Source organism: Paenibacillus tabacirhizosphaerae (genome assembly GCF_040812395.1).
In the GTDB taxonomy this organism is placed as follows: domain Bacteria; phylum Bacillota; class Bacilli; order Paenibacillales; family NBRC-103111; genus Paenibacillus_E.
This window is the reverse complement of the sequence record NZ_JBFNXH010000002.1, coordinates 57,672-115,342: the sequence shown is the minus strand read 5'-3', so window position 1 is coordinate 115,342 and position 57,671 is coordinate 57,672. Positions and strand designations below refer to the sequence as shown.

Genomic DNA, 57,671 nt, shown 5'->3' with positions numbered 1-57,671 from the left:
CAGGCAGCCAGTGAATACCTTTATACTCCCCAAATCCATACATCTTGCCAAGTATGATCCAACTGTTAGAGAAGCTGACCGATCGGAAAAATACCCAAGCCGTGCATACAAAAACAAGCGTTAATAACCAAGCGAAAAATCGGTAAACGGGATGCGTTATTTCTTTCTTCTTCAATATTTTCTCAAAATACATTTTATGAGCAACCAGACCAATGCCTTGTAGTCCGCCCCAAACCACGAAGTTCCAACTCGCACCATGCCACAAACCACCTAATAACATAACAATCATAAGGTTAAGATTTTGTCTAACTTTACCTTTTCTATTGCCACCCAAAGAAATATACAAATACTCTCTCAGCCAAGTAGACAAGGAGATATGCCACCTTCGCCAAAACTCCGTAATGCTAAGCGATATGTAAGGCATATTGAAGTTCTTGGGTATCTCAAACCCCATACATTTTGCTGCACCAATTGCCATATCCGTATACCCGGAAAAATCGCAATAGATCTGAACTGCATAAGCGACAACAGCGAGCCAAACTGTTAGTGAATCATATTGGGAAGGATTATTGAATACAGGGTCAGCAAATTCCGCCAATCTGTCCGCAACAAGCAATTTCTTCACTAATCCAAAAATAAAAATTTGTGCGCCTTCTTCAATATTCGCCCATTTGATGCTTATTCCTTTTCTTTCGACCTGAGGCAAAAAGTGATTAGGCTTTAGGATCGGCCCCGCAACCAGATGTGGGAAAAAGAAAATAAGCAAAGAGAAATCTAGTATTGTCTTCGCGGGTGCGGAATGCTTTCGGTAAATGTCCACATTATAGCTAATCACTTCGAAAGTAACAAAAGAAATACCAATTGGCAGTAAAATTTCAAGATGCCCAATCGGGAGTAACCCTTGTTTCCATACAAAAAGCTGATTCAATGAATCGACGAAGAAGTTATAATATTTAAACATTCCCAGAATAGCTAGATCCAACGTAATGATGCCGTAAAGCCAAACTTTGGCGCGTGGCGAATCCAGATGGTAAAAAATACGCTTGCCTGCAAAATAATTGACAATCGTGATAAGCAAAAATACAAATAGGAAAAAAACACTCCAGTATCCATAAAAGAATAGGCTTGAAGCAAACAACACCCATTTTTTTATGTTATTTTTCGGCAAAACATATAACAAGTACAATACAATAACAAAAAAAACAATAAAGGAAATACTGGAAAAGGTCATTCTCCCAACTCTCCCTTCAAAAATTGCACGATTGATTCCGATATGAGCCTGTGCCCTTCTGAGTTAATATGGCCTTTGCCCGGTGCCGTATTATTGAATCCGTACATAGGCTGATGGGTTTTCTCGTATTCACGGATAAAAGGTTGCCGCATATTCAATAAATTTACATGATATTGTTTGGAACTTTCTTCAAGCTGCTGCTCAAAACGACCTTTATTCGACAGCGATTCGTTGAAATTCATTTTGGGAATGTACACGATAACCAAATTCGGATAGCACTCTTTCAACCGTTTTACAGACCAGTTCAGGGCTTCAAGCACTTGAGGGTCTTCAGCTGAAACCTTCGTCTCCCCCATTCCTTTTTTCTTGGGAATCATGCTTTGTAACTTCTCAGTCCCAAGACGAACAACAGAAATATTTAATAACCAGTACAATTGAGGGAACTTCTGTGCTATCTTGTTTTTGCTTGCGAATTCATCATTTTTTATAGTTTGAAACGATCCATTATCTTGACTCGGAACCATATAAATATTCTGCGAGGAGTCCAATAAATCGTTAGCATCAAGCTCATCAATTTGTATAACCGTTAAATCAGGCTTTACTAGATCTTTGTAGTACTCAGAAAGGTGTATATAATAAGCTGGTGACGCCGAACTTCTTCCAAAATTAGTTGAATGGATGTTTACTGATGACGCACTGGCATTCCATGTTTGCTCTACCTGAAAAGCGTACTTTTTATCGTCTGATACCTGCATACCTTCTGTAAAAGAATCACCCAAAAACAAAATGTTATAGGCTCCATCTTTGTGTACAATGGGTTGCCCGATCAAACCCTGATCGTATACTTTCGTTTTACTGTACCCCTCCAATCCCTGTAAATAAATCCCTTCTTTTGCTACTTTACCTAAAGTCGGATGGTTCATATATCCAGTCGGATGAATGACCATTTGCTCAAGAACAAGCTCCCAAAGTACTATAGCGCACAGAAAAGCAAGCGCGGTCTTCAGAACCAGTTTCTTCCACATTCGATTCTTCCCCCAAATCATTTCTCACTTTTTGGTTAATTCTGCACCTGAGGTTACCGCTGGCATCTGATCCGGCTTTGTATAAATAGACAGACGATTCACTTTCGCTTTGGCGGAACCAGAAACGACCCCAACCCACACTTTTTCTATTTGACTATCCACAGTGACAACAACAGGAGATGAATGGTCTGAGCCAGTCAAATATCCGTCCCCAAACTGGCTGGCTGTCCAGTAGGATTGTGTACCTTCGAGCCCCTTCAACCATTGGTTTTTGCTGCCGTCAACCAAAGATCCATCTTTTTTGAACCCTTTAATTAGAACTCTTCCTCCCATATCATCAACTACCGCGCGTTTAACCAAGAACGACTTCACAGCGCTCGTATCGATTGCTATTCCCACAGCTGCACACCCCTGATCTATCGTCACAGCTCGTTCATCGTCTTTATGAATGCAACTATAATTGGTTTCAGATACCATTTCATTGTTCGCAATAGATAATGACATCCCTTTTATTGACTTATAATTCCCCTTCATTTCGAATCTTTCCGTAAAATCATATGTGGCAAGCAAGCTGTTATAAGATGATAAAACCATCATTTCGGGCGTCATACCTATGTTACTTGGAAACTCAGACCGATCATCAATCAGCGCTTCGCCATAGCCTGTATGGATACTGTTGTCATTGCTTTTGTTAAGTATCCTTGCAATATATTCGCCATTACCTTCATTTCGGACATGCTCAAAGTAGTTTTGAATGCCATAATTGATTAGGATCGGAAGAGCTTCAGCTTTGGAAGTAAGCTTCGTTTGATTTAATTCGAAACTCGGCTTTTGGAAAACATTGTTATTGTTGTTTTTATATACGCCATCCTCGCTAGTTATAACGATCCCAAAGCGGCTTTGATCAGAATTGACGCCTGTCCAGCTAGCAAAGTTACCGCCGTTGAACAAATTTTCATTTATCCATCCTCTTTTACCTTCACTACCCGCTTTATTTGTCAAAACGAGTCCTTTATAGTTAGCGGAAATACGCCCCAAATGAACCTCATTGTATACAAAACCTTTTCCTGCACCAATAAGTTTCACGCCAATTGTAAATTGGTCAGCCCGTCTAATATCAATATTTGAATGAACTGCATTATAGATTTGAATTCCGATAGATTTTTCAGCTGAATCCTCTTTTACCCATTTAGACTGATTTTTGCGCACTACTGAAAGGCCACTATAGGTTGCAGCCGTTTCCACATCCACAGAACCAATCGTAAGAAGAGCTTCATTATCTTCTCCTGTATAAATGAGTGTACTTCGTTGATCTATGGATATGTTTGGTGGAACTAGTAAACTGGAAGACACTGCATATCCTTTTGAGGGCGGGAAATACAACGTCGCATCAGAGCCGCCTTTACTCTCTTCGGCAGCAAATTCAATTGCTTTATTAATTGCGGCTAAATCGTCTTGCTCCCCATCCCCTACAGCACCAAACTGTTTAACATTAATAAGTCCTGATATTTCGTTTTTTACGCCTTCCATAGTTTCCTTCGGTGTTATTTCCTCCGAAAGGGACTGGCTACCGAACATCATGAGAATAAAAATGCTCATTGTTTTAAGCAAGAGTTTCTTTTGTAACATTGATATAATCACCCTTATTCATTCCTCCATCAATCCCAGATGCCTCAATTAGTGAAAAGCACAATGCCATAAATGAGAAAAAGACTCTATTTTCATTTAAATCGCCTGAAACATTTGCATTCATAAACATATAAGTAAAACCTAACAGCACACACAAATGAGCTGAATTCAGCCATATTTTCAATTTAATACTATCTACGAACAACCTATGTAATGCTGCTAATAATAAAGCTAGAAATAATATGAGTCCTACTATGCCTGTTTCAGATAATATTTCTAAGAATATATTGTGTGGGTAGCCTGTTGTGTCCAAGCCATTATACTGAATAGGAAAACTCCCTACACCTTCACCGACTACTGGATGTTCGCTCCACATAGCAATAGCGGTAGCGTATCGGTCGATTCTTCCTGCTGCCGATTTCCCTCCGTTAGGATCCTCTGTCAATCTTGAAAATCGATAAATGACCGTATCGAATGCTCCAGCCGAGGCGAGAGGAACCGCTAGAACGAGAAGGACTAGAAACATGACACCAAGGGACTTTAGTCTCTTATCAAGCGTGATCAAACGCCCCTTCATTCGTAAAGATAAGACAAAAAGCAGCCCTAGAGTCAGAAGTAAAGCCAGCAAAGGCATTCTCGCCCCACTAATAATCAAACAAATGATAATGAGTATGGTTAGAATCCCCGAAATAAATTTTCTCTTTGCATCAACTGACGTGTTGTATAAATATAATCCAATCAACATAATTGCACCGATACCGCATGTACGGCCCAAAGCCAAATAGTCAGAACCCAACACATTGATTTGGCCGACATACAGTCCGCTATGAAAACTGGTAAGAAAACTGACAAGTCCAAATCCTGTCATAAAAAGCGCCAACAAAATAAAACTATCAAGCATACGTTTTAATGCTGCTTGGTCTCTTACGAGAAGAAGAACTCCCATAAATGACCATCCGGTTATTAAAAAAAAGCGGAACGTTTTATTTAAAGCATAAGCTTCACTGCTCGAATAAATGTATGTAAATGATACGTATGACGCAAAAATAAGCAAAAGCGAAACGGCCAATACGACTGATGGCTGCAAGACAGGTTTAAGTAAAAACCGTTTCATTGCTATTAGTACGGATATGCCCAACATTAACATAGTTAAATCGATTGGAATAAATGTAAAGCCGCCTTTGATATATCCCGAAAAAATAAACATCACAAAATAAAGTTCACCGGATACCAATATGGATAATTTCTTCATCTTTTATAGGTATCCCCATTCCCATATCTTTAAAAAGACTTATTTATTGAACAATTGAAGCATACATGAAATAACTTTTTCTTGCATTTCCTCGGTCATATTAGAACCAGATGGCAAACAGATTCCAAACTTGAACAAGCGGTCAGACACACTATCCATCTCAGGATCAGTGAAATATGTATACCCAGTAAATAAAGGTTGGAGATGCATGGGCTTCCATACCGGACGTGATTCAATATTCATACTTTCCAGCATCTGGATACAATCGAGAGCGGATACCCCGCCACTTTGCTCAGGATGTATAGTGAGAGCTGTTAACCAGCGGTTCGAGCGTCCAAAATTCGCTTCCGGCATAAAAGTAACACCTGGCAAATGCGCCAACGCATTGTAATACCGTTGATAAATTGCTCGTCGCGCCTCTACCCGTTCTTCCAGTACTCTCAGTTGACCTCGTCCTATCCCTGCCAATACATTGCTTAATCTATAGTTGTATCCTACTTCACTATGTTGATAATGAAGCGCATGATCGCGAGCCTGTGTTGCCCAAAATTTAATCTTCTTTAAAGCTTCAACGTCATTAGAAACGACTGCGCCTCCTCCTGACGTGGTAATGATCTTGTTGCCATTGAATGAATAAATGCCAAACTGTCCTACTGATCCACTCATTTTGTCCCTATAGGTTGCACCTAGAGATTCAGCTGCGTCTTCGACAATTGGCACTTTATAGTAATCACATATCTCGGCAATCTTCTCATAATCCGCGCTTTGGCCATATAAATTAACAACAACAACAGCCTTGGGCAGCTTCCCCTCTTCAACAGCCCGGTCAAATGCAGCCTTCAAAGCACCTGCTGACATGTTCCACGTCGAATCGTCAGAATCAATTAAAACAGGTGTCGCGTTTAAGTAAAGAATCGGATTCACGCTTGCTGCAAAAGTTAAAGAAGATACAAATACAATATCTCCTTCCTGAACACCAATAGCTTTCAAAACCAAATGTATAGCCCCAGTCCCTGAAGACAGGGCTACCGCTCCTGCCGTTCCTGCATATGCAGCCAATTCCTTTTCAAATTGATCTACGTGCGGACCGACCGTGGAAATCCAATTTGTTGTAAATGCTTCTTTGACGAATTCCAATTCCTCTTCTCCCATATGAGGGGAAGAGAGGTAAATCCTCTGACCTGCTGACATGCGCTCGCTCAACTCCTATGCACCCAGTTCTGATTGATTTATGTCGCTCATTAAGTAATGACTAAATTTATTAGGAAATGCTGTGTAATATATATACAGAACATCTTTCCGCAACGAATAATTTTGAATATAAGCTTTGTTTATTTTAATTTTATCTGGAAAAATAACCGTTCGATTATACTCTTCCGGATCTTCCGAAGATGCTAAAATCTCCTCTTCATTTCTATACTTCAGTGTTGCAGGTCCTGTAATACCAGGCCGAATTGAAAGAACTACTGAGTCTTCTGCACTCAAGTTCCCTGTATACTCAGGGACATCGGGGCGCGGCCCGACAAAGCTCATTTGCCCAATAAGTACATTCAGAAGCTGCGGCAATTCGTCGATTTTTGTTTTCCTTAGCACTGCTCCAACCTTTGTAATTCTTGGATCGGAACCTGTTGTAACTGTCGTCATAAACGAAGGCACAACTTTCATCGTTCTAATTTTCAAAATAGCGAACAACTTACCGTTTAAGCCTACTCTCCGCTGAACAAAAAGACCATTTTTTTGAGTGTCGAGGGATGCAATTACTATAGCAATAAGAATGATCCAACTCGTTAAAATTAACAATATCAACGACACTATAATATCAAATAATCTTTTCATAAACCTGTGATAAAGCGAAAGTCGAATTTGTTGACTATTTTCTAAAGTAACCGCCATAATCCCGTCCCTTTACGTTTAGTTATCTCATACTCTAAACTTAGAGCTTATAAAATTCCCCTTTAGCAAACTGATGAAAGTGCCCACACCATAGCTAAAATGCAAGGTAATAAAAACGAGTGGCATTACCAGTGCGTACAATAAACCCGAGTTTTTCCCGATTTGGGCGGAAAAGAGCAGATTGACTATTAAATAGCTGCCTAACGACGCCAATAATAACAATTGCCCGAACAACGTTAGCGCACATAGGCACCCGACTAAAAGAGTAAGAACAAATACACATGGAACAAAGTGCCTCATTGATAGCGCCTTGCTGTTAATTGCTCTCGTAATTACATTCCAGTAGCCATTTTTATAATTTTGTTGCCATAGACTTTTTAAACTGCTCCTGTTGAAATAAACAGATTTAATCGCAGGCGTAAGATAAATCATTTCCCCGGATTCACGAATTCGGCAATTTAATTCAATATCTTGATTCCGTGTAAGCCGTTCGTCGTAGTAACCCACTTTTTCAAAGATATCTCTCCTAAATGCACCCAAGTAAACTGTATCTACTTCACCCTCAAAGGTACCATCATGGAATTTACCACCGCCAAGACCGAAGCGGGATTTATGCGCAAAAGCAATCGCTTTACCCATATATTCCTCTCCAACAGCAATCATTGGCCCCCCAACATTTGCGGCACCGGTCTTCTTCAGATATTCCACACAAGCTTTTACATAATCCTGATGATAGGTTGCATGCGCGTCAACACGAACGATAAACTCTCCCTTTGCTTGCCGAATACCAAGGTTCATCGATATGGGTACAATGGATTTGGGGTTGCTCAGAACATAGATTGATTTATTCAGCTCTTGATACGTACTGATTATATCTAGTGTATTGTCACTGGATTGCCCATCCACAATAATAATTTCATATTTTTCACTAGGGTAACTTTGTGATAATAACGAATCCAGGCAAGCACCTATATGCTTAGCTTCATTTTTTTCCGGCAATATAATACTTACAAATGGACATGTTTCCATCATCTGCAACATCCTTTATTTTTGCTATAGAACTTTTAAGACACACTTTGAAACGAAGGAACCGACTTCGCCAGTTCGAGTCGAATGTCTGGAACTTCTGTTTTCAAAATTTGCTCAAGCCTGCTGACTTCCAGATCGATCTGCTCCTTACTCAAATCAACCGGTTTTCCAATAAAGATCCTGTCATGTTTAGTAGCTGAGAGCCCTTCTTCACTCGTCAATAGTTCTTCATAAAGCTTCTCACCTGGACGTATTCCAGAATATTCAATATCAACGTCAACATTGGGCTCCAATCCTGATAAACGGATTAAATCTTTTGCCAAGTCTACAATCTTCACCGGTTTATCCATATCTAGAATGAATACTTCCCCACCCGCGGAAAGTGAACCTGCCTGAATAACTAGCTGCACAGCCTCTGGAATTGTCATAAAGTAACGTATCATTTCCGGATGTGTTACCGTCACTGGTCCCCCAGCCATGATTTGCTCTTTAAATCGAGGGATGACACTTCCACGGCTACCTAGCACATTGCCAAATCGCACTGCCGCAAATTTGGTTTCGCTCTGCTTGTCCATACTTTGAATAATCATCTCTGCCATACGTTTTGTTGCACCCATAACGCTCGTAGGATTAACAGCTTTATCCGTTGAAATAAGTACAAATATTTCTGATTTCACACGATCTGCTGCCTCCACAAGATTCCTTGTGCCAAAAATATTATTTTTGATCGCCTCGGAGGGGTTTTTCTCCATCAACGGAACATGTTTATGCGCGGCCGCATGGAAAATGACCTGTGGTTTATACTTTGTGAATATGGATTCAATTCTAATTTTATCTTGCACATCCGCTATAATTGATTCTACAACTAAAGAAGGGAATTTATCCTTTAATTCCATGCTTATGTTATAAATACTATTTTCTCCATGCCCCAAAATGATGAGTTCCACCGGATTAAAAATCGCTATTTGTCTGCAAAGTTCAGATCCAATGGAGCCGCCTGCACCAGATACCAGCACTCTTTTATTAGTAACGTATGTCGCAATTCCTTCAAGATCTACGGTCACTGGATCTCTTCCTAACAAATCTTCTACTTCCACATCACGAATCTCATTAACCGTTACACGTCCTTCTATTAGATCGTTTAGACGTGGAATAATTTTAAGTTTCGTCTGGGTGTTCTTGCAAATCTCAATAATGCCGGAAATTACCTTTCGACTGCCTGAAGGGATAGCAATTATTATATCAGTAATTTGTTGCTCTTTTACCACGCTATGAATATCTTCTCTATTTCCGAAAATCGGCAATCCGCTCACATGCTGGTGTAGTTTCTTCACGTCATCGTCAATAAATCCAACAGGGTACAATCCGTTTGCTTTATTACTCTTCAGTTCTCTAGCAACCATAGAACCACAATCACCAGCTCCTACGATTAGTACTCGGTGATATACTTCACTGCTCCGAACATAGTTATCCTTAAAAATACGGAAATAAAACCGTGAGCCCCCAACTAATATAAGCAACGTTTCGAAATTTCGAATTAAAATTGCATATGGGATATACTGATGGGATACTACCAGCATTATTATATAAGAGGCCAAAGCGCTTATAAATGTACTTTTAAGTATCGAGATCACTTCACCAATACTTGCATATAACCAAACTCTGTTATACAAATTCAAGTAATAGGAAACCCCAATTAAAGTTGCGCTTAAAATCATAAAATACCAAAACAGTTCAAAAGCATTTTCCTTTATATAGCTTGTTTCGTAGTGAAAATAATATGTGGTATAAATGCTTACAGCTACCAAAATGATGTCAACCATCACAAGTTTAGAGATTTTCCTCATAACTATACCCTCCTTTCTTTCTTTGGTCACACCAACCGCATTCCATTGTAAAAATCAACTAAAATTTGCTCTTGGCTTGTCCAACTAAGTTCCATAACAGCTTTTCTTCCATTCTGCGCCATCTGTGCTGCTTCTTCTGGATTATTTTTCAAATACATAATTGCTTTGCTCACAGCCTCCTTATCATAAGGATCGACCGTAATCCCGCATTTATGTTTATCAACAAATTCCTTCCATGAAGGAAAGTTAGAACAAAGTAAAGGCAGTCCAGCATTCATATATTCAAAAAATTTCGTTAATTCCTTTTTCATATAATGTTCAGTCGGCGGAAATAGTGCTATACCTGCGTGCCAATGGCCTTGCTTATATGTATGATCAATTTCTTCACGGTTGACGAAGGACTCGACCCCACGCATATGCACTCGTTTACTTCCTTCTCCTGCGGCAAGCAGAATGTTATCCGCTACATTTTTACTGCACTTTCCTACGTAATGCATATGAACATTTGGCAAATCCGCGAGTTGCGCATGTATTAAAGCCCCTCGATCTTCCGTAACATTACCTGTATATAATAAATGAATCTGCTCATCCACAGTCATTGAATGATCTTCAGGGTTTGGAGAGTGCTTCTCCACAGGATCTATTATGGGATAATTTAGCACTAATGCCCCATTGGGGAATTTCTCTTTATAGTATTTTTCAGCTAGACATATCTCGAAGCGTTTTGCACAAGCCATTTCAACTGCTCTAAAAATTTTCGAAGCAATTAATCTAACGAATCGTGGCAGATACTTTTTTTGCATAATACCGGTTTCATAATCCTCATGGACGTCGTAGACAACATGATTATGCTTTTTCTTTAGCAGAACACCGATTAAAAGAAGTTCGGGATCATGGAAATGGTAAACATCAGCCCTCATTTCCTTAGCAATTCTATATACTCTCCATACATCACGAGTCATTCTAAGCCATCGGTTCGATGATTTCTTCTGTGTAATAAGATGAAATGGGGCTTTTGCTAAATTATCTAGATCCTCGTTATAAGGAGCGATAAGAGTAACATCAAAACCATTTCTAGCTAAGGAGGAGCACTCTTTGTGATAAATTCTAGTGTCTAACGGATGATGAACGGTTGTTAAATGTACTACTTTGCGCATGCCTGTTCCCTCACTCACAGAGCTTATTTTATCTTATCGTGTGAATTTACTTCTTAGATTTGTTAATTTCTTGTTGAGTCTGACCCCAAATTGCCCCATAATCGTAGGCTTAAGTACTAAAATAAACATGACCATTAAACACGAAGCGGCAACACTCACTAATAGAAGATATAAATCACCTAATGCAATTTTCCTTAACCATAAAGCAAGCAAATACCAGAATAGAAACATGATGATTGCAAAGCGAATACCCGCAATTTGACTCCTCATGTATTGATTCCAACTAACATTAGTAAGCCTAAGAGCAAGCTGGGCTGTAAATAAATAATGAACAGTAATTGCAATAAACACACCTACAGCAATTCCTGCAACTCCAAACCTTCCACCTATCGATGCTCCGGCAATAACCAAGAACGCGTACAAAAACTGCCGAAGCGCGCGGTTGTAAACAGCTCCTTTGGCCATAGTTACAGAATTGCTTAATTTATAACTGGTACGGAATAATGTCCCCATAGATAAGATCTGAAAAGGGATTACTACCTCTTTCCATTGGCTCCCTAGAGTAAAGTTAATAATTTCAGGTGCAAAAATAACACAATACAAACTTATTGGTAGAACGAAAATAGTGACTAAAGATACTCCATCTAAAAAAGATTTAGTCAATTTCTCATGTTCATTTTGAATTTTGGCCCATGCCGAGAAGAGCACCTTATCTAGTACTTGACCAAGTAATGTTGCAGGAATTGCCGCAACTTGATACGCACGACCATATAAACCAGCAGCAGCAGGCCCCAACATAATCCCGGCCGCTATATTATCTCCTTGAAGGGCTGCGTAATTACATAAAGAGTCTAAAGTAGCTCCACTTCCAAAACGCATAAGCTCCTTTGTAGATTCTAAAGAAAATCGACCTTTCAAAAAATCCCGATAAGCCATACAGAGCATTGTACTTTTTATTACTGTCTGTAATAAATGAGCAACTACCAGAGACCAAATGCCGAATCCATAAAGCGCCATTGTAATGCCCACCAAACAATAACCAATGACATATGATACTAACTGCGAACGTACGATTTTGTTAAATTGCATATTTCTCTGCAGCATAGCCTCGGGAATCGTTGAAAAGCCCAGCACAGGAAAGGAGATCGATAGAAAACTTAGAACTTGAACAAGCTCAACACTATCAAATAAAATAGAAATTTGTGGAGCCAATAGCCAAAAGAGCATAAACAAAACAATGCCCAAAATAAAAGAAATAACAAAACCAGATTTAATATGATCTGGTTCGATTTCTTTTCGTTGAATAATTGAAGTTCCAACCCCCATGCTGGCAAAGTTAGATGTAAAACCGATAATAATAAGGGAAATATTGATTAATCCGAAGTCTTTTGGCGCAAGCAATCTGGCGAGGAGGATTAATACTAGAATCTGAAGCATGTTTTGCACAGCTGTGCCTGCCAACACCCAAACCGAACTTTGCAAAACATGTCCATTGTTCGTTCTCGAACTCATTCGTGTATCACAAATCTTTCTGTGGCATATACAGATGGACGTCCGATAGAATGATAAGTAAAGCCTTTTTCTTTCATAAAATCCAAGTCAAACAAATTACGTCCATCAATGATGATTGGCGCAAGCAATTCTTCTTTTACTTTGGAAAGATCCATGTGCACTACTTCATTCCATTCTGTTAAAATTGCACAAGCATCACAATTCTTGAGAGTTTCATATAGATCAGTAGAGTATAAAATAGAGTCTCCAAATATCTCCTTTGCTTCATCAATAGCAATCGGATCGAAAGCTCTAACACTAGCATTATTTTTCAAGAGTTCCTGGATGACCTTGATCGAAGGTGCAGATCTCATATCGTTTGTATTTGGTTTGAAAGCCAAACCTAAAATAGCTATTGTTTTTCCTTGCAATCCATTCAACGCATCGTTAATTTTTTGAACAAAATTGAGCGGTTGTCGACTATTCGTTTCCACTACAGAATGAATTAAAGTGAAATCATATCCAACTGTCTCAGCTATGTGAACTAGTGCTCCAGTATCTTTGGGAAAACAGGAACCTCCAAATCCTAGTCCAGCGTGAAGAAATTTACTACCGATCCTGCTGTCGAGCCCGATAGCATGAGAAAGCTGTTTAACGTCAGCTCCAACTTTTTCACAAATATTCGCAATATCGTTAATAAATGAAATTTTGGTTGCTAGAAATGCATTTGCTGCATATTTAATCATCTCTGCCGTTTCAATACTTGTAACAATAATTGTAGTATTATAAGGTCCATGTAAATCAGTAATGATTTGGGCAGCTTCCTGACTTTTAGCGCCTATTACTGCACGCTCCATATTCAAGCAGTCCCTAATTGCAGTACCCTCTCTCAAGAATTCCGGATTTGATACAACATCAAAGCGGATTGCTCGATCGGATACAAGTTCTTGGATGATATCCTCAACCATTTTTCCAGTTCCTACAGGAACTGTACTTTTATTTACAATCACCTTATAACCGTTCAAATTTTCACCGATCAATTGTGCTGCAGAACGTACATACCTAAGGTCCGCTGAACCGTCAGATGCCATAGGTGTTCCAACAGCGATATAAATTATATCCGAATTTTGTATAGCTGCAGCAATCTCAGTCGTAAATGAAAGACGTTTATTTTCATAATTGCGTGCAACTAAATCCTCTAAACCCGGCTCATATATTGGCAATTTTCCAAGTTTTAAGTTTTCAATCTTCCGTTCATCCACGTCACAACAAATCACTTCATTACCGATCTCCGCAAAACATGCACCTGACACGAGTCCAACATAGCCCGTCCCCAAAACAGCGATTTTTCTCATACTGACCTCATCTTATTTTAGTTAGTAAATTCTCTAAATACACGGCTAATTGCTCACCGATCTCATTCCGCTCTAATGCAAATTCAATGTTCGTAATTAAAAATCCTAACTTATCACCAACATCATACCGTTTGCCTTCAAATGGATAAGCGTTTACGCTCTCGATCTGATTCAACCTTTGAATCGCATCCGTCAATTGAATTTCCTGGCCTACACCGATGCTTTGTTTTTCTAAAATATCAAAAATGCCAGGTGTCAGTACATATCTTCCCATGATTGCTAAATTGGATGGTGATGTACCCCTTTTAGGCTTTTCTACAAAGCTTCTCACTGAATAAAGTTCTCCATCTTGACTAGACGGATCCACAATCCCATAGCGCGATGTTTCTTCGTCCGTGACATACTGCACACCTACAACTGAGCTTTCAGTTTGTTCATAAATATCCATTAGTTGTCGGATACATGGCGTTTCTGATTTAACAATATCGTCACCTAGCAAAACTGCGAATGGCTCATTCCCAATAAACTTCCGGGCACACCAAATGGCATGTCCTAATCCTTTTGGCTCCTTTTGACGAATATAATGAATATCAACTAAAGAGGAGGAATGGCGTACCGTTTCTAATAATTCAAATTTCTCGTTAACCATCAAATTGTGTTCAAGCTCAAATGCATTGTCAAAGTGATCTTCAATAGCTCGCTTCGCTCTTCCAGTTACAATTAAGATGTCTTCAATCCCAGATTCAATGGCCTCTTCAACAATATATTGAATCGTTGGTTTGTCCACAATTGGAAGCATTTCTTTCGGCATTGCCTTCGTGGCCGGCAAAAATCTTGTCCCAAGACCCGCAGCTGGTATGATAGCTTTTCTTACCTTCAATGTATATCCTCCTAATTTTGTAAATACGATTTAATACCCCTTGTTTTTAGAATAATCCCCAGCTGGTAATTCCTCATCGTTGTATATCATGCCTAAAACAGTGGCATTAATCGAATCCAATATCTCTCTTGCAACTTCTGCCTGTTTTTTCTTTGTGTGTCTTGCATTCAGAACAAGTACTACACCATCTGCAATTGCAGCTATAGATTGTGTATCACTCACTTCAATCAATGGTGGGGAATCAATAATAATGTGATCATACGATTGGGAAATTGCTTTTACGATTGTATTGAAATGGCGGTACATCAAATCTGAAGGAGAATCCGTAATAGGTCCTGAAGTCATGACATCTAAATTTGTGCCTGGAATGTTTCGAATCGCATGCTCAACCGTTGAATCACCGAGCAAAACATTAGTCAGCCCGATGTCATTGTCGCATCCTAGTAAGTTATGTATATTTGAGCGATGAAGATTTGCATCAATTAGCAATGTCTTTTTATTTGAATCTGCGGAGAGTAGCGAGTAGTAGCATACAAGAGAAGAAGAGCAAGGTGTATAGTTACACGTAGTAAACAATAAGGTATACCCGTGATTGCCACGCTCCCTAAGGTATATAAAACTTCTTAATTTCCTTAGTGCATCTAATGTTGAACGCTTTTGGTTCTCTCTCTTCTTTCCACGCCATTTCCACAGCTTAAACCCGATGTATCGATTCCGCAAGTCGTATCAATCCCCACAAATATTGTAAGGAAGCATTAAAATTTAACCCTTTTATTTCTCTCAGCGCTCCGCGCAAGAATCGGGTATCCTAACGTTTCCAATGCCTCTTGCTCACCCTTAATCCTTGTATCAAACATATCCAGCAACAACAAACAACTGCAAGTAAACATCACCGTAGCAAAAAAACCAATAATAACATTAATAGCTGGCTTAGGCTTTATTGGCTCTGGTTTTAACGGCACCTTTGCCGGATCAAGAATTTTCACATTATCTACTCGCAACAACTGATGAATTTCTTCTTTAAATACATCAGCAACATTATTCACAATATCTACCGCAAGGGGCATGTTAGAATCATTTACTTTAATTTGAATTACTTGCGAATTATCCAGCGCTCCGACACTAATTTTACTCGCAAGATCACTAGCACTCATATTTAAGCTCAGATTATCAATAACCTGATTTAAAACCAGACGGTTCTTGATAATCACATTATAAGAATCTATTAACTTTAAACTTGTTTGAACCGCCAAAAAATCACGGTCTGTTTCTGATTTATTGACAAGAATTTGAATCGATGCCTGATACGTTGGTTTTATAACCTTATAGCTGGCATACCCAACCGCCAATGAAACAACCAATGCCGGTATAATAACATACCAGATGCGTCTCCATATTACTTTGAAATATCTCTGTATTTCCACGTTTCTCCTTACTCACGTCCCCTCATAAGTTATGAGACTTTTTTACTATTTCGTAATCCATTTTATGGACTACTATATCACTTTATGATATTATTTTGCAATAAAATACATTAAAAACAAAAATAATGTTGTCGAATATGAGAATAATCACAAATAATATAGTCCAATAGTACTTAGCTATGCTATAATCCTTATCGTTAATAACTAAAATTTCCTTCTTTACCCATATAACCCTAAAGGGCGTGCTTAGATTTGAAAAACAAACGATTAAACGGGAAACAAATTTTCATCGTAATCTCCATAATAGCCACCATGACTTATCTTATTTGGCGTACTCTATTTACTTTACCGCCTTTTGGTCTTGCTCTTCTATTCGGTATCATATTCTTGGTCGCAGAAATGATACAAGCCTTACAATCTTTCATTTTTTATATCTTACTGTGGAAACCAACTCAACACAGACCTCCACGATTGCCTGAAATTATCCCAACCGTTGACATTCTTATTGCAACTTACAATGAACCAATGGATATTTTGCAAAAAACTATACTCGCTTGCAAAAATCTAGAGTATCCAACCGATAAGCTTCAGATTTGGTTGTGTGATGACAAACGCCGACCAGAGGCAGAAAAACTGGCCAAACAATTTAAAATTAATTACCTTAAACGAAGTAATAACGACCATGCCAAAGCAGGGAATTTGAACAATGCTCTCCAATTTATCACAGGGGAATTAGTAGTTACTCTGGATGCGGACATGTTACCAAAACCTGAGTTTCTGCAGAAAACTGTTGGATTTTTTAATGAAGAAAATGTGGCCTTTGTACAAACACCGCAATCTTTTTACAACGAGGACATATTCCAGTACAATCTTTTTCAACAAAGACATATTCCTAATGAACAAGATCTCTTTATGCAAATCATTCAGTCAGGAAGAGATCGCTTCAATTCAGCTATTTATGTTGGCAGTAACACAATTTTCCGAAAAAGTGCTCTCGATTCGATCGGAGGATTTGCTACCGACACGATAACCGAAGACATGGCAACAGGTATGATGATTCAAGCAAAAGGTTATAAAACAATTGCTTATAGCGAAGTATTGGCGCAAGGCTTGGCGAGCGAATCATTAAACGACCAATTAAAGCAAAGAATTCGTTGGGCTAGAGGTACCTTGCAAACAACCCGCAGATGGAATCCTCTAACTTACAAAGGCTTGACCCGGATGCAACGAATTCTTTATATCAACAATACGGTCTATTGGTACTTTGGATTTTTCAGATTACTCTATTTATGTTTACCATTACTCTATTTGTTCTTTGAAATTCCTGTTATGAATTCAGATTTGATTCAAATATCCATATTTTGGCTGCCTTATTTTTTACTATCCACGATTGGTCTACCTATTATTACCAAAAAGCGTCTAAATATATTTTGGTCCAATGTGCATGAAACTGCCATGGCTCCAACATTATTCGGAGCCATGTTCATAGAAACATTCTTCAAGATACAAATCCCTTTTAACGTAACCCCTAAGGGAGTATTAACGGCAAAATCTGTTGTAAATTGGAAATTTATGCTTCCTCATTTAATTTTAATTGTATTAATCTTAGCAGCAACGGCTGTATCAGTTCCCAAGCTGTTAAATGCAGGTTGGATGGATTCCCAGAAGACCCTTATTAGTCTTTTCTGGGCAATGTATGGGTTACTAAGTCTAGTTCCGTCTTTATTACTTGGAATTGAGCGTCCACGTATGCGTGTAACCGAGCGATTCTATAGAGATTATCAAATTTCTGTTCAAAATGAAAAGAATGAACCTAACGTAAATGGTTCGATTGTCGATATCAGTGAGACAGGGTGCCGCTTTTTAATTGAGCAACTGGAGACATTACCTGAAGAAATACAATTTACGATTTACGGTGAGGATGCTCATCATCTAACAGGCACAATTATTTACTACGACTCTCATCCCAAAGGATATCAAGTTGGCGTTAAGTTTACTGATGTAAGTGATGACCAAATGCAAAAACTAATAAAAGAACTGTATGGACAACCTGTTACAAATGGACAATTTACCTATCATGCAAAGAACACGATTGTAGATTTAATAGTTAAATATACGCGAAATTTCCAGTATCAATATCGTTCCAGAAGAAGAAATTCACCACGCGTTGAAATGTCATATTTAGCTCAGGTTCAGCTATTACCGAAGGAAACCTACAAGGATATTATCGAAAAGACTTTGAAAAGAAAGCTGCCTACGCGTTATTTTTTACAGATGAAGCATTTGAATTGGGCAAAGTTGATCGATATCGGCATGTACGGATGCAGCTTTCAAATTCGCAAAAACATAACCGCTGCTATCGGGGATGGTGTCGCAATTTGTTTACAGGAGATTAACGAGGTCATGCTTGGGGAAATTGTACGGATTGAGTATACGAAGAAGAATAGAGCTATTATCGGAATAAAATTCGAAAAAGATTTGGTTAACTATCGAGCCATTCAATTCATTCTTAAAGAAGAGGTAACCGATTTATCCAAACCAGCTTCTGTCGAATATTCATCATCTTCTTAAGCACTAATTGATCGAATGAAAAGTAAATACCAGGGAAACTGCCAAAGAGTTCTAACGAGAACAGAAAGCAGTTTCCCAAATGATTTCAGTAAAAACATATAGCTATTTATGTCTATTTTGAAAAGCCTTTAATGAAGCTTCCGTTGAATCGATAGTCCAATCCAATTCCTTCTTCTCATTAAACCAAACGGCCGCTTTCAGAAGAGGATAGCATCCTGAATCCATTTGCTCGTAAGCATTCTTGATCCATGTTGCTTTGTCGCCGCCAACTTCAGCGCTAGCGAATTCTGCGATAATTGTCGGTTTATTATATCTATTTAAAGAATAGTAAGCCTTATCGAAAATTTGACGGAACCATTTCCACGAAGACCAACTTTGAGAATTCCCCCAGTTGTACCCATCGATCGAAACGAAATCCACATAGTCATTTCCGGGATAGGCAAGTGTGTAGGAAGCCCCCACACCAACATTTTCAGCATTTACATTATAAATCCACTTTACATTCGTAGCTCCCTTTTTTCTGAAAATATCAACAGTCTTTTGAAATGCTTTCTTATACGAATCATTCGTATTAATTTTACTGTCTCCAATACACCACGAGTAATAGTTTGCGTTCCCCTCGTGCAAATAACGAATCCATATTTCCTTGCCGCCCTTCCAACCTTTTAGTTGTTCGGCTAGCTTTTCAAAGTAGGCATCTAATACTCCATTATTGATGTCTACTGTTGTTAAACCGAATGGCTCCAACGTTAGCATATTTATAGCATTCTTACTGTCGACATAATTTATTGTTGATCCAAATTGATCTAAGTTTTGATTTGTGTTCACAAAAGTATTAACAACTTGCATCTTACTATCAGTCTTTGTATTAAAAGCATACACATTATCTGTTACAGATGAAGGCCATGTGCCAATCCATGCCCCTTCCTGGTAATTTGTTGCAGCATTGACTGTACTTGTTGGAATAAAAAAACAAAATAAAACAGAACAAGCAAACAAAAGAATAATGTGAATTTTTAAACCCATGTTAGTTGAAAGATTTCTCATGTGCGTTAGCCCCCTGATTTTTATTAACACAAAAACAGCTCACCCGTAGGGAGCTGTATCAGAGGATTATCCGCCTATAAGACTCCTTTCGACAACTGGCTGGCATATGGAATTCCATTTAGCCCCTATAGTTTTGTGTCCTGCATTTTCATGCAGTTTACCTTTTCGTATGAAGTTTTTCTTAATTACTTGAAGTTATCTTAACTAAAATATATAGAAACTGTCAACATATTTCGATAAAATAAACGATTTTTCAACAAATTCTTACAAGTTTCGAACAGATGCACGTTCGACAACCTCATGAGGCATGATTCGACTTTCCACTTTTCCTTCGGAGTTCAAAATTGAAAACAGCATTTTCGCTGCCATTGCGCCCATCTCAAACAATGGTTGCGAAACCGTAGTCAGTGGTGGAATCGTCATTCCCGCGAGTTTGATATTATCATAGCCGATCACGGACAGCTCTTCCGGTACTCGAATCCCGAGCTTGTACGCTGTTGAAATCAGAGCTGCCGCCAATTCATCACTACTCGCAAATACGGCCGTTATGTCCGGACCTCCCGCCAATAGTTGCTCCGCTGCTAATAGCCCATCTTCAAATGAAAACTTTTTCGCACAAAAGACGAGGCTCTCATCGATAGGAAGCCCTTTAAATCGCATAGCCTCCATAAACCCCTCAATGCGGGGCACTCCCGTGATCGGATCAACCTTGGGACCGCTTAACATGGCAATTTTCTTATGCCCTTTACCGATCAGGTAGTCTGTAGCAGTATACGCTGCATGCTTATCATCCACCTTCACATAGGGCAAGTTAGAACGATAATATATGGATGACACCAGCACTACCGGAATGTTAACGTCCGATAACAGCTTATCGTATTGCTCCTCGAAAAACTGGCTGACAAAAATGACGCCGTCTACTCGTTTTTCCGCCAAAACTTGCAAGTAATCCATTGTCCGCTCTTCGATGCCATCAGTTTTACAGACGATAACGGTTGATCCGAAACTATGGACCGTTTCTTCAATTCCGTTCAAAATTTCCGCGGAAAGCATACTTGAAACATAAGGAAAAATAACACCTACGGTTTGCGTCCGTTTATTAATTAAACCTCTGGCGATCGCATTAGGCTGGTACCCCAACTGATCAATCACCTGCAGCACTCTTTCGCGAGTCTCCTCGGAATAGCCAGACCGGTTATTTAAAACCCGGGAAACCGTTGCAATTGAAACGTTTGCTAACCTTGCTACGTCCTTTATAGTCGAATCCATTTCATCCTCTTCCCGTAACCGTTTTCTCAATTTGTATGATTGAATTATAAGGATTGATTTTCAAGTGGTCAACGCAAATATTACGTCCACACACACAATTTCCAGCAGAAAATTTGGGATATTTTCCTTGATCTCAACATATCTAAGTAATATATCTAACGTAAACGTTTTCTTAAATCCTATGATAAGGGGGATCACAGTCTTCATTCTTCGCACTCCAATGAAAGATCGAGAAAAACGACCGTTTTGATAGGCACTTACAAACCATAGTGGCAAAGGGGAACAGTCCAATGAAAATGAAAGTGAGATTAAAAAGTCTATTAACTATTTCATTAGCGTTAACCATGGCAGCTTCCATAACAGCATGCGGCGGCACTGCAAGCACGTCGGGCACTCCGCAACCTGCTGCATCTCCAACAGCTAAGGAAGGCACGCCGAGCAGCACGCCGAAGGGCACAGCCGGGCAAATCGAGAAGGATGCCAAACTCCTTGTCTGGGACAATGGAGGGTCTGATGAAGACTGGGCGAAGATGGTCGCGGCTGAATTCACCAAAAAATATAACGTCCCCGTTGAAGTGCAGGTCGTCTCCCAAGGGGATGCACCAACCAAGCTGCAAACAGACGGCCCTGCCGGTTTAGGCGCAGATGTGTTTCTCGCTCCCCACGATAAACTCGGTACCCTTGTAGCATCAGGGCTTGTGTTGGAAAACTTCTTCCCCGATGAATATAAAAAAGACTTCATGGAAGCTGCGATTACAGGGACAACAATGAACAAGGTTTTGTACGGCTACCCGACCGCGATCGATACTTACGCGCTATTTTATAACAAAGATTTGGTCAAACAGCCCCCCGCAACGATGGATGAACTCATCGCTCAGGCGAAAGCGTTTACGAACAAAGAAAAGGAAAAATACGGCTTTATGATGGAAGTCGGCAACCTTTACTTCTTATATGCATTTGTCAGCGGCTATGGCGGGTACGTTTTTGGGGAGAATAACACGAATAAGGCGGATATTGGCCTCAATAATGAAGGCGCTATCAAAGCTGGACAGCTCATGCAAAAGCTTCATAAAGAAACCTTGCCTTTAAATAAAGAAGACATTAATTTCGGACTCAAAGAGACCCTATTTATTAACAATAACCTGATGTTCGACATTAACGGTCCTTGGGCCGTGGCTGCTCTGCAAAAAGGCGGTGTTAACTTCGGCGTTGCCCCGCTGCCTAAATTGGATAACGGCAAGTCTCCTATCAGCTTCTCTGGCGTGCGGGCTTATTATGTCAACTCTTACTCCAAGTACCCGGAAGCTGCATCTTTGTATGCCAAGTTTGCTACAAGCGAAGAAATGCTGATGAAGAAATTCGAAATATCCGGACAGATGCCTCCTCGGAATAGTCTTCTGGAGAACGATAAAATCAAAAGCAATGCCATCGTCAAAGGATTCCTCGATCAAGCAAAACTTTCTGTTCCAATGCCTAACATTCCGGAAATGAATTCCGTCTGGGAACCAGTAGGCAATGCTTTTACAGCGATATGGAATGAGAATGCGGACCCCAAGAAAGCATTAGACGCTTCGGTTAAGCAGGTTAAAGAAGCGATGTCTTTATCGCAAAAATAAACGGTACGCTGCTGGGGATCCATATGGACGCTGTTCCTGTGGATTCCTCTTTACCTACTTTTGAAAGGAAAGGAGCCCTCCATGCCGCCGCAAATCGTTCCCGCCGTAAGTAAACAGTCCAACAGCATGGCGATTATTAGTTCTGTATTATCCTGCTTGTTCATGGGTCTCGGTCAAATCTACAACCGCCAACTTGCAAAAGGCATTGCCTATTTACTGCTTGAAACATTCATCCTCACCTTCTGGAGCAAGCCCATCGCGCATGGTCTGTGGGGTTTATTTACCTTAGGCGAAACATTGCAGGTGAGAGAAAGGGGCAGAGTCGTCGAACAGGGCGACCATTCGATCTTTTTAATGGTTGAGGGAATTATCTATTTGCTTGTGCTAGTTGTCTGTATCTGCTTTTATGTGTTTAATGTTCGGGACGCGTACAAAGTCCGTAAACAAATTGAACGTGGTATCCCAGCCAATAACCTGCAGCAATCCCTTCTTCAAATCTGGGACAAAGGTTATGCTTACTTGCTTTTGAGTCCAGCTGTTATTTTCACACTGTTTTTAACTATACTTCCTCTGATATTCGGCATTCTAATCGCTTTCACTAACTATTCAGGCCCTAATCATTTACCTCCAAAGCATCTCGTCGACTGGGTCGGATTCGAGAGCTTTACGAATTTGTTCAAACTCAAAGCCTGGAGCTACACTTTCTATAATGTGGTTGGATGGACGATCGTATGGGCTATTCTGACCACTGCAACGACTTACTTCGTGGGTCTGCTGTATGCAATCATGATTAACTACAAGCCTATTCGGCTCAAACGCATGTGGAGGACTATTTACATTTTACCTTGGGCGATCCCCGCTTTCGTAACGATATTAATTTTTCGAAACTTGTTTAACGCACAATTTGGGCCTCTGAACGCTTATTTACGCTTGGCTGGATTCGATCCCATTCCCTGGCTTTCAGATCCAACCTGGGCCAAAATCACACTTATTCTCGTGAATACATGGCTAGGTTTCCCATTCTGGATGGCGTTGATGTCTGGCGTCTTAACGAATATCGACCGGGATATGTATGAGGCAGCAGAGGTAGATGGTGCCAGCGCCTGGCAGAAGTTTACCAGCATTACCCTTCCGCTCGTCCTGTTTGCAACAGCTCCGCTACTCATTATGAGCTTTGCCGGCAATCTGAATAATTTCAACATCATCTATCTCTTCACGGAAGGTGGACCCGTTAATGTCAACTACAGCTATGCGGGATCAACAGATATCCTTATTTCATGGATTTTTAAGCTAACGCTCCAGCAGAACCAATTCAACACGGCATCCGTCGTTTCCATCATTATTTTTATTTTCACCGCTTTGTTCTCAATCCGTAATTTCCGGAATACTCGAGCCTTTAAGGAAGAGGATATGATCCAATGAACCAGGTCTACGTGAAAAAAAGAGCTTCTGTCGGTAAGGCGCTGCAGCGCCGTTTTGCTCTTCTGCTCATCTATATGATTCTTTTCGTCACAGCAATTTGCGTTCTCTACCCTGTGATTTGGGTCATTCTAGGATCATTCAGCCCAGGTGAGTCGATCTCGTCGGCGAGTTTTTTGCCCCATACGCTTACATTAGATCATTACTACAACTTGTTTATTAAAAAGAACTACGCCATCTGGTATAAAAATACGTTGTTTATCGCCGTAATGAACATGATTCTGTCAACCATCCTGATCGTCTTGGCCTCCTACGCACTGTCGCGCTTCCGGTTTCCTGGAAGAAAGCAAGGACTCATGGTTATGCTTGTGCTGCAAATGTTTCCATCTTTCATGGGAATGATAGCCATCTACATCTTACTGCTTCAAATTGATTTGCTGGATAATCACTGGGGACTTATCCTCGTGTACGCCGGCGGTTCGATCCCTTTTGGAGCATGGCTGGTCAAAGGATATTTTGACGGTTTGCCCCGCAGTCTGGAGGAAGCCGCCAAAATTGACGGTGCTTCACATACATCGATTTTCTTCAAAGTCATGATGCCGCTTTCCGTCCCTATGCTTACCTTCATTGCCGTTTCAAATTTTATCGGTCCTTGGATGGATTTTATTTTCGCTCGGCTCGTGCTGCGCTCGGATAAAAATAAAACGCTTGCCATCGGTCTGTTTGAAATGGTCACAGGTCGAGAAAATAATGAATTCACCACTTTTGCAGCTGGCGCTGTACTTGTCGCAATTCCAATTACTTTGCTGTTCCTTTTCCTTCAGAAATATATCATCGAAGGCTTAAAGGCAGGCGCTAACAAAGGATAGGACGCCAGAAAAAAAGTCTGCTTATCTCCATCCAGCAATTGCGGGAGATCGGCAGACTTTTTTATAAATGATAAGACAAATACGATTACCCCAACCCAGCAAACTCCTGCTTGCGTTTATTCATAAAAGCAACCGCTTGCGCACATTTCTCATCGCCTACTTTTTCGACCAGCAGCTTAACCAGTTCAGCAGTGCCCACATTCTCTGCAGGTATACGCACGGTTCGTTGTGAAGTCTTCAGTATGAAAATCCCTCCGTAAAATCGGGAGTACCCCACTTGGGTTACCTCTGAGAAATGAATGAATTTGGTGCCATACCAACGATAGGAAAATAAACTATGCTCTGTCACCCTAATCTTCGTAATAGCAACGACAAGTGAAAGAAAGGCAAACAGCACCACTTCAATGCCTACACAAAAAACAAACAGCACCTGCTCATCCGCATCATAATCATCGATATAACTGGATCCAATTAAGGCGATAACTCCAAGAACAAAGGCTGCGTACACAAACCAGCGGATTAGCTTACCTTTTCTGAAGATCAGCTCTCCCTTTTTGTTTCTTTCGGCCGGCTGAAAAGGATATCCAGCGAATTTCTTCATTACACTGCGTTCCATTGCTGTCGCCATAATACTACTGAACTCCCTCCGTCCGCACCTTACCTGTTTCGTTAAATTTCGTATATCGCTCAATAACAAGCTTTTCCGTAGGATTAATTGTATTCTTAACGAGCCATATCAACATGCATATGAGAATCACTCCAGTAATAGCAACAATAGGTACATAACCTACATATTCCATAATGACTACCAGAAAATATAAAAGTGCGGGAACCCGGAACGAGTATGATTCTGAAGTTTCCATGTAGTATGCGAGCCAGGATAAGCCCCCTCCAATAACAAGCGTTTTCAGCAAATTGCTAAGCGGTTTGCGTATCGAACCAAGGCGTGTGTTTTTCTCGTTAACATAGGTAAAATCCTGATTAATGCTCCTATATAGCTGGGCAATAAATTTGTTTTTTTCATCTAAGGATTTGAATGTTAATTTTTTACGCTTCCTTTCGCCTGTTTCAAATGACTTATAAGCGATTGTAACCGTTTCATCGCCTTTTACATCCGTATACAGCCCTTCTAAGCAGCTAACTCTTACTGCCAGCATTTTCTCGTGCAGATGCTGTTCCAGGCGATCTACAGGTATAGTTCCACTAGCTAAATCTTCCATGATGACTTGAGATTGAGCTTGTTTTAAATGGCCAATGAGGAAATCTCTATAGAGAAGGAGCTCACTCGCATTATCTAATTGAAAAACCTCTGGTTGTGCTAACCTAATTTCAGACATTCGTAAAATCCTCCTGATATTCATCTTGGTGCAAGATGATAGTTCTCCTCTAAGGCGCGTTTACTTGACCATAAAAATAGTTATTATTCCAATCAAAACTGCCGGAATCGAACAATACTCCATCGGAATGAAAAACAAACTATGTTGGTATCCCAACTGCATTTGTCTTCCACTCTTCACTTCCAAATAGATATTGTTTTTATTTCTATTAAAATATTTCCCTGCATACCAGATCGGTACTGCCGATAGAAGGAACCCAATGCCTACATAAATATGCTCATTGGTGGAGTTTGAAACTTGATCTGTAAATATCGATGCTATTCCCATCGCAGCTATGACCATAATGACGGCAATGGGGATTGTTAAGATTCCTGCGCCTTTCCAAATAATCATTCCTTTGCTCCTCTGCAAAAATAATTTTTTTTCATACAATCGGAAATGAGCTTCTAGCTGTATGACTAATCATACAGTCGCAGCACACGATTCCTCCGATCACTCAGTACATGAAATATTTGTCGATAATTGTATGAATTTGTATTTTAATTATAATAAAGCATTTTACACATGTTTTCTGTGTGTTTTTACACTTTTTTAACTTTATTCGGAATTATATCTGGGGGCCGTCTTCTGAAATTGCCGCTCTCAACTTTTCATCACATATCCCACCCATACATGAATATATTTAGTAACATGCTTTTTTTCCGTCTATGTCCATTCAGCGTTATGCTTTCCATATCATCAGGAATATGTTTACGATACAAATTTTCTAACGAATACTCTCAGGAGGTGTCCCGCATGACAGAACCCCTATTCATTGTCTCCAAGGAAGATTGGTCTCTCCACCGCAAAGGATACCAAGATCAAACACGGCACCAGGAAAAGGTGCGAGAAGCGATTAAACAAAACCTTCCAGATCTGGTAACCGACGAGAGCATCGTCATGTCCAATGGCAAGCAAGTTGTGAAAGTGCCTATTAAAAGCCTCGATGAATACCGCTTTCGCTACAACTACAGCAAGGGGAAACATGTCGGTCAAGGCGATGGGGATTCACAGGTTGGCGACGTGCTGGGCACAGACCCGCAGCCTGCCCAAGGCCCCGGCAAAGGAGAAGGCGCAGGCGACCAGGCCGGTGAAGATTATTATGAGGCTGAGGTTAGCATGGAGGAGTTGCAAACGATGCTGTTCGCAGAGCTGGAACTGCCGAATCTGCAGCAGAAAGATAAGCGCAATATGACGACGAAGGAAGTCATTTTTAACGATATTCGGAAGAAAGGCATTATGTCGAACATCGATAAAAAGCGCACCATTATGGAGAATTTGCGCCGCAATTCCAAAACGAGCGAGCCTGGCATCCACCATATTTCGCCTGACGATCTTCGCTTCAAGACGTGGGAGGAAGTTGAGAAGCCGCATTCGAATGCGCTGATTATTGCCATGATGGACACCTCCGGCTCCATGGGCTCTTTCGAAAAATACATAGCCCGCAGCTTCTTCTTCTGGATGACCCGCTTCCTGCGAACGAAATACGAGAACGTAGAGATCGTCTTCATCGCCCATCATACGGAAGCCAAAGAAGTTACGGAAGAAGAGTTTTTTACGAAAGGGGAAAGCGGGGGGACGATTTGTTCTTCCGCTTACCAGACCGCCATCGAAATCATCGACAGACGGTACCCGCCGTCGCAATTCAACATCTATCCCTTCCACTTCTCGGACGGTGACAACTTAACCTCCGATAATGAACGTTGTGTAAAGCTGATTACGCAGCTGATGGAGCGTTCCAACATGTTCGGCTATGGGGAAGTCAATCAATACAATCGCAGCTCTACGCTGATGTCCGCTTTTCGTCATATTCATGATCCCAAATTTCTCCACTATATTATCCGTGAGAAGGGCGAGGTCTACAAAGCGTTGAAAACCTTCTTCACGAAGCAGGAAGGAGTTGCGGCACAATGAGTACATCTGAGATCGCTCAGCTTGAATATGCCATTGCAGAAATTACGGAAATCGCGAAGGGCTTTGGCTTGGACTATTTTCCGATGCGCTATGAAATATGCCCGGCTGAAGTCATTTATACGTTTGGCGCTTATGGGATGCCGACCCGGTACAGCCACTGGAGCTTCGGAAAAAATTTTCATCGCATGAAGACGCAATATGATCTGGGACTCAGTAAAATTTACGAATTGGTCATTAATTCGGACCCTTGTTACGCTTTTCTGCTTGATGGCAACTCCCTGATTCAAAATAAATTGATTGTCGCGCACGTCCTCGCTCATTGCGACTTCTTCAAAAACAACGTGCGATTTTCCAAGACGAATCGCAATATGGTGGAAAGCATGTCAGCAACAGCCGAACGCATTCGCCAATACGAAATCGAGCATGGCGCCGAGGAAGTGGAGCAATTCATTGATGCGGTGCTTGCGATTCAGGAACACATCGATCCGGTGTTGACCCTCTCCTACGGCCAATCGCGGAAACGTCAAGAAACCCATAAAGCCACCACACCCAACGCTCCGTCAGAAGCGACTTACGGCTACGAGGATTTATGGGAGATGGATGAAAAAGGGAAGGCAGCACCTGACAAAGAGGAAGCAAAACGTTTTCCGGTGCGTCCTGAAAAGGATATCCTTCTGTTCATCGAAGAGAACGCGCCTTACATGGAGGAATGGCAGCGGGATATTTTGACGATGCTGCGTGATGAGATGCTCTATTTCTGGCCGCAGTTGGAAACGAAAATCATGAACGAAGGCTGGGCTTCCTATTGGCATCAACGCATACTGCGTGAGCTTGATCTGAATGAAGAGGAAACGATAGAGTACTCCAAGCTGAACTCCTCCGTTGTCGTTCCCTCTCGCCATAGTCTGAACCCCTATTACTTGGGTCTTAAAATTTTTGAGGATATCGAGAAACGATGGGATAACCCGACGGATGAGGAAATTCGCAGGCACGGCCGCAAGCCGGGCGAAGGCCGCCGTAAAATTTTCGAAGTAAGGGAGTATGAATCAGACACCTCCTTCATTCGGAATTATATGAATAAGCCACTTGTGGAGGAGCTCGATCTGTATGTTTTCGAGAAAAAAGGGCCCGAGTGGAAAATTACCGATAAAACATGGGAGAATATTCGCGACCAACTGGTCTACTCGCGTGTGAACGGAGGTTTCCCGTACATTGTCGTCGAGGATGGCGATTACCAGCGCAACGGCGAGTTGTACTTATCCCATGCATTCGAAGGTGTCGAGCTCGATCTGAAATACGTCGAGAGGACACTGCCGTATATCTACAAGCTCTGGGGTAAAACCATCCATATGCACACAATCGTAGAAGATAAACCAGTGCTGTTTAGCTTTGACGGGAAGAAGCATCATCGCCGGTTTTTGTAAATTTTGTGCCAAGATACACCTAATTTGATCCCTCCCATTCACTGCTCTTTTTCTAACTCGTGAACGCCCCTCAAAACTAGTTCAAATTCGACACCGCTCTTCGACGGACTTAATGTGAGGGACATGATACCTTTAGAAATGTTCTACACATTTACTCTTAAGGAGATGAAGCGAGCGAGATGAGAATGAATATTTTGTTTAACATGAAGCCGGTTACGGTTCATTTTGTTGGTACGGATCACAAATTAATTCCTTCCCTTATCAGCGCACTGCGTAATAACAAATTTACCATTATGAATCTCGTTCATTCACTGGAACGTGTTGATTTATTTAGTTCGGAGGCCATTCTCTATGCAAAGGATGGGAATAAAGCCAGAATTCCAATCTTTTAAATGAAAGGATGCCCATAGTGAAAATCAAGCCGTTCTGCAAGCAACCAACTTGCAAAACGGCTTTTTTATGCGAATATTTCCCGAGAAAGTTTCATAGACTAATAGAGAAAAGAGAGAAATCTATAGAATAGGAGTATGCCGCATGCAGCTATTTCGCGTGGTTAAAGTAAACCCTACCTCCCTGCTCGTCTATGTCCTTATTATGCTAACCAGTTTTACTTTGACCATCATTGTTCTGACGCATACGTTTACAAAGCCTTCGATACGCCCCTTGCCCATTTCCAAGTACAGCATCAGTCAGGGAAATAATGGCGTCACCCTGCATACGATACAAACTCCGCCAGAGAATATTGGGCTTAAAGCCATCGCCTCTAATGTAGCGAACCTTCGCGATAACGGGATCAACGGAGGCTTTTTCTGGCAGGGGTACCTGCTCAGCATCGCTGTCATCGATGATCTCCCCGTGAAGGGGAAACCCGGCGATTACGGGTCCGGTTGGTATAATAGTGACCGCAAACGAGGGACGCTCGTCTGGGATGAGAAAGCAAAGACGTTCACCGTTCAAGTCGTTGAAGCAGCCCAAGAGCTAAAGGTTACCGATCGCGCGCATTACTGGGCGCAAGGCGGGGTCAGCATGGGACTGCACAATCCGGATGGGTGGGCCAGCCAAGCCATTTCTGAAGAAATGCCGGTTATCCATGAGAAGCGAATGCGTTCTGGCATTGTTTATGATAAAAGCAATAATGTCTACCTCGTTGTAGCACCAACGCCCTGCACCGGCGAACAATTCCGCGCAGCCGTGATGGAGCAGGTGGGTGGCGGGGAATTGGTCGACGGACTGTTCCTTGACGGAGACGGCTCTTCTCAGCTGAAAGTTGCAGACCATGTACTGCCCGGCGATCATCGTGAAGTCTATCAAATGATCTCGCTGCTGAACTAATTATTTCGCAAATAGTTTCTCAGCCGCATCCAGCCTTTGAAACCCGGATTTTTAACAAAAAAAGTCTCGGCCAGTAACCTGAAGTTCCGTTATGGAACATGCAGATTCACCAGCCAAGACTTTAGCATTCATAGTTGCGGCCGTACGGTCAGGTTCATTTGGGACAGCCTTTACAACCTTACTTCATTAAAAAATTACGTTATCCGGATCAGGACCAATCCGTTTATTTTCATTCAATGTGTCGATCTGCGCAATATCCTCCGCGCTTAATTCGAAATCGAATACATTCGCATTGTCCCGAATACGCTGTTCAGTGACCGATTTCGGAATCGTCACGACCCCGTTTTGAATATCCCAACGCAGCACGATTTGCGCCGGCGACTTGCCGTGTTTGGCAGCAAGCTGCCCCAGTACAGGATGGTCCAGACGACCCTGCATGAGCGGACTCCAAGCCTCAAGTTGAATGTTGTGCTCGCGGGTAAATTGCAGCAGTTCTTTTTGCTGCAGTTGCGGATGATACTCGACTTGATTCACCGCTGGTACGACACCTGTATCTTCAATAACATGCTGCAAGTGATGAATTTGAAAATTGCTCACGCCAATCGCGCTTACATGGCCTTCTTTGTACAAGTGAACGAGGGCTTTCCAGGTTTCCCTGTATGTAGATGCAACAGCCCAGTGAACCAAGTACAAATCAATGGTTTCGAGGCCGAGCTTTTTGCGGCTAGTCTCGAATGCTTGAAGCGTGGATTCATAGCCTTGATCCGCATTCCAAACTTTCGTCGTAATGAACAATTCGTCGCGCGCTATTCCGCTTTCACGGATACCTTGTCCTACGCCTTCCTCGTTCCTGTATACGGCAGCCGTATCGATACTTCGATAGCCGAGATCAAGCGCAGTTTTCACTGCATGAATCACTTCTTCGCCTTCTTTGGACTTATACACGCCAAGTCCCAACCATGGCATTTTCACGCCGTTATTCAAGGTAACGCCATTCGGAATTGCTAAATTTGTTGCAATGGACACAAGATATTCCTCCTCATTTTCAATGCTCAAAATATGATGGCTTCTCGTGTGGTCACGTCTATCTATCATAACACTCAGTATTAGCTAACACAAAACAAGACTGCTGAAAGTCTCAGCAGCCTTGCGGCATAAAAAATGTCAAGCTATTGACTAGACTGTAGGTCTTGCTTTAATTGATCCTTCAAGTCCTGTGCCTGTTTAACTTGCTCCTGGAGCTGTGTTACCTGCTGTTCGACATCTTGCAAGGCAGCCTCCGTTGCTTCCTTCTGAATCTGCTGAGCAAGTTGTTGGAACTGTTCGGCGGCTTGTCCCGCTCGCTGCGCTGCATCTTTAATACCCTGCAAAGATTGCTGCTGTTGTTGATGATCTTGCTGTCCTTGCTGTCCTTGCTGCCCTTGTTGTGGCATACTCAGCCCCCCAGATGAAATTTCCATTCTTTATTAATGTTAGTTATTTCTAATTTTTTATTCTTGATGGGAATGAATCAGATCCATCTTTAATTTCCAAGCTTCCGTACTTAGGTTAACACGGTACACTTCCGGATTCAGCTTACGCAAAACCTGCGGCCAAAACATTTGCATCTGCTCCGTATGATAAGCCCGAATCTGCTCCAGCCTAGGCAGCTCGTAGACGAGCTCTCCTTCTTTATAAATAGCTTGCAGCAGCGGAATAGCTTCATAGTCGTCCATATATTTATGAATATAGGTATGGGTCGGGTCGAACAGCTTAATGCGTTCTCCGTTTACGATATCGACTTCATGATGCAGCGCCAGATAATCCGCCTCAGCCTTTCCCGTCTGTTTATTCATAATACGGTATACATCCTTGAAGCCGGGACTCGTGACTTTCTCCGGATTTCCCGATATTTTGATGACAGGCAAGAGGGCGCCGTCCTTCTCGCGTGCAACAAGCTTGTAAACCCCGCCGAGCGCGGGCTGATCGGCTGCCGTAATGAGCTGGGTGCCTACCCCCCAGATGTCGATCTTGGCATCCTGCGCTTTTAACCCCTCGATGATGTTCTCGTCCAAATCGTTCGAAGCGACGATCTTCACCTCGGGAAAGCCCGCCTCATCCAGCAACAGCCTTGCCTGCTGGGATAAATACGCGAGATCGCCGCTATCGAGGCGAATCGCGTTCATGCGCTTGCCTAAGCTCTTCAGCAGGCGAGCGGTCTTAATGGCGTTCGGCACGCCGCTCTTCAGCGTGTCGTACGTATCCACGAGCAGCGTCACCTGGTCGGGAAGCGCTTCTGCGTATTTACGGAAGGCCTCCTCTTCCGTGTCATGCCCTTGCACCCACGCGTGCGCGTGCGTTCCCTTGGCCGGGATGCCGAACAGCATGCCTGCGCGCAGGTTCGAGGTCGCATCGAAGCCTGCGATGTAGGCCGCCCGCGCGCCCCATATCGCGGCATCGGCTTCCTGGGCGCGCCGCGTGCCGAATTCCAGCAGTACATCGTTCGGTGCTACTCGCTTAACACGCGAAGCTTTGGTCGCGATGAGCGTCTGGTAGTTCAAGAAATTGAGGATCGCCGTCTCGATGAGCTGCGCCTCGAACACGCGAGCCTCCACGCGAACCAGCGGTTCATTCGGGAAGACGAGCGTGCCTTCAGCCACAGCGTGAAGATTTCCTCTGAATTGGAACTGCCGAAGTGCAGTTAGAAATTCTTCCTTGTAGTTCTCTTCCTGCGTACGCAGGTAAGCAATCTCCTCATCGCCGAAGTGGAGATTCTGGATGTACTGCACGATCCGTTCCAATCCCGCAAACACGGCATATCCGTTGCCGAATGGCAACTTGCGGAAATAGACCTCGAAAATAGCCCTCTCATTCTGCGAGCCCTGCACCCAATGCGCATACATCATATTGATCTGATATTTATCCGTATGTAAGGTTAAATTATTGTAATTCATTGTCCTTTTGCCCTCTTCCTTTCCAACAACATCAGCCCCCGGGGAGTCTTGGAAATGCTGTAATTGATCCAACAAAAATAAAACCTAAGCACTTAGCCTAGGAACGAAATAGATGAACATCTATCTGCATGATAATCGAATAGGCTCCGAAACTCATTACCCAGCTTCGTCTTCGGCTGCTCATTGACAGTCAGAATAGAGATTCGAGTAGTTGACCAGCATCGTCATAAAACCGAGCACAACGCTTAAGAAGAATTCCATCATATGCCACTGATACAGATTAGGAATCAAGATAAAGATGGCGCCTATTACAAAGCATACCCAATTCTGCCATACTTTAGAGCCGGATTTCGCTCCAGCCAGCAGCGAGCAAACGACTTGCAAGCCGCCAAGCACAACGCAGATGAGGAAGGGATTCGCTTGATCGGTAAAACCGAATACCCAAGGAGTCACGATAAACCAAACACCTATACATGCGGACAATACATTTTTGAAAACCATCGTCCACTTCACCTCCTGCACGTTAGATATTTCATTATATGCAAACGCTTCCAGAAAGGTGCTAGGTTAAAAGCCTCTAGTTCCAACAATTATTGTTGGTTGCTAGAGGCTTACATGTATGGCTATGTAAAGGCGCTATTTCTGCTCAATTTGGATGTGACCCTCATCGCCATTTTGAACTTCGGCCTTTAGAATGTCGGTAATAAACTTGATTGGTACAAAGAGGGTATCCTTTTGGATTATAGCCGCAGCTCCCAAGGAGACCGGCGCCTTTTTCGCAACTAAATACGAATCCTTACCTGCAGTTACACTAGTCCATTGCGTACCTTTGTTCAATTCAGCCGAATAAGTATCTTGATTCCATTTCACACGGTAACCAAGACCTTCCACGACTTTACGAAGAGGCACCATCGTTACGCCATCCGCGTTCGTAATCGTATCCGCAGCTTGCAAATCCAGCTTTGCCGATGCGCTCGGAGCTGGTTCCGCAGGTTTTGGGTTCACTGTCAAATTTTCCGCCAAAGGGAACCGGAATTCAGGCGATCCTGATGAGCCTGGCGCAATACTGTATTTCGGAAATACGACAACTGCCTCACCTTTTTCAACATAGAAGCTCTGTTCATCGCCAATGCCTTTAAAGTCATCCTTGAAGTAGTTCGCAGGCTGTTCATTGATCTTAGCAATCACACCGGCATTCACTGTATCTTTGAAGTCCTCGCCCAGCAAATCCGCTAAGGTGACCCGCTGTGCGTGAGCGGCATTCAACACGTTATAGGTGTCGATGCGCGGCATGCCTGTTCCGCCTGTCGCTGCGTATGTTGTTATTTCTAGAGACAGCACGCCGGCAGGATGGCCAGAGCCATCGGATTTCACGCTGTAGACTATTGTCAACTCATACGGGCGATACTCAATACCGTATTCCTTAGCTTTCGCTGCCGCTTCAGTGGCTTCTTTTTCCCAGTTGGCAAGATCCTTGTTCGCATGAGACAACAGGATGTCATTCAACTGATCCTGATACTTCGTGTCCTGCATACCTGTCAGCTGTGGAACCTTTATATTTGTTTTCAAATTCTCAGTAGAAGACGTGAGAATTTCTTCTTTGATAGAAATCGAAGCACTTTGTCCTGCTGAGATCGGCACATCTGTAATAGGAGCTTTAATGGGAACCGCCTTTACTTGTTCCGATGTCTCAGCAGAAGCACTTCCCGTCATAGGTAAAATCTCAGTGCTCATGCCAACCAGCATCGCACATCCGACTACACCAAGTTTCAACATGTTAAAAGGGGTCTTTCTCATTGCATGTTCACTCCTCATCTAGTTATCCGTAGGTTGTCTTTGCCTTACTCGATAAAATAGACGTGAGGAAGCTGGAGAAAAGTTCACGAACACTTCCTATTTACAGCTACACTTTGAAAGTATTAACGACTTGGTGAAGATCTTGAGCAATATCCGCTAGATTTTTTGCAGAAGCTGTTATCTCCTCGGTCGAGGCAAGCTGTTCTTGCGTAGCCGCTGCGACCGTCTGCGCTATTCCTGATGTTTGCTGGGCAACCGAGCCAACATTGGCCACTGTAGCCGCAACTTGTTCCGAGCTTGCCGCCATTTGTTCCGCGGCTGCCGCCGTCTCTTGAATTTTACTGGCGACTTCTTGCGATGCGCTGACGATTTGCACGAAAGCTTTCTCTGCGACGTCAACCTCTTTCAATCCATCCTGAACCTCCGTCAACCCAGTGTGCATGCTGCTAACGGCGCGCACGGAGTCCCGTTGAATATTCGTAATCAATTCAGAGATGCCTCTAACCGACTCATCCGTTTGAGAAGCCAGTTTGCGAACCTCTCCCGCGACAACGGCAAACCCTTTCCCGCTCTCCCCTGCACGCGCAGCCTCAATAGCCGCATTCAGCGCCAGCAAATTCGTTTGTGATGCAATGCTGCCGATTAGCGTTGAAATCTGCCCAATATTTTGAGAGTGCTTTTCAAGCTCTTGGATCACCTTATGCGCCGCATCTACCGAGTCGCTGACGGTCTTCATTTTCGTTACCACACGCTGCATGGAGTCTGTACCTTGTTTCGCGATCTGCGTTGCCTTAATCGATAAATCCGATACATCGGACGTTGTTTCCGCAATGCGCTGGATGCCGACGGACATCTCTTCCATAGCGCGTCCGCATTCCATTGAGCTCTGTGCCTGCGTATCCGCGCCAGTTGCGAAATCTTGAACGGCTTCCGCGACATGGTTAGAGGCCGATGCGTTTTGCTCCGAGCTGGCGAACAACTGCTGCGATGAAGCGGCAACGCTATTCGAAGCTTGCAGCATTTGATCGACCGATTCGCGCAAATGTGTAACCATGCGGTTCACGGACTGAATCATCGTTCCGATCTCATCCTTATTCTTCGCTTGAATCAGCTCACCTGTCAAATCGCCATCCGCAATCCGATTTAAAGCCTCCGAAGCCTTGCGAACGGGAACCGAAATATTTTTCACCAACACGACGCAAACAATCACCATGAAAATCGTGATCAGACTAAGAACAATGACGGATTCTCTCACGCTCTTGTTGTACAAGCTCACGCTTTCCTGATTCGCCAAGCTGGCGCCTTCTTGATTGAATTTAACCATAACCACCAACTTCTGCTGAAGCTTGCCGAAAGCGCCCGCCATTTGTGCTAAATTCTCTTGGGCTTCCTTCGCTTTACTTGGGTCGGTTCCCAGCTGTTTGCTTTTTTCAAAATATTGCTGAAAATCTTGCCAATTTTTCAGCAGCTCGCCATAATTTTTCTCATCTTCACTGCCGGAAATGGATTGCTTATATTTTTCTAACAATTTATTGATATCCGTAATAGTATTCGCTAAGTCCTGATCTAACGGTGCATGCTTTTTCACATCGGGCTCCAACAGCTTTTTATAATAATTCGTTAGAAGGTGCTCCGAATGAAAATGAACCTCTTCAATGACTTCGATACCCATTAGCCAGTTGTTAGCCAGTTCCTTCGTATTCTCTTTCAAGATAGACATCCGGCTCATATCCGTCCAGCTTAGCCACCCCATCAATACGAAAATAATCGCAAATACAAGTATTAATTTATTACGAACCGTAAGTCGCATGCATTGTTCCCCCTAAAATGTGTATGAATGATCGAACTCTGTCGTATACTCAGATCATCTATTGGATTCATATTAATTGAAATCTTTTAGGTTTTTTCCAATATATTCGTTATAAAATTATGAGTTTCGCTAACACTTTTATCTTACCGGAGGCTTCCCATGACATCATCGCTCCGCTTTAAATTGATCGCTATCCTTCTGCTGGTTACTTCCATATCCCTTGCTTTAGTTGGCACTGCGAATTATATGCTGTCCAAAAACAAGCTAATTGTTCAGATGGAAGACCAGTCCATATCCTCTGTCAAAAATTCCGCTCAAAATTTGCACGATTTCTTGTCCATCCGGTTCGCACAGGTCAAACTGATCACCCATTTGGACGGCATGAAAAAGAGAACAACGATTTCCGCACAGCTTCAATATTTAACACAGGCGCTGAAAAATGGCGGAGATCAGTTTTATACCCTGGGCGTCAGCGATCTTTCAGGCCACATGGTGTTCGCCAACGGCAATTCACTTGAAGTGTCCGATAAACGTCAGTTTCAAGAAGCGCTGCACGGAAAATCGTTTATTTCCGATCCTTACGTAGATCCTATTTACGGCACATATATTATTTCCCTCACTGTACCCGTCTTCAATGAGAATAACGAAGTGATGAGTATCGTTGATGTTGCTCTGGACGCGGATCAAACGTTTCACCAGCACCTCCACCCGCCTTCCGAATTCAACAAAACCATGATCATAAACAATGACGGCCTGATCTTGTATCACTCAGATCCCTCGAAAATTTTATTAATGAATATCTACACGAAATTTCCGGAACTAGGCCCTGTTTTCGATGAAGCGAAATCCAAAGAAAACGGCTTTATTGATGTCACCACCGACGGCCAGAGAGTCCGCATGTTCTATGCCCGCATCCCGGATATGGACTGGTTCCTGGCATATTCCATGCCGATCGCCGCCTTCGAAGCCCCTACGAGTCCTTTGCTATGGTGGACGATTGGTTTGCTCGTACTCACAGAGCTTGTTCTTTGCATGTTCATTTACTGGACCATAGCGCGGGTGGTCATCCATCCGGTCAGTCGCATACTTCGGGTGACGGAAGCTGTTGCTGACGGAGATTTCTATATGCTGCCTATCGACATTAAAAGCAAAGACGAGCTCGGCTCGCTTGCGGTATCTGTGAATGGCATGATCGAGAATTTACGGGAATTGTTCGAACCGTTCGAAGCTTTCATACACGACAACCAGTACGCAATGATCGTTACTGATCCGACACTAACTGTGACTCACATGAATGAGTATGCTGAAGAAATGCTCGGCTATTCAAACACGGAGATCGCCAAGAAAGCAACACCGCTGCTTTGGCTGGACACCGAGCAATTGAAATCCAGAATGGCGCAGGCCTGTATAGAGAATCAAGAATACGCACCTGAAGATTTCACTGCGAAAGTTATTAAATCGCTTCAGCACTTTAAGGAGGATACGGACTGGACCTGGTACCACAAAGCGGGTCGCCGAATCTATGTGAAATCCAATATCAGCATCATCACGCACCCGAATGGAAGCCTTAAGGGTTATGTATTCATTGCCCGCGATATTAGCGACATCAAAGAAAGCGAGGAAACGAAGGAGCGCATGCTGGCTATTGTCGAAAGCGCTCATGACTCTATACTTAGTTTCGATAAAGACGGGTATATTTTTTATATTAATCAAGAGGCCAGACGTATTATCGGGATCGATAATATGAAGTTTGAGCCTACGCATTTCAGTAATTTTGTTGATATTCCGAGCGGTACAGAATTCGACGAAGGGTTAGTCATCGCTGCCGAGCAAGGATACTGGGAGTTCGAGGGCGAAATTACGACCAAAAATAACAGGCAAATTTACACATTAATGACCATTGTTCCACATCGCAGTGCTGATAATGATGATTGCTATTACTCTGTCATTGCCAGAGATATAACGGAGGAAGTAAGGGCAAAAGAAGGGCTGATTCGAGCTAAACAGGAAGCTGATGAGGCCAATCTGGCGAAAAGCATTTTCCTCGCACGGATGAGCCATGAAATCAGGACCCCGCTTAATGGAATTATCGGATTATCCTATTTGATGGAACGGACCGAGATGTCTCTCTTGCAGCAAGATTATATAGCTAAAATATCAAAGTCATCGATTTCGCTCTCCGAAATCATTAATGACATCCTGGATTTCTCCAAGCTGGAGGCGGATCGAGTTACGATTGAGCAAATTGCGTTCCAACTGGATGACACGATCGATCATGTGTGTGAAACACTCAGCGTGCTCCTTGGCCATAAGCCAATTGATTTCATCTGTGACATCTCTAGCGGCTTGTCGCTTGGACTCATTGGGGACCCGCTCCGGATTTACCAAGTTCTGCTTAATCTAACGAGCAATGCGATTAAATTTACCGAGCAAGGAACGATTATTTTACAAGTTGAAATCGAACATGCGGAAGAAACGGAAGTCAGGCTTGCCTTCACCATTACAGACACCGGTGTAGGGATGAACGAGGAAGAAATCGCAAAGCTGTTCATGCCGTTCGTTCAAGCGGATGGCTCAACAAGCCGGAAATACGGCGGTACAGGGCTTGGCCTTGTCATTACCAAGAGCCTTGTGGAGAACATGGGAGGCACGATTCAAGTGTGGAGCACGCCGAGAATCGGCAGCGCCTTCCGCGTCTCCCTCCCGTTTGCATTGTCCTCTGCGAAAATGAAAACGCACACCCTATTGCCTGTTCGGGCGCTAGTCGTGGAAGACCATCCGCAGTTGATGAATGCGCTTGTCAGCACGATGCAGCGGATGTGCGAGGAAGCCGTAGGCGTAAACTCGTGGAAAGAAGCACGGAGTAGAGCGGAAGAAACAGGGAAGCCGTCGCTGATGCTGCTCGATATGGAAGCTGCCGATATGTATGACGAAGAGGTATTGCTCGACATGCTGCGCCTTTGTGCCGCCAATGACATACGAACAGCTGTCTACACGACTTTAGAAGGCAGGGACGAGCTGGAAAAATTGCCGAAAGATGCAGCTCCGGATGCGGTTCTGGTCAAGCCGATCTCCCGCGGAGTCCTGCACCGTACATTGCAAGAGCTTATCCCGCTTGCGGAATCGACGCTGCAAGCCCCTTCGCAAGGAGTAGCTCCAGTCATTATGGACGTAAAGGTACATCGAATTTTACTTGTTGAAGATAACGGAATTAACCAAACAGTTGCCCGTTCGCTACTGGAGACCAGGGGCTTTCTTGTTGACGTCGCAGATAACGGTTTTGAAGCCTTAAAGCTTATTAAACACGAATCGTATGATGTGATCTTAATGGACATTCATATGCCCGTACTCGATGGGATCGAGACAACCAAACGCATTCGTCACATGTCTGCGATGCCCCATGTTCCGATTATTGCTGTTACGGCTGACTCTACCTTGGAACAGAGGAAAGCCTGCTTGCAAGCCGGCATGAACGACACGATATCCAAGCCCATTATGCCGGAACAATTATTTGAAGTCGTTGACTATTATGTAAACAAAGAGGAGACTTTCATCAGACAAGCATTGGATGTGGAGCAAGCTTTAGTCCGTTTTGGGGGCAAATCGCATCTCTATGATCAAATGCTTGGCAAATTCCGTGTTCAATATCAGGATGCCGCTGCACAGTTGAAAAATTACATGCAAATGCGCGACTTCGAGGAAGCCGTACGATTCCTCCATACTTTGCGCGGGGCCTCCAGCAACCTGTCCGCCAATCGGCTTTTCGAGCTGGCCACAGACCTTCAGGACGCGCTTGATGAAGCAATGGACATGACGCCTGAACCTGACTCCGACACCCTCACGAACTTAATGAAAGCGAAGCTGCAGCACTTAGAAGATGCGTTAGAGGAAGTATTTCGCATCATTGAAAAACGGCTCATCGATTGAAAAATAAGCTGTTTTATGTCACTATTAGCTTATGCCAACATCAAGCATGCAATTTATACGTATAGGTGGTTAAAGCATGACAACAGCAGCTCCATTCCGAATTTTGTTATATTATAAATTTGTTACCGTTCACGACCATGAGGCATTAGCCAAGGAGCATTTGGCTTTCTGCAAAAAGCTCGGCGTGAAGGGCCGCATTCTCATTGCGCCAGAAGGCATTAATGGAACCCTTTCCGGCACCGTGGAACAAACCGAAGCTTACATGGCCATGATGCGCCAGATGCCCCTTTTCAAGGATATGGTTTACAAAATAGACGATAGCGACAAGCATGCGTTCCATAAAATCTTTGTCCGTCCCAAAAAAGAGCTCGTTACCTTCCGTCTCGAAGAAGATGTGAATCCGAACGAACTGACGGGCACGCATCTGAAGCCCAAAGATTTTTACGAGAAGCTCCAGCAGGAAGATGTCATCGTGCTCGATGGCCGCAACCATTATGAATATGATATTGGACATTTCCGCGGCGCGATTCGCCCTGAGGTGGAGACGACCAAAGAATTTCCGGAGTGGATTCGGAATAACCTGCAAGAATTCAAGGACAAGCCGATTCTGACGTATTGTACCGGCGGCATTCGCTGCGAGAAGCTTTCCGGCTTCCTGATCAATGAAGGCTTCAAGGAAGTGTACCAGCTTGACGGAGGCATTGTTACCTACGGCAAGGATGAAGACGTGAAAGGGCGCTTGTTCGACGGCAAATGCTACGTCTTCGACGAGCGTATTTCCGTTCCGATTAACCGCACAGACGAAGATATTGTCGTGGGCAAATGCTATCACTGCGGCAAGCCGGAAGACCGCTATATCAACTGTGCGAATGATGCTTGCCACTTGAAGCATATCGCTTGCGAAGCATGCGAGGAGGAGCACAATAGCTTCTGCTCCCAAGAATGCGAAGAGAAAACCATGAGTCAACTTGAGGCTTAATGGGGAAAAGCACTTTTCCCTGTTTACTTGGCGGAACTGCGATACCTTATTAAGGCCCCTTTGGTCTTTCCAACAGGAGCGAGGGATCGTGGTTCCTCTATTTCTGTAGGAAAGAGCCGGAAGTGGCCTTTTCTGCAGAAATAAGATACTCACGTTCCGCGAAATCGATTTGCAAACGTTCACATCAAGGAATAAGACACTCAGGTTCCCTCAAGTCTTTTTGACTTAAGGGAACCTTTTTGTGTTGTTCGCTTATCGATGGTTGCGATGCGAGTGTTAAGCCAAATTTTCTAAAATCCGGTCCGCCAGCGGATATACGAGCTCTTCTTCTAGGGTAATGTGCTTGAGAAGGATTAAACAAGCGGTCACAAGCTCAGAAATCATGAGCTGCATATATGCCAAATCTATCGGCACTTTCATGAGATTGACGCCATCGACATACGATTGCACGACCCTTTTGGCCAAATCATGATCCTGTTCCAGCACGAGCAGCGACCTTGTAATGGAAAGCGCTGTCGTCGGATGAAGATAAGTGTGCAGCAGTGGAAACAGCTCCCGCTCTTCCCATTCCGAATGCTGCTCTAATTCCTCAACCAGTGAAAGAATTTGATCCTGCATCTCAATGAGCTTGCACATCCCTATTGAGCAATCTTCAAGGGAGTACATGGAGGCTGCCATCGTCCGAATGTCTTTCAGCTGATTCCGCATCTGCAGATGCTCTTCCTTCCATCGCTCCACCATCGCCGGGAAGTGAGTCCCATGTGCAGCGTACTCCCTATTCGTTTGAAAGCTCAAACGGTATTCCATCGGGCTTCCTCCTTCATAAATGGGCTGACTGACGCAACAGTATCATTGTATGCGGCAGAGGTTTGCTTACATGCGAAGGAAATTGGCGAGTGGCACTCCGCGAGTACGGCTATTTGTTAATTGAAACAGTTTCACAAGCAGTAATGATTGCTGCGAGGATAGACATGTAGCGACCGTTGAACTAACGGGCAGTTTAACGTAATGCTCAGCAAGAATAAGTGACTGCCTTTACCTGACTTCCTCTATTCTCTATAAAGTTGCAGCACCTCTTCAATTTAAAATCGAAGAGGTGCTGTGTTTTTTACTTAACAACAATAACTGGACATTGGACTCGCTTTACTACTTTATGACTGACACTACCCATATCAAATTTTTGGAACGTACCTTCGAAATGAGTAGTATGAACAAAAAATTCACTTTACAAAAAAACCGTCCGTACGGTATAGTAAACATATAATAAAACCGTCTGAACGGTATAGTTAAGACTAGGGAGAAAGCAAGGAATATTTGTATAATTCCCAATTTAATAAGAAATTCTAAAGATAGCTCAGTTAAGGAGGAACTCGTTATGAATTCATTTTTAATACTTGCAGCTTCAATTGCAGCTGAAGTGTTTGGAAGCTCTATGATGAAATTATCAAATGGTTTCAGGAAGGTATACCCAAGTATTGGAATGATTGTGGGTATGGGGTTAGCAATGTTTGGACTGTCTCTTGCTCTAAAAACGATTCCATTAGGAACGGCTTATGCAATATGGTCTGGGGCAGGAACTGCCCTTACTGCCCTTGTAGGTATTGTAATATTCAAAGATAAAATAAACTTTCAAAAAGTCTCCGGAATTGTACTTATTATTGTTGGCGTTATTGTAATGAAACTTGCTAGCTGAATACTTATGAGGGGAGGAATTAAAATGAAAAAAGGATACTTGTTGTTGAGTGTAGCGATATTATTCGAAGTCTTCGGGACCTCGATGTTAAAGGTTTCTAAAGGATTTACTGTTTTGGCACCCACGATTGGTGTAGTTTTTGGAATGGGGGCAGCTTTTTTCTTTTTGTCCTTAAGCTTGCGCAATTTGCCCCTAAGTTTAGCTTACGCGATTTGGGCTGGAGTAGGGACTGCTTTAACCGCCCTTATAGGGGTGTTGATTTGGGGTGAGGCTTTTAGTATTGTAACAGTTCTCGGTCTTATATTTATTATTGGTGGGGTTGTTTTGTTGAATTTCTCGAAAACTTCAGCCAAGGCAACATCCCCTTCCAATTAAATGATTTGTTGAGAAAGGAATGTGCAAATGAGAAGTAACTCAAAACGGAAAGAGTTAATTGCTGCGGCATCCTTTATAGTAGAGCATGATGGAATGGAAAAGTTCACGTTAGAAGCAGTTGCTAAAAAGGCAGGAGTTAGTAAGGGAGGACTGCTTCATCATTTTAAAAATAAGGAAAGTCTTATTAAGTCGATGGTCGATGAATACTCTGACTCATTTCTTAATGATGTTCGAAAAAGAGTAAGTGAAACTCCTGAGTCTATTGGGAAATGGCATCGTGCTTATTTGGATTCAACAGTAAGAGATACTGAAACTGTAAACCGACTTGTCACAGCGTATGTGGCATCCTTATATACTGACCCAATATTTCTGGATAAATTAAGAAATGATTATCAGGAATTGCATAATGAGATGGAAAAAGACGGGCTAGATGCAGTCGATAGCACAATTATACGGTTAGCGATTGAAGGTTTATGGTATTCGGAGATATATAACGTCGGAAAACTCGAAGAAAAAATAAAAAGAAACGTAGTTGCTAGAATAACAAAAATGATAGATTCTTCCATAAGCAATAATTAAGTAGAGAGGTGTCTGATTAAATGATATACATCATTTTGATTGCGGTATGTATGGTAGGTGGGATTATATACTTTTTCATTGCAGGAAGAAATGTACTTAGAGATGACTCTTACCAACACGACCTAATACTTCAGAATTTACAGAAAAAAGCGCTTGAATATAGGGATAAAAATCATCATTGAGTCATTTATTATTTTTGTCAAACGTTCTTGACCTCTGGCTTACCTAAAAACTTTATACAGATGCCTGTAGAATTAGTTAGTACAATTCATTTCTCGACCGAACATATTTAACGATTGAACTAACGGATAACGATAGTTGAATGACAGAAATAAGCAGGCCAAGACTGTATTGTTCCAGTTATGGCCTGCTTTTTGTGATATTCCCACAAGAATACATTGATTACATGTAAACAATGTGCAAGGCTTTATATTTCAAGGGATTTTGCCGCGCTCGTTTAGATATTTAACGAAAACATACGCTAATACATTTATTAGAGCAGGAATTTGGACTCTAAGAACACCTTGAAATACGAAGAAACACCGTTCATGTATATAACCTGTTTTCGAACTCTCGCTCTCCAGGTCGTGGCCTTGATCGCGTTGCGTCAGGATGCCGAAGCTTGTGGGCGCGCAAAACAGATATTTGCTGGTCCGCCATCGCCAAGTGGTAGGCGTCTCGTACTAAAGTGAAGCGAGTACACTTTTGATGATCGCCTTTACGAAATGGTCGTCGATCGGTTCGCGTGAGAACCAGCGGCGGTAGAAGAGTGGCCCCATCAGGGCTGCGACGATCGTTGACACGTCGGCGTGTGCCGACAGCTCGCCCCTACCTACCGCGCGCTGCAGGACCTCTCGCAGGGGGGCGGCGTGTCCGCGCTGAATCCGACTGTGGATTTCCGCGAACTCTGGATTGCGCTCGGCGGTGTCGACGATTGACGGCAGGACGAAGGACCAATTCGCCGTCGGTAGCAGGTGCGCGATTTCCACCAGGATAGCCGTGACGTCACCTTCGAGTGAGCCGGTGTCGGGCGTTTCCTGCTCGGCAATCATCCGTGAACAGGCGTCGATCACCAGTGCTTCCCGCGTCGGCCAGTGGCGGTAAATGGTCGTCTTCGCGACCCCAGAACGACGCGCCACCTCGTCGACGGTAAAGCTAGCTACACCGCCTTCGCTGAGCAGTTCAAACGCAGTGGTCAGGACGGTATGTCGTGAACGCTCGACGCGTCTATTCAAATTGGCCGACGGCACACGTTCAGATTTTTTAGACGTAGTCACCATCTTCCCTCCAACATAAAAGTACTTAAACTGGGATTCGTTGCCTTAAAATAAAAAGTCCTTTACATTATACCATGGGAGCATCCTTGGCGCCGGGGATTTCGGATTGCCATTACAGCACTCCTTGTTTGTGCTTCAGTGAGGCAACGAAGCATTTTCGAGCACCATTTTTGTTAGTCATACAGTCACTTGTATTTTCCAGGCCAATATGCTACGATACGATACGGTATCGTAGCATAAAATTCTATTATTGAAAGGATGATGTCTCGTGAATTTCGCTTCTGTACGCATCATTACTGACAACTTGGAACGACTCGTCGTGTTCTATGAGAAAGTCACATGTGTTTCGGCGAAGCGCCCAGCGCCTGTTTTCGCTGAGTTCGTTCTGCCATCGTGTACCCTGGCGATCGGCCACTCCCAGACGGTGCAACTGTTCGGCGCTGGTTCTGCGCGCGCGGCCGACAACCACACCGTCATCATCGAGTTTCGCGTCCACGACGTCGATGCCGAGTACACGCGCTTGAAGCCGCTTGTCGACGAGTGGGTACAGGAACCGACTACGATGCCATGGGGGAACCGCTCTGCACTGTTTCGCGACCCCGACGGCAACCTTGTCAACCTCTTCGCGCCGGTTACCGAGGAGGCGCTCGAGCGGTTCAGCGGCAGGCCTTGACGGACAGCGTTCCTACGCTAAGCGTACTAATGGAGTTCGCGACTGAAACTCTCCTGCCCACCTCGGGGCGTGTCAATGTTGATAGTATCCTCGGGTCGGGAGCTGGCGGTTGCAGAAGCTCTCGGGAACGATAGTGAAAAGAGAACTGCATCATAAACGACGAAGGAGCTGCAACGTAGCTCCTTTTAACATCTTCATAAAAAATAGGTTTTTATACATATGTACTTGCCTAGCATTAAGCTAACTGGCAGATTTGATTAACGAATATGATAGCTACATTACGACCAGGTTGACGGCACTTACGAGTCGTTTAACAACTGTATCTCGGTTAGCCATGAGCACTCGTAGCTCCACAAGTCGCGAATCCAGCGGTCAAGGGAACTAAAACCATCTTCCTTATTGCTGAACTCTAAAGGATTACCGAGAGCGACCCTGCGGAAGTTAACAGCTCTAGCAACATGAGCTTCCTGAGCAATGTCTACACCCACAACAATATGGTTTACGGTAATGTTTTCAATGAGTTGATTTTGCTTATCTTGTGACCATCTACAGGAATCTAACGGGAACTATAGTCAAATCTGAAACGTTTTGGGAGGATTCAATGTATATTCGAGTATTGGATGAGTCAGATGCTAGCATATATCAAGAATTACGTTTAAGTGCGTTGAAAAACAATCCAGAGGCTTTTGGTTCTACTCATGAGAGAGAAGTACAATTCTCTTTGGAAACTGTAGCAGAGCGAATTAAACCTAGCAAGGACAAGTATGTTCTTGGGCTTTTGATGATCGTGGTTCTCTAGTTGGAGTCGTGACATTTGTACGAGAAGTAGATGTAAAAACTGCTCATAAAGGAAATGTTTTTGGGATGTATGTTGCACCATATAATAGAGGGAAAGGTTTGGGGAAATCATTAATGCTTGAGCTGATTAGCAAAGCAAAGGTTTGCGATGGGTTAGAGCAAATAAACTTAACAGTAGTGTCTGTAAACAGCTTTGCAAAGCAGCTTTACAAGTCATTAGGATTCGAACTTTACGGCGTGGAACATAACGCATTAAAGAACAACGGGCAGTATTTTGATGAAGATTTAATGGTTCTGAATGTATTGTACTAACGGGTACCTTACTAAGATCTAAAATCTAAGCGAGGGATTTACACTTTATTCCGATCAATATCAAGAAAACTATCTAGGTTATTTTGAACTTACAACTGAGACAGGTCTAAAAAACCTATTGGCTGTAGAATCTATAATTAAAGAAATTGTAATTGAAGATAGTATTAAAAATGAGATGTAAGGCTTTATCAAGTAGTATCTACGTCACATAACACCATATTCAGGCATTTAGATTGGCAAGGTCCATTAGGCTAACGAGGAACGAGTTGAAAAGAGGTCTATACAAAATGGGGCGGTGTTATTGTTAGCTGAATTCGCTATTAATCCTGACTTTGAAAAAAGAGATCGCTTGGGCTACGTCCTCTTCCTTACATTCCATTTCCAATAATTAATTAAAAAGGAATCCGATCTTAATCTAAGAACTAAGAAAAAACTTTACTCTCTTTGGACACCTACGTTTCAGAAGTTCTTGCACCGCATGCTCGCCTCCGCTGAAATTTGACGATGCTGCGTACTGACCACCGCCACCTTCGTACCCACTTTCATCGAGGTGAAAGCCATCCGCCATCTGCGCTTGCTGCCCGATATGCGCATTTGTCTCGTTGATCTCCATCAAACATGCGCCACCCCCTAATCACATTTAATGTTAACTTATATAACATTGTTTAAACGACAATTTATGATTAATTCCATCAACACTCCGCATAACCCACCGAAAATTATACTATTTTTGTGATACAGCCCAAAAAACAATTCACCCCAGCACAATAATCACGTCAATTATATTGACATAATTTTCTGAAAAATCTACAATATAAGTAATAACATCCGTTTCACCGAGATACATGATATGTAATCTGACATAAAATGAACTCAGATCGGAAAGGAGGCCTGGTTTCTGCTTCGGGCCCATAGCCAAACGCCGCTTCCGAAAGCAACCTTACGAAACCAGGGAGCCGCGATGTCCAAACCAATCAATCTCGTCACAACCCCCTATGATCCTCATCCTTTTTTTGACGAAATGTTTTTGAATGCTTACGCAGTCAGGGGCCACTACCAGCATGTATTCCGCCAGTTCATGGCGATGAAAGATGGCCATCTAAGCAAGAGGCAGTCCGCCACGATGAAGCGCATGATGGAAGAAGGCATAACCTTCACCCTGTATAGCCCGGATCAAACCGAAGCCTTAGAGAGAACCATTCCTTTCGATCCTATTCCCCGGATCATCCCCAAGGATGAATGGCTCAAACTGGAACGGGGGCTTCGCCAACGCGTTAAGGCGCTCAATCTTTTTCTCAAAGACATTTATCACAATCAGGAAATTTTGAAAGAAGGCATTATTCCACGAAAAATGGTGCTCGCCAATCGGTATTTCCGGCCAGAAATGATGCGTCTTTCTGTTCCTAACGACGTCTATGTGACGGTCTCCGGCATCGATTTGATTCGCGATGAGCATGGCGAGTACTTCGTTCTTGAGGATAATCTTCGTTCTCCTTCCGGTTTCTCTTATTTATACAAAAGTCGTTCCATCATGACACATTTATTTCCCGATCTGGTGTTCAGCCACAGCATCCAAGATATCGAGCAAAGCTTGAATGTTTTTTTATCCGCTTTGCGGAGGTTAAGTCCCCGTGGCAAAACGGATCCAGTTATCGGGCTGTTAACGCCTGGCTGCTACAACTCCGCCTATTTCGAGCATACCTTCCTCGCGCAGCAAATGGGCATAGAATTAGTAGAAGGACACGATCTGGTCGTCATCGATCACAAAGTATACATTCGCGGCATGAACGGCCTTCGCCAAATTGATGTTATTTATCGACGCATCGATGATGATTTCCTGGATCCCCTCGCTTTCAACCCCACTTCTATGCTGGGCGTAGCCGGCATTATGAACGCCTATCGCGCAGGCAACATCAATATCGTGAATGCTCCAGGAACAGGGGTTGCAGACGATAAAGCCATCTACGCTTACGTGCCGGAAATGATTCGCTACTATCTGAATGAGGAGCCCATTCTGAACAACGTGCCCACTTACGTGTTGTCCAGACCCGATGAAAGAGAGTATGTGCTTCAACATCTAAACGAAATGGTTGTCAAAGAGACCTCTCTCTCGGGCGGTTATGGCATGCTAATCGGCCCATCTGCTTCAGAGGGCGAGATAGCTGAATTTGCCCAAAAGATTAAAGAAGATCCTGATCGGTATATCGCTCAACCAACCATTCAGCTTTCGCGAGCTCCGGTGATGCTGGACGGGCGAATGGCGCCTCGCCATATCGATCTGCGCGCTTTTGTCATTTCAGGCGAAAACACCCAAGTCATACCTGGAGGACTCACACGCGTAGCACTCAAAGAAGGATCACTAGTCGTAAACTCTTCACAAGGCGGGGGCTGCAAAGACACATGGGTCGTTAATTAAACGAGTTACAAGGTTAGATAGGAGGCGAGCGAACATGGTAATGATGGGGCGTACAGCGGAAGCATTGTTTTGGATCGGTCGATATGCGGAACGGACAGAAAACCATGCGCGTTTAATTGATGTGTACTACCACATTCGCGAGGAGAAGGAAAGCGGCAGCGGCCATTCCTGGAGTCGGCTAATTGACACGATTGGAGACCGCGCCTTATTCTCGGAAATCTACGGCAGTTTCACCGAGCAGAACGTCCTGCACTACATTACACTGGACAAAAATAACGCCAACTCCTTACTCGCATGCATGAACCATGCCCGTTCCAACCTACGTAACATTCGGGAGAAAATGCCAGGAGAGCTCTGGGACATCATGAACGGCTTATACTTATGGATCAAAGAAAAAGAAGTCCGCGATATTACATCGGACTCCCCGCATCTGTTCTACCGCTTCATTCGCGATACGCTGTCCATGTTTCAAGGTGCGGCCATTTCAGTAATGCCTAGAGAAAACGAGTGGTTTTTCGTTGAAGCAGGGCGCTATCTGGAGCGTGCCGAAAATCTGCTTCGCTTGCTCCAATCGCTATCCAATGATTACGCTAGGGAGGAACTTTGCTCATACCCTCTTATGCTTTCCGTATTGAAGTCTGTGAGCGGTTATGAAGCCTATCGGCGCGAGTATGCCGATACAGTGAACTTAGGCCATATTGTTAAATTCCTCATGCTGAATGAAACCTTTCCTCGCTCAGTCAGCTATTCATTCAGCCAACTCGAAACCTCGCTTCGTTCCATAGAGGAGGAAGATCCTGCTTTGAATGCAGCCGTCCAGAAGCTCGCAAAATTGGCGGGTAAAGTAAAAGCCAACCTCAATTGCATGGATGAAGAGGACATTTTATCCGGGAAGCTTGAAATGACCATCAACACACTGCTAGAATCGTGCAGCCATCTGGGCACAAGGATGTCGAAGATCTTTTTTCCCTCCCGAGAGGAGGTCAGCGCATGAAGCTCGAGATCACGCATATCACACGCTACGCTTACGAGGATACCGTGCAGGACAGTGTCAATGAAATCCGTTTGACGCCCAGCACCAACTACCGCCAGTCCTGCTATCATCACGTCATTGTAACCGATCCGGTTTCTTCGCTGTTTACGTATGAAGACTTTTTTCACAATCGCGTACATGCATTTACCGTCGACAACATGCATCGCGAGCTAACGATTAAGATGGTGTCCACCGTCGTGACGCATGATAATGACAATACGCCCTCCGCCGGCACTTCGCCTTACGAGGGGAAGGAGCATCGCTTCAGCGACGCTTTCCAGAATCAATACGCCGAATATTTGCTGCCCACCAGCTATACCGAACTGACGCTAGAAATCAAGGCGTATTCAGATGCCATTTCCGATGATGGGCTTAGCCTATATGAGCTGCTGCGTCATATTTACAAGACGGTTCATCGCGATTTCACTTACGATCCTATGGCTACTTCTGTTCAGACAACGGTAGGTGAAATGCTTCATATTAAGCGCGGAGTGTGCCAGGATTACTCTCACTTCATGATCGCGATTTGCCGTGACAAGGGCATTCCGGCCCGTTATGTCAGCGGCTACCATTTCGTAGGCGATCTGCAGGGAGGCAGCGCTGATTTCACGCAAGCCTCACACGCTTGGGTGGAATGTCTCATTCCCGGGACCGGCTGGTTCGGCTATGACCCGACGAACAATTGCGAAGTCAATTGGCGTTACGTCAAGCTGGGGCACGGACGCGACTATAACGATATCGTCCCTGTCAAAGGTGTATATCGCGGAACCGGCAAACAAGATCTTGAAGTCATTGTCGATGTTCGATTAATCGAATAAGTCTGCCGCCCGCCTCTTCAATCCCCAAATTTACCAAGTAAATAAAAGGGATTCCAGTTTATATGTGGAATATAATGAAGAGGGCATGTTCATGTTCCAAGATCAGGGATGAACGAGGAGGGGGAAAACGGATGAAATCGACAGGAATTGTAAGAAAAGTGGATGAATTAGGACGAATCGTGCTCCCGATTGAACTTCGACGTACTTTGCATATCGATATCGGAGACGCGATCGAAGTATATGTGGATCCGGATCGCATTACACTGAAAAAGTATATGCCAGCCTGTATTTTTTGTGGAAATTTTGAAAATATGACCTACTTCAAAGGAAAGCTAGTGTGCAATAGCTGCGTTGAAGAGATTGAAGTAGGATGATTGTAAAAAAGCCTCTGTCCCCGAAGCTGTTGACGAACAGCTCCCCGGAACAGAGGCTTATTTCATTTAATTGAACTTATTTCACAGCTACTTCCACTTGCTTCGGACGGTATACGGATAGCAAATTCCCTTGGAGATCGGCAGCGAACATCACCGTACGCTCGCTTTCAAGCTCGAAGGCGTAGCTTTTGCCAGTCACCGGATCTTTCACTTCAACCTGCGTATCCACGCTGTACTCGGAAACAAAGATATACAACGCGCCGCTTTCAAAAGTCAGCTTGCGGCCATACAGGCCCGGCAACGCGCCGCCTTGCACCCACTCCAGCTCGGCTTCCACGCCAGCCTGCTGCAAAGCATAAGCATACAGCGCTTGTAACGTATCGCCGCGCTCGTTTAGTTCGACCGGCAGCGGGCACCAGATGAGCTGGCCTTGACCAAGCTCGTAGCGCTCCACCGCGCCAACTTGCGCGCTTACGGAACTGCCGCTGCTGGAACCGCCGGACAAGGTGATTTCCTTGTTCAATTGAGCAATGCGCACACCGCCGAACGATACCTGATACAGCTTGCCGCTTAGCGCCATGACTTCCTCGCGAAGCACATTGCTCAGCACGGTTTCGCCCGTGATCTCGTTCAGTCTCTCCACAGGTGTCCAGTACTCATTTAAACCGAGAGGCCCTGTAAAGAGAAGCGTTCCCCCATTCGTGCGCACATGTGCAATCAGCTTTTCTAACGCCCCATCGCTAAAGTTATGCGCGCTCGGGACGATAATCAGCTTCGGATGATCATGATCCAACGCATCCAAGTGGTACTCGCCCAGACCGCGGAAAGACACGTTCATTTCATGAGCCAGTGTGCGCGCCAGTTTAGCCGTAGCATCGCTCGCCACTTTCCTCGTGGAGAAATCGTTGGAATACGGGAAAATCGCCACAACTTCTTCCAACTGTCTGCCTACGAACAGATCGCGAATACTGCCCATGAAAGCGCCAAAGTCATAAGAAACATCAGCTTCCGGCTTTTCTGTCCCGTCCGCACGCAGCGCGCCGATATGCGACTCATTAATATTGTTCATATAGAAATTAATATTCCAAATCCACTGAATAGCCCCCGCACCACCGGTCGAGAATGCATACGCATATTTGCGTTCCAAAATATTGCGAAGCTCCTGCTCCGAGCGTTTCGCCCGGCCATCAGGCGTCTCTACATACATGATACCCGTTTCCTGAATGACGTTAGGCTTATCCGGCGCTTTGGAGAAAACGCCGTCCCACACAAGTTGGTCCATCAACCACCAGGAATGGACCGTCGTATAGTCCACCGCCTCTGCATAGAAGAACGGCGATGGCCGCTGGTCAGCTAATCCTTCATCTTGACCAACCGTTGCCAGCTGCTTGGGATTGTAGCTGCGGATCGTCGCGATCAATTCATGCGCCCAACGATTATGCATATCCATCGTAAACAACGTGTAATCGAGCCACGGGCCGCCCTTTTTCTCAACTGACTCCGTTGTGTTCATATTCACTTCCGACTTGTCGGGAAGACGGACACTTGCGAAATTCGGCAGCTCGCCCGGCGTCATATTCCAACGCTCCTGCAGCTTGCGAATCGTGCCATGACGCTGCTCTAACCAAGCAACGAACGCCTCATGCTCGAACTTGTCATGCGCCGATTGCGGTCCCGCGAAAGGCTTTTTCGGATTAAACATTGACGGTTCATTAATCAAATCCCAATGAATGTTCGTCGTTTCAACGTGTCTGGACACAACAGCCGCGATAAAGCGTTTCTGCGCTTCCACACTGCGCGGATCCAGATAAGGGTTGACGCCTTCCCATAATTCCGGCGTAAACGCGAAGAAATTGAATGTCACTTCAATATTATGCCTTTTGCAAGTCAGAATGAAGGCATCGATTGCTCTTAGCACTTCCTCGTACGGATGCCCATCGACGAACATCACTTGACGCCAGGCCGACCAAATGCCAGTACGGATCAGATTAATGCCCGCTTTGGCCATTTGCGCAACATCGCGGTCCCAGACCGAGACGTTTGGCAGGAACAGAAATTTCCGCGCCACATCACTTGTCATATAAGTCATGCCAACGATCGGCAGCGGCCGCCCGTCTTTGATGAAATAGTCGCGATCGCAGGACATCGGCTCCCCTTCTCGGAGCAGTTCCGCATCATAGCCCCAGAAGCCTTGGCGGAACACGCGCGTTTCGCCAGTATTGGCTGTCGCTGTACATACAGCGGTATAATAACCAGCTTCCAAATCTACTGCCACCAGCATTTTTTTATACGTGAGTTCTCGGGACGCATTCATTTGAAATTCAGTGGACCAGATAGGCGCTCCACCATCTTCCTTGTTCACTTGTACACTGAACGTCCATGTTGCATTCGGAGAGATGAAACCATCTCGGGACGCCAAAGTTTGCAGCTGAACAGTTAACGCCGCACGATCTCCCGGATCGTAACAAGCATAGTTAGGCTTGAACCAGATCTCGGTAACGCCTCGGGCTGTGAATGCGGCGAGCTCAGCAATCAAGGAAACGCCGCCTTGCGACCAGAACGTATCGTCTGTGACGAGGTTCGCAAGAATCCAGCGGCCGCCAGCAAAAGCTCCCTTCGTGTTCTCAATCAGAATAATTGGAGCGGCGACTTCACGCCCTTCGCTCGAAATTCCCTTGAGCAGCGCGGTAATATGCGCATCCATCGGGCCGCTAGATCCCATTTGGTCAGGCTGGTCATCAGCACGAGTTACGTGCAAAACAAGGCCCACTGTCGGCTGAATGTTCAGAGTGGCTTCTTTGCCAAGCAACAAGGGCACTTCCGCATTCGCTGCATAATGAGCAATTGGTGCCGGATCAACAGGCAATACTTCGTGGATTTGCAACTGCTGATGGTAACCGGTTTGCTCGGCTTCCAACTGCCAGCCGTCTTGGCCAGCATGAACAGGAACCTTGAATGGCGCGCTGCCAATATGGATAAGCCCTTTTCCACGGTTCACATGTGCAAGAATGCCCTGCCAGGCTTCTTTAGGGAAATAACGGCCATGCAGGTGAATAAAGGTACTTGCCCCGCTCAGCGCCTCTTCCAGTTCGTAAGCTGTCACGACACGACCGATTTGTTCCAGTTCTTTCAATTGGCTGTTATCTGGACGTATACCTTCAAAAGGAAAGCTCGGATCGTAAAAAATAATGAATTCGTTCATGTTCATCCTCCATATCGAGATGTTGGTTTCGTTTTGTTAGTTTTGTTTGGCTAACAAATAGTAATTATTCACCTAATGTAATCACTTTTACTGATTAGGTCAATGCTATTTTTCGAAAAATTATTGACACCCCATATCTTGACATCTATATCAATCTAATCGACAATTAATTCGTTAGCTTTGTTATGTAGATCTAAAGACGAAGAAGGTGACTATGATGAGTAAGAAAATATCGATGCAGACGATTGCCGACCGACTCGGATTGTCCAAATATACCGTTTCCCAAGCTTTATCCGGTAAAACCGGCGTTAGCGATGAAAATCGTTTGCGCATTGAAGAGGCAGCCCGTACGCTAGGCTATAAAGTAAAGGCTTCCCGTTCCCCCGACCAGACTGCACTTCCAGCAGCTAAAGATAAACATTCGCACGAGCCTGAGATATCGCCCTATATCCTCGTCTGGATCCAAACAATGTATCAACAGGACAATTCATTCTGGAGCAAAGTTCTCGCTGGCATCGCGACTGCAAGCAAGGAACTGGGGTATGAGCACCTGATTGTACCTGTTCCCTTTAGCCACAATCACCAACTGCAAATACCGACTTATGTCAATAAGGCGCACTGCGTTGGCCATATTTTAGCGGGAAAATTCCCGTCCCTATCCATCATTTCATTAAACCAAACCGGGTTGCCCGTTGTATTGATTGACCATTACGAGCCCCTTGTTGATATTGATTGCGTACTGAACAATAACATGGACTCCGGCAAAATGGCTTGCCAGCGACTACTGGCCGCCGGCTGCAAACGAATCATTTTCGTAGGCGACGACTCTTTTGCCGTCAGCTTCAAAGAGCGTTGGCTAGGGTGCCGATTAGCCATGGAGGATATGGCGGGCTCGCTCGATGAAATTTCCTTTAAAAAATGGAATGTTCCTTATTCCCAGCCTCACATGATTGCAAGCTTGGAGCGGAAAGTGGCCACCCTCTCGCCCGATACTGTGCCTGATGGCATCATTTGCGCGAACGACCACTTAGCTCTGGATCTTATCCCCCTCCTAAAGCGCAGAGGCTTTGGCATCCCCGAGCAAATCAGGATATTGGGTTTCGACAATATCGACGCTGCCGCTTATGCGCATCCACCGCTCAGCACAATCGAGCTTGCGAAAGAATCCCTCGGAATCCGAGCGGTAGAGACTCTTCTGTATCGAATGCAGCATCCCGGCAGACAGGCTGAGAAAATTTTGCTCACTTCCCGCTTCATTGGACGCGATTCCGGTTAACCTTACTTTCTCCTTGATAAGGGAGATCATGTATCCCGTCAAACAAAAAAAAGAGCCTGACGTTCACATTGAACGCCTGGCTCCTCACTTTATTTTACAAATAGGATAATCCAATCGATACCAGAATCCCTGCCACAGCGATCCAAAACAAGTACGAACGATACAGTCTTCGTAAGCTCTTATCTTGTTTATCCATGATGGATTTCTTCCTGGCGCTGCTCCTTGAATTGCTCCCTTGTTCTTCTCCGTCTATTTCATCATTAACTTGCGAACGCCAGTTAACGAACTGAAAACCAATACCGCTAATAACCACGGATATCATCAATAAGATTAACGATCCCATAAATAG

The 57,671-nt window shown here is 43.7% G+C and carries 51 protein-coding genes, 2 pseudogenes and 1 riboswitch (2 of these 54 cut by a window edge); of the genes and pseudogenes, 21 read left to right on the top strand and 32 right to left on the bottom strand.

Annotation, left to right across the window (positions count from 1 at the left end):
* From ABRS97_RS03440 to ABRS97_RS03375, 14 genes are all read right to left on the bottom strand, one after another.
* Positions 1–1,231, bottom strand: the 5' portion of a protein-coding gene (locus tag ABRS97_RS03440) for an MBOAT family O-acyltransferase (RefSeq protein WP_367811504.1). Its footprint begins 182 nt before the window's first position; the window shows 1,231 of its 1,413 coding nt (coding positions 1–1,231); the start codon lies at positions 1,229–1,231; its stop codon lies off the left edge, out of view.
* Positions 1,228–2,178: an SGNH/GDSL hydrolase family protein gene (locus ABRS97_RS03435; RefSeq protein WP_367811503.1), complete on the bottom strand. Its 951-nt coding sequence runs from the start codon at positions 2,176–2,178 to the stop codon at positions 1,228–1,230. Before ABRS97_RS03435 ends, ABRS97_RS03440 begins: the two co-directional genes overlap by 4 nt.
* 102 nt (positions 2,179–2,280) lie before the next feature.
* Positions 2,281–3,885 carry a glycosyl hydrolase family 28-related protein gene (locus ABRS97_RS03430; protein ID WP_367811502.1) on the bottom strand — a complete coding sequence of 535 codons (1,605 nt, stop codon included), beginning with the start codon at positions 3,883–3,885 and terminating at the stop codon, positions 2,281–2,283.
* Entirely contained in the window at positions 3,860–5,137 is a 1,278-nt protein-coding gene (locus tag ABRS97_RS03425; RefSeq protein ID WP_367811501.1) for an O-antigen ligase family protein, read from the bottom strand. Before ABRS97_RS03425 ends, ABRS97_RS03430 begins: the two co-directional genes overlap by 26 nt.
* A gap of 39 nt (positions 5,138–5,176) precedes the next feature.
* Positions 5,177–6,328: a DegT/DnrJ/EryC1/StrS family aminotransferase gene (locus tag ABRS97_RS03420; protein ID WP_367811500.1), complete on the bottom strand. Its 1,152-nt coding sequence runs from the start codon at positions 6,326–6,328 to the stop codon at positions 5,177–5,179.
* A gap of 15 nt (positions 6,329–6,343) precedes the next feature.
* Complete coding sequence (locus tag ABRS97_RS03415; protein ID WP_367811499.1) at positions 6,344–7,030, bottom strand: sugar transferase; 687 nt, start codon at positions 7,028–7,030, stop codon at positions 6,344–6,346.
* A 27-nt stretch (positions 7,031–7,057) separates the two neighbouring features.
* Positions 7,058–8,062 (bottom strand): glycosyltransferase family 2 protein, encoded by a 1,005-nt coding sequence (locus tag ABRS97_RS03410; RefSeq protein ID WP_367811498.1) that lies wholly within the window; start codon positions 8,060–8,062, stop codon positions 7,058–7,060.
* Positions 8,063–8,094: 32 nt separating this feature from the next.
* Positions 8,095–9,906 (bottom strand): polysaccharide biosynthesis protein, encoded by a 1,812-nt coding sequence (locus ABRS97_RS03405; protein ID WP_367811497.1) that lies wholly within the window; start codon positions 9,904–9,906, stop codon positions 8,095–8,097.
* A gap of 26 nt (positions 9,907–9,932) precedes the next feature.
* Entirely contained in the window at positions 9,933–11,063 is a 1,131-nt protein-coding gene (locus tag ABRS97_RS03400) for a glycosyltransferase (protein WP_367811496.1), read from the bottom strand.
* Positions 11,064–11,096: 33 nt separating this feature from the next.
* The gene (locus ABRS97_RS03395) at positions 11,097–12,575 is read right to left on the bottom strand and encodes a lipopolysaccharide biosynthesis protein (RefSeq protein WP_367811495.1); all 1,479 of its coding nucleotides are present in this window, start codon (positions 12,573–12,575) and stop codon (positions 11,097–11,099) included.
* Positions 12,572–13,909: a UDP-glucose 6-dehydrogenase TuaD gene (tuaD, locus tag ABRS97_RS03390; protein ID WP_367811494.1), complete on the bottom strand. Its 1,338-nt coding sequence runs from the start codon at positions 13,907–13,909 to the stop codon at positions 12,572–12,574. The genes ABRS97_RS03395 and tuaD overlap by 4 nt, the downstream gene beginning before the upstream one ends.
* Positions 13,910–13,916: 7 nt before the next feature.
* On the bottom strand, positions 13,917–14,789 hold the full coding sequence (galU, locus tag ABRS97_RS03385; RefSeq protein WP_367811493.1) for a UTP--glucose-1-phosphate uridylyltransferase GalU: 873 nt from the start codon (positions 14,787–14,789) through the stop codon (positions 13,917–13,919).
* Positions 14,790–14,819: 30 nt separating this feature from the next.
* Positions 14,820–15,509: a tyrosine-protein kinase family protein gene (locus ABRS97_RS03380; RefSeq protein ID WP_367811492.1), complete on the bottom strand. Its 690-nt coding sequence runs from the start codon at positions 15,507–15,509 to the stop codon at positions 14,820–14,822.
* A gap of 35 nt (positions 15,510–15,544) precedes the next feature.
* Positions 15,545–16,213: a YveK family protein gene (locus ABRS97_RS03375; RefSeq protein ID WP_367811491.1), complete on the bottom strand. Its 669-nt coding sequence runs from the start codon at positions 16,211–16,213 to the stop codon at positions 15,545–15,547.
* 252 nt (positions 16,214–16,465) lie between these two features.
* Between ABRS97_RS03375 and ABRS97_RS03370 the strand changes: the two genes are divergently transcribed.
* Positions 16,466–18,784 (top strand): glycosyltransferase family 2 protein, encoded by a 2,319-nt coding sequence (locus tag ABRS97_RS03370; protein WP_367811490.1) that lies wholly within the window; start codon positions 16,466–16,468, stop codon positions 18,782–18,784.
* A 102-nt stretch (positions 18,785–18,886) separates the two neighbouring features.
* Here ABRS97_RS03370 and ABRS97_RS03365 read toward each other — a convergent pair whose 3' ends face one another.
* A complete protein-coding gene (locus ABRS97_RS03365) occupies positions 18,887–19,831 on the bottom strand; it encodes a glycoside hydrolase family 26 protein (RefSeq protein ID WP_367811489.1) in 945 nt (314 codons plus the stop codon).
* An 87-nt stretch (positions 19,832–19,918) separates the two neighbouring features.
* A riboswitch (cyclic di-GMP riboswitch) is annotated at positions 19,919–20,003 on the bottom strand.
* Between the two features lie 92 nt (positions 20,004–20,095).
* On the bottom strand, positions 20,096–21,100 hold the full coding sequence (locus tag ABRS97_RS03360; protein WP_367811488.1) for a LacI family DNA-binding transcriptional regulator: 1,005 nt from the start codon (positions 21,098–21,100) through the stop codon (positions 20,096–20,098).
* A 290-nt stretch (positions 21,101–21,390) separates the two neighbouring features.
* Between ABRS97_RS03360 and ABRS97_RS03355 the strand changes: the two genes are divergently transcribed.
* The 3 genes from ABRS97_RS03355 (at position 21,391) to ABRS97_RS03345 (ending at position 25,004) form a co-directional block, all read left to right on the top strand.
* The gene (locus tag ABRS97_RS03355; protein WP_367811487.1) at positions 21,391–22,716 is read left to right on the top strand and encodes a sugar ABC transporter substrate-binding protein; all 1,326 of its coding nucleotides are present in this window, start codon (positions 21,391–21,393) and stop codon (positions 22,714–22,716) included.
* 81 nt (positions 22,717–22,797) lie between these two features.
* Positions 22,798–24,138 (top strand): carbohydrate ABC transporter permease, encoded by a 1,341-nt coding sequence (locus ABRS97_RS03350; protein WP_367811486.1) that lies wholly within the window; start codon positions 22,798–22,800, stop codon positions 24,136–24,138.
* Positions 24,135–25,004 carry a sugar ABC transporter permease gene (locus ABRS97_RS03345; RefSeq protein WP_483312408.1) on the top strand — a complete coding sequence of 290 codons (870 nt, stop codon included), beginning with the start codon at positions 24,135–24,137 and terminating at the stop codon, positions 25,002–25,004. Before ABRS97_RS03350 ends, ABRS97_RS03345 begins: the two co-directional genes overlap by 4 nt.
* 85 nt (positions 25,005–25,089) lie before the next feature.
* On the opposite strand, the gene ABRS97_RS03340 is transcribed toward ABRS97_RS03345, so the two are convergent.
* Genes ABRS97_RS03340 through ABRS97_RS03330 form a run of 3 tightly spaced genes read right to left on the bottom strand, consistent with a single transcriptional unit; the run spans position 25,090 to position 26,734 of the window.
* Positions 25,090–25,632, bottom strand: coding sequence for a hypothetical protein (locus ABRS97_RS03340; protein ID WP_367811485.1), 543 nt, complete (start codon positions 25,630–25,632; stop codon positions 25,090–25,092).
* Positions 25,633–25,636: 4 nt separating this feature from the next.
* Entirely contained in the window at positions 25,637–26,341 is a 705-nt protein-coding gene (locus ABRS97_RS03335; RefSeq protein ID WP_367811484.1) for a hypothetical protein, read from the bottom strand.
* 60 nt (positions 26,342–26,401) lie between these two features.
* Complete coding sequence (locus ABRS97_RS03330; RefSeq protein ID WP_367811483.1) at positions 26,402–26,734, bottom strand: hypothetical protein; 333 nt, start codon at positions 26,732–26,734, stop codon at positions 26,402–26,404.
* Between the two features lie 402 nt (positions 26,735–27,136).
* On the opposite strand from ABRS97_RS03330, the gene yhbH reads away from it, so the two are divergent.
* From yhbH to ABRS97_RS03310, 4 genes are all read left to right on the top strand, one after another.
* Entirely contained in the window at positions 27,137–28,294 is a 1,158-nt protein-coding gene (gene yhbH, locus ABRS97_RS03325) for a sporulation protein YhbH (RefSeq protein ID WP_367811482.1), read from the top strand.
* On the top strand, positions 28,291–29,718 hold the full coding sequence (locus ABRS97_RS03320) for a SpoVR family protein (protein ID WP_367811481.1): 1,428 nt from the start codon (positions 28,291–28,293) through the stop codon (positions 29,716–29,718). Before yhbH ends, ABRS97_RS03320 begins: the two co-directional genes overlap by 4 nt.
* Before the next feature lie 179 nt (positions 29,719–29,897).
* Positions 29,898–30,110, top strand: coding sequence for a hypothetical protein (locus tag ABRS97_RS03315; protein ID WP_367811480.1), 213 nt, complete (start codon positions 29,898–29,900; stop codon positions 30,108–30,110).
* Positions 30,111–30,252: 142 nt separating this feature from the next.
* On the top strand, positions 30,253–31,050 hold the full coding sequence (locus tag ABRS97_RS03310) for a hypothetical protein (RefSeq protein WP_367811479.1): 798 nt from the start codon (positions 30,253–30,255) through the stop codon (positions 31,048–31,050).
* Between the two features lie 186 nt (positions 31,051–31,236).
* Here the strand turns inward: ABRS97_RS03310 and ABRS97_RS03305 are convergent, their stop codons facing one another.
* The 6 genes from ABRS97_RS03305 to ABRS97_RS03280 form a co-directional block, all read right to left on the bottom strand.
* Positions 31,237–32,016, bottom strand: coding sequence for an aldo/keto reductase (locus tag ABRS97_RS03305; protein ID WP_367811925.1), 780 nt, complete (start codon positions 32,014–32,016; stop codon positions 31,237–31,239).
* A gap of 203 nt (positions 32,017–32,219) precedes the next feature.
* A complete protein-coding gene (locus tag ABRS97_RS03300; RefSeq protein ID WP_367811478.1) occupies positions 32,220–32,483 on the bottom strand; it encodes a hypothetical protein in 264 nt (87 codons plus the stop codon).
* A 57-nt stretch (positions 32,484–32,540) separates the two neighbouring features.
* Positions 32,541–33,983 (bottom strand): nicotinate phosphoribosyltransferase, encoded by a 1,443-nt coding sequence (locus tag ABRS97_RS03295; RefSeq protein ID WP_367811477.1) that lies wholly within the window; start codon positions 33,981–33,983, stop codon positions 32,541–32,543.
* Positions 33,984–34,163: 180 nt separating this feature from the next.
* Positions 34,164–34,484, bottom strand: a complete 321-nt coding sequence (locus tag ABRS97_RS03290) for an SPW repeat protein (RefSeq protein WP_367811476.1) — start codon at positions 34,482–34,484, stop codon at positions 34,164–34,166.
* 135 nt (positions 34,485–34,619) lie between these two features.
* The gene (locus tag ABRS97_RS03285) at positions 34,620–35,780 is read right to left on the bottom strand and encodes a stalk domain-containing protein (protein ID WP_367811475.1); all 1,161 of its coding nucleotides are present in this window, start codon (positions 35,778–35,780) and stop codon (positions 34,620–34,622) included.
* Positions 35,781–35,886: 106 nt separating this feature from the next.
* Complete coding sequence (locus tag ABRS97_RS03280) at positions 35,887–37,590, bottom strand: methyl-accepting chemotaxis protein (protein ID WP_367811474.1); 1,704 nt, start codon at positions 37,588–37,590, stop codon at positions 35,887–35,889.
* 159 nt (positions 37,591–37,749) lie between these two features.
* Between ABRS97_RS03280 and ABRS97_RS03275 the strand changes: the two genes are divergently transcribed.
* Both ABRS97_RS03275 and trhO read left to right on the top strand, forming a co-directional pair.
* On the top strand, positions 37,750–41,517 hold the full coding sequence (locus ABRS97_RS03275; RefSeq protein ID WP_367811473.1) for a response regulator: 3,768 nt from the start codon (positions 37,750–37,752) through the stop codon (positions 41,515–41,517).
* A 76-nt stretch (positions 41,518–41,593) separates the two neighbouring features.
* Complete coding sequence (trhO, locus tag ABRS97_RS03270; protein ID WP_367811472.1) at positions 41,594–42,496, top strand: oxygen-dependent tRNA uridine(34) hydroxylase TrhO; 903 nt, start codon at positions 41,594–41,596, stop codon at positions 42,494–42,496.
* A gap of 276 nt (positions 42,497–42,772) precedes the next feature.
* Here the strand turns inward: trhO and ABRS97_RS03265 are convergent, their stop codons facing one another.
* Both ABRS97_RS03265 and ABRS97_RS03260 read right to left on the bottom strand, forming a co-directional pair.
* Positions 42,773–43,303, bottom strand: coding sequence for a hemerythrin domain-containing protein (locus ABRS97_RS03265; RefSeq protein ID WP_367811471.1), 531 nt, complete (start codon positions 43,301–43,303; stop codon positions 42,773–42,775).
* Between the two features lie 301 nt (positions 43,304–43,604).
* Positions 43,605–43,685: pseudogene (locus tag ABRS97_RS03260) on the bottom strand (universal stress protein); the annotation flags it as partial.
* 186 nt (positions 43,686–43,871) lie between these two features.
* Between ABRS97_RS03260 and ABRS97_RS03255 the strand changes: the two are divergent.
* Genes ABRS97_RS03255 through ABRS97_RS03245 form a run of 3 tightly spaced genes read left to right on the top strand, consistent with a single transcriptional unit; the run spans position 43,872 to position 45,143 of the window.
* Positions 43,872–44,189, top strand: coding sequence for a DMT family transporter (locus ABRS97_RS03255; RefSeq protein ID WP_367811470.1), 318 nt, complete (start codon positions 43,872–43,874; stop codon positions 44,187–44,189).
* Positions 44,190–44,213: 24 nt separating this feature from the next.
* The gene (locus ABRS97_RS03250; RefSeq protein WP_367811469.1) at positions 44,214–44,564 is read left to right on the top strand and encodes a DMT family transporter; all 351 of its coding nucleotides are present in this window, start codon (positions 44,214–44,216) and stop codon (positions 44,562–44,564) included.
* 27 nt (positions 44,565–44,591) lie between these two features.
* Positions 44,592–45,143, top strand: a complete 552-nt coding sequence (locus ABRS97_RS03245; protein WP_367811468.1) for a TetR/AcrR family transcriptional regulator — start codon at positions 44,592–44,594, stop codon at positions 45,141–45,143.
* 683 nt (positions 45,144–45,826) lie between these two features.
* On the opposite strand, the gene ABRS97_RS03240 is transcribed toward ABRS97_RS03245, so the two are convergent.
* The gene (locus ABRS97_RS03240) at positions 45,827–46,423 is read right to left on the bottom strand and encodes a TetR/AcrR family transcriptional regulator (RefSeq protein WP_367811467.1); all 597 of its coding nucleotides are present in this window, start codon (positions 46,421–46,423) and stop codon (positions 45,827–45,829) included.
* 265 nt (positions 46,424–46,688) lie between these two features.
* Here ABRS97_RS03240 and ABRS97_RS03235 point away from each other — a divergent pair, with 265 nt between their 5' ends.
* Positions 46,689–47,093 carry a VOC family protein gene (locus ABRS97_RS03235; RefSeq protein WP_367811466.1) on the top strand — a complete coding sequence of 135 codons (405 nt, stop codon included), beginning with the start codon at positions 46,689–46,691 and terminating at the stop codon, positions 47,091–47,093.
* Positions 47,094–47,446: 353 nt separating this feature from the next.
* On the opposite strand, the pseudogene ABRS97_RS03230 reads toward ABRS97_RS03235, so the two are convergent.
* Positions 47,447–47,611 (bottom strand): annotated as a pseudogene (locus ABRS97_RS03230) (IS110 family RNA-guided transposase); the annotation flags it as partial.
* A gap of 83 nt (positions 47,612–47,694) precedes the next feature.
* Here ABRS97_RS03230 and ABRS97_RS03225 point away from each other — a divergent pair.
* The gene (locus tag ABRS97_RS03225) at positions 47,695–47,892 is read left to right on the top strand and encodes a hypothetical protein (protein ID WP_367811465.1); all 198 of its coding nucleotides are present in this window, start codon (positions 47,695–47,697) and stop codon (positions 47,890–47,892) included.
* An 8-nt stretch (positions 47,893–47,900) separates the two neighbouring features.
* Positions 47,901–48,203 (top strand): GNAT family N-acetyltransferase, encoded by a 303-nt coding sequence (locus tag ABRS97_RS03220; protein WP_367811464.1) that lies wholly within the window; start codon positions 47,901–47,903, stop codon positions 48,201–48,203.
* Positions 48,204–48,618: 415 nt separating this feature from the next.
* Here the strand turns inward: ABRS97_RS03220 and ABRS97_RS03215 are convergent, their stop codons facing one another.
* Positions 48,619–48,816 carry a hypothetical protein gene (locus tag ABRS97_RS03215; protein WP_367811463.1) on the bottom strand — a complete coding sequence of 66 codons (198 nt, stop codon included), beginning with the start codon at positions 48,814–48,816 and terminating at the stop codon, positions 48,619–48,621.
* Positions 48,817–49,164: 348 nt separating this feature from the next.
* On the opposite strand from ABRS97_RS03215, the gene ABRS97_RS03210 reads away from it, so the two are divergent.
* From ABRS97_RS03210 to ABRS97_RS03195, 4 genes are all read left to right on the top strand, one after another.
* Positions 49,165–50,619, top strand: coding sequence for a circularly permuted type 2 ATP-grasp protein (locus ABRS97_RS03210; RefSeq protein WP_367811462.1), 1,455 nt, complete (start codon positions 49,165–49,167; stop codon positions 50,617–50,619).
* Positions 50,620–50,653: 34 nt separating this feature from the next.
* Positions 50,654–51,613 carry an alpha-E domain-containing protein gene (locus ABRS97_RS03205; protein WP_367811461.1) on the top strand — a complete coding sequence of 320 codons (960 nt, stop codon included), beginning with the start codon at positions 50,654–50,656 and terminating at the stop codon, positions 51,611–51,613.
* Positions 51,610–52,470: a transglutaminase family protein gene (locus tag ABRS97_RS03200; RefSeq protein WP_367811460.1), complete on the top strand. Its 861-nt coding sequence runs from the start codon at positions 51,610–51,612 to the stop codon at positions 52,468–52,470. The genes ABRS97_RS03205 and ABRS97_RS03200 overlap by 4 nt, the downstream gene beginning before the upstream one ends.
* A 131-nt stretch (positions 52,471–52,601) precedes the next feature.
* Entirely contained in the window at positions 52,602–52,844 is a 243-nt protein-coding gene (locus ABRS97_RS03195) for an AbrB/MazE/SpoVT family DNA-binding domain-containing protein (protein WP_367811459.1), read from the top strand.
* Positions 52,845–52,920: 76 nt separating this feature from the next.
* Here the strand turns inward: ABRS97_RS03195 and ABRS97_RS03190 are convergent, their stop codons facing one another.
* The gene (locus tag ABRS97_RS03190) at positions 52,921–56,046 is read right to left on the bottom strand and encodes a beta-galactosidase (RefSeq protein WP_367811458.1); all 3,126 of its coding nucleotides are present in this window, start codon (positions 56,044–56,046) and stop codon (positions 52,921–52,923) included.
* Between the two features lie 217 nt (positions 56,047–56,263).
* Between ABRS97_RS03190 and ABRS97_RS03185 the strand changes: the two genes are divergently transcribed.
* Positions 56,264–57,322 (top strand): LacI family DNA-binding transcriptional regulator, encoded by a 1,059-nt coding sequence (locus tag ABRS97_RS03185; protein WP_367859102.1) that lies wholly within the window; start codon positions 56,264–56,266, stop codon positions 57,320–57,322.
* 94 nt (positions 57,323–57,416) lie between these two features.
* Here ABRS97_RS03185 and ABRS97_RS03180 read toward each other — a convergent pair whose 3' ends face one another.
* Positions 57,417–57,671 carry the 3' portion of a hypothetical protein gene (locus ABRS97_RS03180; protein WP_367811456.1) on the bottom strand. The gene runs 24 nt beyond the window's last position, so 255 of the gene's 279 nt are visible here — the last part of the coding sequence; its start codon lies off the right edge, out of view; it ends in the stop codon at positions 57,417–57,419.

Coding starts and splice junctions, on each gene's coding strand:
- ABRS97_RS03190 (WP_367811458.1), bottom strand. CDS start 56,046: ATGAACGAATTCATTATTTTTTACGATCCGAGCTTTCCTTTTGAAGGT.
- ABRS97_RS03185 (WP_367859102.1), top strand. CDS start 56,264: ATGAGTAAGAAAATATCGATGCAGACGATTGCCGACCGACTCGGATTG.
- ABRS97_RS03255 (WP_367811470.1), top strand. CDS start 43,872: ATGAATTCATTTTTAATACTTGCAGCTTCAATTGCAGCTGAAGTGTTT.
- ABRS97_RS03345 (WP_483312408.1), top strand. CDS start 24,135: ATGAACCAGGTCTACGTGAAAAAAAGAGCTTCTGTCGGTAAGGCGCTG.
- ABRS97_RS03250 (WP_367811469.1), top strand. CDS start 44,214: ATGAAAAAAGGATACTTGTTGTTGAGTGTAGCGATATTATTCGAAGTC.
- ABRS97_RS03305 (WP_367811925.1), bottom strand. CDS start 32,016: ATGCCATGGTTGGGACTTGGCGTGTATAAGTCCAAAGAAGGCGAAGAA.
- ABRS97_RS03430 (WP_367811502.1), bottom strand. CDS start 3,885: ATGTTACAAAAGAAACTCTTGCTTAAAACAATGAGCATTTTTATTCTC.
- ABRS97_RS03215 (WP_367811463.1), bottom strand. CDS start 48,816: ATGGAGATCAACGAGACAAATGCGCATATCGGGCAGCAAGCGCAGATG.
- yhbH (WP_367811482.1), top strand. CDS start 27,137: ATGACAGAACCCCTATTCATTGTCTCCAAGGAAGATTGGTCTCTCCAC.
- ABRS97_RS03210 (WP_367811462.1), top strand. CDS start 49,165: ATGTCCAAACCAATCAATCTCGTCACAACCCCCTATGATCCTCATCCT.
- ABRS97_RS03195 (WP_367811459.1), top strand. CDS start 52,602: ATGAAATCGACAGGAATTGTAAGAAAAGTGGATGAATTAGGACGAATC.
- ABRS97_RS03340 (WP_367811485.1), bottom strand. CDS start 25,632: ATGGCGACAGCAATGGAACGCAGTGTAATGAAGAAATTCGCTGGATAT.
- ABRS97_RS03275 (WP_367811473.1), top strand. CDS start 37,750: ATGACATCATCGCTCCGCTTTAAATTGATCGCTATCCTTCTGCTGGTT.
- ABRS97_RS03280 (WP_367811474.1), bottom strand. CDS start 37,590: ATGCGACTTACGGTTCGTAATAAATTAATACTTGTATTTGCGATTATT.
- ABRS97_RS03205 (WP_367811461.1), top strand. CDS start 50,654: ATGGTAATGATGGGGCGTACAGCGGAAGCATTGTTTTGGATCGGTCGA.
- ABRS97_RS03335 (WP_367811484.1), bottom strand. CDS start 26,341: ATGTCTGAAATTAGGTTAGCACAACCAGAGGTTTTTCAATTAGATAAT.
- ABRS97_RS03355 (WP_367811487.1), top strand. CDS start 21,391: ATGAAAATGAAAGTGAGATTAAAAAGTCTATTAACTATTTCATTAGCG.
- ABRS97_RS03425 (WP_367811501.1), bottom strand. CDS start 5,137: ATGAAGAAATTATCCATATTGGTATCCGGTGAACTTTATTTTGTGATG.
- ABRS97_RS03310 (WP_367811479.1), top strand. CDS start 30,253: ATGCAGCTATTTCGCGTGGTTAAAGTAAACCCTACCTCCCTGCTCGTC.
- ABRS97_RS03300 (WP_367811478.1), bottom strand. CDS start 32,483: ATGCCACAACAAGGGCAGCAAGGACAGCAAGGACAGCAAGATCATCAA.
- ABRS97_RS03435 (WP_367811503.1), bottom strand. CDS start 2,178: ATGGTCATTCATCCGACTGGATATATGAACCATCCGACTTTAGGTAAA.
- ABRS97_RS03225 (WP_367811465.1), top strand. CDS start 47,695: ATGTATATTCGAGTATTGGATGAGTCAGATGCTAGCATATATCAAGAA.
- ABRS97_RS03365 (WP_367811489.1), bottom strand. CDS start 19,831: ATGAGAAATCTTTCAACTAACATGGGTTTAAAAATTCACATTATTCTT.
- ABRS97_RS03290 (WP_367811476.1), bottom strand. CDS start 34,484: ATGGTTTTCAAAAATGTATTGTCCGCATGTATAGGTGTTTGGTTTATC.
- ABRS97_RS03265 (WP_367811471.1), bottom strand. CDS start 43,303: ATGGAATACCGTTTGAGCTTTCAAACGAATAGGGAGTACGCTGCACAT.
- tuaD (WP_367811494.1), bottom strand. CDS start 13,909: ATGAGAAAAATCGCTGTTTTGGGGACGGGCTATGTTGGACTCGTGTCA.
- ABRS97_RS03320 (WP_367811481.1), top strand. CDS start 28,291: ATGAGTACATCTGAGATCGCTCAGCTTGAATATGCCATTGCAGAAATT.
- ABRS97_RS03350 (WP_367811486.1), top strand. CDS start 22,798: ATGCCGCCGCAAATCGTTCCCGCCGTAAGTAAACAGTCCAACAGCATG.
- ABRS97_RS03245 (WP_367811468.1), top strand. CDS start 44,592: ATGAGAAGTAACTCAAAACGGAAAGAGTTAATTGCTGCGGCATCCTTT.
- ABRS97_RS03295 (WP_367811477.1), bottom strand. CDS start 33,983: ATGAATTACAATAATTTAACCTTACATACGGATAAATATCAGATCAAT.
- ABRS97_RS03415 (WP_367811499.1), bottom strand. CDS start 7,030: ATGGCGGTTACTTTAGAAAATAGTCAACAAATTCGACTTTCGCTTTAT.
- ABRS97_RS03410 (WP_367811498.1), bottom strand. CDS start 8,062: ATGATGGAAACATGTCCATTTGTAAGTATTATATTGCCGGAAAAAAAT.
- ABRS97_RS03405 (WP_367811497.1), bottom strand. CDS start 9,906: ATGAGGAAAATCTCTAAACTTGTGATGGTTGACATCATTTTGGTAGCT.
- trhO (WP_367811472.1), top strand. CDS start 41,594: ATGACAACAGCAGCTCCATTCCGAATTTTGTTATATTATAAATTTGTT.
- ABRS97_RS03315 (WP_367811480.1), top strand. CDS start 29,898: ATGAGAATGAATATTTTGTTTAACATGAAGCCGGTTACGGTTCATTTT.
- ABRS97_RS03420 (WP_367811500.1), bottom strand. CDS start 6,328: ATGTCAGCAGGTCAGAGGATTTACCTCTCTTCCCCTCATATGGGAGAA.
- ABRS97_RS03330 (WP_367811483.1), bottom strand. CDS start 26,734: ATGATTATTTGGAAAGGCGCAGGAATCTTAACAATCCCCATTGCCGTC.
- ABRS97_RS03400 (WP_367811496.1), bottom strand. CDS start 11,063: ATGCGCAAAGTAGTACATTTAACAACCGTTCATCATCCGTTAGACACT.
- ABRS97_RS03200 (WP_367811460.1), top strand. CDS start 51,610: ATGAAGCTCGAGATCACGCATATCACACGCTACGCTTACGAGGATACC.
- ABRS97_RS03360 (WP_367811488.1), bottom strand. CDS start 21,100: ATGGATTCGACTATAAAGGACGTAGCAAGGTTAGCAAACGTTTCAATT.
- ABRS97_RS03240 (WP_367811467.1), bottom strand. CDS start 46,423: ATGGTGACTACGTCTAAAAAATCTGAACGTGTGCCGTCGGCCAATTTG.
- ABRS97_RS03285 (WP_367811475.1), bottom strand. CDS start 35,780: ATGAGAAAGACCCCTTTTAACATGTTGAAACTTGGTGTAGTCGGATGT.
- ABRS97_RS03395 (WP_367811495.1), bottom strand. CDS start 12,575: ATGAGTTCGAGAACGAACAATGGACATGTTTTGCAAAGTTCGGTTTGG.